Origin of the sequence: Tropicimonas aquimaris (assembly GCF_042676185.1) — a bacterium.
Classification (GTDB): Bacteria; Pseudomonadota; Alphaproteobacteria; order Rhodobacterales; family Rhodobacteraceae; genus Tropicimonas; species Tropicimonas aquimaris.
In genome coordinates this window covers 110,788-167,692 of record NZ_JBHTJT010000030.1, presented here as the reverse complement: position 1 = coordinate 167,692, position 56,905 = coordinate 110,788, and the positions used below count along the sequence as shown (strand labels likewise).

Here is a 56,905-nt window from a genome sequence, read left to right as displayed (position 1 = left end):
CGCTACCTCGCCAACGCGCTCGGCAGCCAGGAGACCACGCTCTACAAGATGGTCGCGGCCTATTCGATGTTCGCCAACGGGGGGGAACGCGTGGAGCCGACGCTGGTTGACCGGGTGCAGGACCGTTGGGGCGCGACCGTCTACAAGCAGGATCAGCGTGTTTGCCCGGATTGCGAACTGGCCTCGCTCGAGCCCGGCTTCGCGCCGCGGATCATCTCGGACCGCAAGCGGGCGATCGACGCGATTACCGCCTACCAGCTGACCTCGATGATGCAGGGTGTGGTGGAGCGCGGTACCGCGGCAGGAACCGTGGGCGCGGCCAACCTCGGCGTGCCAGTGGCCGGCAAGACCGGGACGACCAACGACGCCAAGGATGTTTGGTTCGTCGGCTTCACCTCCAACATCGCCGCCGGCTGCTACATCGGCTATGACCAGCCCCGCCCGCTGGGCAGCGGCGCCTCCGGTGGCGGCATGTGCGGCCCCGTCTTCACCCGGTTCATGCGCGAAGCGGTCGCCAAATACGGCGGGGGCCCGTTCGAGGTTCCGGAGGGCGGGTTCTTCGTCAAGATCGACCGGTTCACCGGCGCCCGGCTGTCGGATGACGCAACGGGCGATCACGTCGTGGCGGAGTACTTCCGTATCGGTGAGGATCCGATCTTCGGCATCGGCGCGCTGGTGGACGGCGGCTTCGTCATGGGGGCCAACGTGCCGATGTTCTCGCGCGGCGAGGATGACGCCACCGAGAGTACCACCGTCACCACCTCGACCGGCCGCACCGTCCGGATCGCGCCCAAGGCGAGCTTCGGCTCGCTCAGCTCGGGCGGGCTCTACTGACACCCGCGCGTTCGGGCGGGCCGGGGGCTTCGGCTTGCGGCACGTCGGATGCCGGATTATATCAAGGGGCCGCGCGGCACTGCTGTCTGCGTGCCCAGTTTCGCTACAGGACCCCCAATGCGCGCCGAGACCCAGAATACCGTTGATGCCATCCGCAAGTCGCTGACGCTGCTCGGCCAGAGGATGGACCTCGAGACAGCCGACCACCGTCTGGAAGAGTTCAACGCGCGCGTCGAGGACCCGACCCTCTGGGACGATCCGGCCGCGGCGCAGAAGCTGATGCGCGAGCGCCAGATGCTGGTGGACTCGATGGCCAGCTATCGGGGCCTCGAGCAGGAGTTGAACGACAATATCGAGCTGATCGAGCTCGGCGAGATGGAAGAGGACGAGGAGGTCGTTACCGAGGCCGAGACCGCGCTGAAGGCGCTGGCCGAGAAAGCCGCCGAGAAGGAGCTCGAAGCCCTGCTCGACGGCGAGGCTGACGGCAACGACACCTTCCTCGAGATCAACGCCGGCGCCGGTGGCACCGAGGCCTGCGACTGGGCGGCGATGCTGCAGCGGATGTACGTCCGCTGGGCCGAGAAGCGCGGCTACAAGGTGGAGCTGCAATCCGAGGAAGCGGGCGCCGAGGCCGGCATCAAGTCCGTCGCTTACAAGATCTCCGGACCCAACGCTTATGGCTGGCTCAAGTCCGAGAGCGGCGTGCACCGGCTGGTGCGGATCTCGCCCTTCGGCAAGGGCACCCGCGAGACTTCTTTCGCCTCCGTCTGGGTCTACCCGGTTGTCGACGACAATATCGAGATCGAGGTGAACCCGGCCGACATCCGGATCGACACCTATCGCTCCTCGGGTGCGGGCGGTCAGCACGTGAACACCACCGACTCCGCCGTCCGGATCACCCACGCGCCCACCGGCATTGTCGTGACCTCGTCTGAGAAGTCGCAGCACCAGAACCGCGACATCGCCATGAAGGCGCTGAAATCGCGGCTCTACCAGATGGAACTGGATCGGCGGAACGAGGCGATCAACGAGGCCCACGCCGCCAAGGGCTCGGCCGGCTGGGGCAACCAGATCCGCTCCTACGTCCTGCAGCCCTACCAGATGGTCAAGGACCTGCGGACCAACCACGAGACCTCCGACACGCAGGGCGTGCTCGACGGCGACCTGGACGCCTTCATGGGCGCGACGCTCGCAATGGACGTGGCCGGGAAGAGCCGCAGCGAGGCCCGGGCGGAGGACTGACGCGCCGGCCTTCCGGCGACGGCCGTAACGCGCGGCTAAGACAGGCCCCCTCTGCGCTCCGTCGTAATCCGCAAGGCACTTGATTTGCGCCGCCCCGGGCGGTCATTCTCCCATGGCCGGCAGGCAGGGGAGGACAATGCATGACAGATACCGTGGTGCCAGAGGCATCGCCACGCCCGGATATCGCCATCCTGGACCGGAGCGATCTCGTATATGCGCTCGACATGGGCTGGAAGGATTTCCGCAAGGCCCCTTTCTTCGGTCTCGTGTTCTCCGGAGTCTATGTGCTGGGCGGGCTGTTCCTCGCCTTCGTCTCGGGCGGGTTCGTCACGCAGACCGTCATCCTGGCTCTCGGCTTCCCGCTCATCGCCCCTTTTGCCGCTGTCGGGCTCTACGAGACCAGCCGTCGGATCGAGGAGGGCCGGCCGCTCGACCTGTACCAGATCTTTGGCGTGATCTGGAACGAGAAGGACAGGCAAATCCCCTGGGTGGGCGCGATCATCGTGATCTACTTCCTGTTCTACAGTTTCCTCGCCCATATGATCTTTGCGCTTTTCATGGGGCTCTCGGTGATGACCAACGTGACCTCCTCCTACGAGGTCTTCCTGACCACGAACGGGCTGACGATGATCGGCGTGGAACTCGCCGTGGGCGCGGTGCTGGGCTTCATCCTGTTTGGCCTCACCGTCTTCTCGCTGCCGCTTCTGGTCGACAAGGAGATCGACTTCATGACGGCAATGCTGCTGAGCTTTGAGGCGGTCCGGGAGAATGCCGGCGTGATGCTGCTCTGGGCCATGGTGATCGCCATCTACATCGTGCTGGCGATGATCCCGGCCTTTCTCGGGCTGCTTGTGGCGCTGCCGGTGTTGGGGCACGCGACCTGGCATCTCTATCGCCGCGCGCTGATCCATCCCGGCGAGGAGGACAAGCGCACCGCGTAAGGCGCCTGCGGAAATGAAAAAACGGGCGGGGCCTCGTGCCGCCGCCCGTTCGGGTTCTTCGCCTCGATAAGGCCTCAGCCTTCGGTCGTCACCTGGGCCTTCGCGGCCGCGCGCTGCTGGCCGCCGGTGCTCAGCGGATCGTCCTGCCGCTGCACGGAGCCTTCGAAATGCGCACCGCTTTCGATGGCAATGGTCTTGTGGATGATGTCGCCCTCGACCTTCGCGGTGGAGGTCAGGCGAACCTTGAGGCCGCGCACGCGGCCAACGATCCGCCCGTTGATCACGACGTCGTCGGCGACGCATTCTCCGCGGATCGTGGCGTTCTCGCCGATGGTCAGCAGGTGGGCGCGGATGTCGCCCTCCACGGTGCCTTCGACCTGGATGTCGCCGGTGGTCTTCAGGTTGCCGGTGATCGTCAGGTCCGACGACAGAACCGATGCCGGCGGCTTTGCCTTGGGCGCGGCGGGCTGGGTGTCCATCGGGGGCAGACCGCTCGACTTCTTGGCGATGTCGGGCGCCTTGGACGCATCGGTGTCCTTCGCCGGGCCAGGCTCGTTGATTCGGCTCTTAGAAAACATCTTTGGCTGCCTTGATAAAGTTCATAGGGTTCACGGGCTTTCCGTTCACATGCACCTCGTAGTGCAGGTGGGTGCCGGTCGACCGTCCGGTATTGCCCATATCACCGATCCTCTGTCCTTTCGAGACCCTTTGACCCTCTTTGACGTGCAGGCGCGACATGTGGGCGTACCAGGTTTCGATGCCGAATTCGTGGCGCACCTTGACCATGCGTCCGAAGCCGGAATGCCAGCCCGCCTGCACCACGACGCCGTCTGCGGTTGCATAGATCGGCGTGCCGTGGCTGCCGGCGAAGTCGGTGCCGTTATGCATCCGTCCCCAGCGGGGGCCGAAGCCGCTGGTGAAACGGAAGGAATCCTTGAGCGGCATGCCGAACGGCGCCTTTTCGGCGGCGATCCGGTAGAGGTTCATCCGGTCGAGCCCCTTGAGCAACGTATTGGCGCGCGCCTCATCGGCAGAGGGTTCCATGCCCTTGGTGGAGAAGGAGATCGGCGTCAGCGGGCCGCCCTGGCCGGAATAGCCGCGGCGCACCGCGTCCAGCAGGCGCTCGGGTGGCAGGCCTGCGCTCTTGAACATCTTCTCCAGCGGCTCCACGGATACGGTCAGCGCCTCTTCCAGCTGCGTGAAGATCTTCTCGTTGCGGTCGAGGATCAGGTCGCGCTCGTAGGCGGCGGCCTCGGCCTCTTCCAGCGCGGCGGCGGCTTCCTCGGCCATGCTGTCGCGCTCGGTGGCGGTCCGCTCCAGCGCGGCGTTCAGGAAGTCCAGCGTGGCGTCAACCTCGGCGAGGGAGGCCTTTTCGCTTTCGCTCTCCGCGCGCCCTTCGAGCACCGCGACCACCGCTTCCTTCTCCTCGCGGGCCTGATCACGCTCGTTGATCGTGCGGCGCAGCGCGGTCTGCACGACGCCGATTCCGGTCTCCAACTCGTGGCGGCGGCTCTCGGAGGTCAAAAGCTGCGACTGCATCGCCGAAACCTGCTCGAGCGCGGCGTTGAACCGCTCGTGGGCGGCGAGCGCCTGAGCCTCGGCGGCTTCTCGCGCCAAAGACAGCTCGTTCAGCCGCTCTTCATAGAGCGCGCGGTCACGACCTGCCTGCTCTCGGATATTGCCGGCCCCGATCGAGTCCATCAGCAGCACGGAGGATGCGATGATCGCCCAGCCTATCGTCGCGGCCGAGCCGAAGAGTGCGAGCGCCTGGGTCCCGGGCCGCAGCCGGATGAAGCGGGTTTTGTCGTCGGAGCGCAGGAACAGGCGCTGTTCCGGAAACCATCGTTCGAAGAAGTTGTGAATGCGGTCGTTCAGTCGCGTGCGCAATGCCCGTCCCCGTTCTCAGGATCATTTAAGCGATCCGACGTCGTGCCGATCCCCGCGGCCGCCGGTTCGCATCGGGCTTACGGCGCGGTCGGTCTCGGTGCAAGATTTATGGGCGGATCGATTGTTTGGGACGCAGTTGCACCGTGAAACCGGCAAGTTTTCGCCGATGAATCGAGGGCTTCGCGGGCAAGATGCGGCGTATCTGTGCTCAGTTGGCGCCCGCGCCGTCTGCAAGCGGCCAGTAGAAATCGGGCGGAATCCCAGCCTCGGAACGCTTCTCCTCGTTAAAGGGCGGCTTCAGCGGGCCGTGGAAATAGCGGTTCACGAGGTCCTGGAAGACCTCCACCGGGTCGCGGTTTTCCCGGCCGCAGAGAAAGTGGAACCATTTCGATCCGTAGGCGACGTGGTGCACCTCCTCGGCATAGATCACCTCGAGCGCGGCGATGGTCTGCGCGTCGGCGGCCTTGCGGAAGATGCCGATCATCCCCGGCGTCACGTCGAGCCCGCGAGCCTCCAGCACCATCGGAACCACGGCAAGCCGGCCCAGCAGGTCCTCGGCGGTGTCCTCCGCAGCGCGCCACATGCCGGCATGGGCAGGCAGGGCACCGTAGTGGCTGCCCTGAGCTTCAAGACAGTCGCATATCAGGTTGAAATGCTTTGCTTCCTCGTCGGCGGACTTAACCCAGTCGTCGTAGAAGCCCAGCGGCATCGGCACATGTCCGAACCGAGCGATGATATCCCAGTGCAGGTCGACCGCGTTCAGCTCGATATGGGCCACCGCGTGAAGGATGGCGATCCGCCCCTGGGGAGAGCCCGGCCGGCGGCGCGGCACTTCGCGCGGGTCCAGCAGTTCCGGCCGTTCGGGGCGAGCAGGCTGGTGCGGCGGCGTCCCGGTGCCGATGGAGAGCGGCGTTCCGGCGGCGCGGGCCGCCTTCCAGGTTGCGGCGTGGCGGCGCGCGAGGGCGGTCTTTTTACGGCCATCGGCTGTCCGGAGCACCTCGCAGGCGAGATCTGTCAGGGTTGGCCCGGTCTGAGACATCTGCGCGCCCTCGCTCCGCGCCGGCTGCTGCGCCGGAGAATTCATGCCTCCGGCGGGCATATTTCGGGACAGGTGAAGATGCAACGCCGGCTCAGAGCCCGCGGACGGCCTCCAGCACGGCCTCGGCATGGCCGGGCACCTTTACCTTGGGCCAGACCTGACGGACGATGCCTTCGCCGTCGATCAGCACGGTGGTGCGCTCGATGCCCATGTAGGTCTTGCCATACATGCTCTTTTCCTTGAACACGCCATAGCGCTCGCAGACATCGCTCTCGGCATCGGACAACAGTGTGACACCGAGATCATGCTTGTCGCGGAACTTCTCGTGCTTCTGCACCGAGTCCTTGGAGACGCCCAGAACGACCGCGCCGGCGGCTTCGAACTCGGGCAGCGCCTCGGTGAAGGCGATGGCCTCCTTGGTACAGCCGCTGGTGTCGTCCTTCGGGTAGAAGTAGAGCACCACCGCTTTCGGCCTGAGCGCCGACAGGGTGATCTCGCCGCCACCGTCGCGGGGCAGGGTGAAGTCGGGAGCGGGGGAGCCGGTGTCGATCATGTGACTGTCATCCTTCGTTGGAGGGCATATGCTTTCTTTCTAGCTCCCGAACCGCGAAGATAAAGGTCCGGGGAGAATACCCCGCTAGGGAGAGGCGTGAAACAGCAGCACGATACCGGCATCGCGGCAGGCGGCGGCGCATCCGGGCCCGGCGACGGGCAGCCGGCGGGCGAGGCTTCGCGCGCCCGAAAGCCGGCGCGGCGAAAGCGGCGTATGCTGCTCTGGGTGCTCTTCGTTGTCTTCGACCTGGCGCTGGTGCTGGCGCTCGCGATCCTGCTGGGCGGGCTGATGCTTGCAGGGCGCGATCTGCCGGCGCCGGACTGGGTCGCGGAACGTGCGGGCGAAGTGCTGTCCCAGGGCCTCGGAGGCGGGCAGGTGGAGATCGGCGAGGTCACTCTGCGGCTGGAACACCGCGCCCTGCCGGAGATCGCTTTCGAAGCGGTGCGGGTCACCGCGCCCAACGGGGCGGATCTGGCCGAGATCCCGCGCCTTGGCGTCTCGCTCGACAAGAGCGCGCTGTTCGAGCGGCGGGTGCAACCCAAGGCGTTGAACCTGGAGGGCGCGGCCGTGCGGCTGCGTCGAAAGGAAGACGGCTCGCTCGACCTAGGTTTCGGGGGGGGCATGGGGATGGCTCGGCTCGGCTCGGTGGAGGAGGCGCTCGGCTTGGTTCGCAGGACGTTGACGCTGCCGGGGATCGCCCCGATCAAGCGGATCGATCTGCGCGGGCTCGACCTGGAGTTCAGCGACGAGCGTGCAGGCGAGGTCTGGCGTGTGCGCGACGGCAACCTGCTGGTCGAGCAGGACAGCGGCGCGCTGTCGGTCGCCGTGGATTTCGACATGCCGAAGGATGGCGACGGCGGCGCGGAGACGGATGCCACGGTCGCTCTGCGGCTGAGCATTGGCGAGGCGGGGGCGGGCGCGCAATTCTCGGCACTGGTCAAGAACGTGCCGGCGCGGGACATCGCGGCGCAGGCGCCGGCGCTGTCCTGGTTGAAACCGCTCGATGCGGAGGTCTCCGGCGCGCTGATCACCGGGCTCGACGAGGACGGCCGGATGGAGCCGCTGAACGGGACACTGGAAATCGGCAGCGGCGTGTTCCAGCCCGAGGCGGCGGCGCAGCCGATCCCGTTCGACGGGGCGCGGGCCTATTTCGGCTACCGGCCGCGGGAGGAGAAGCTCACCTTCCAGGAACTCGCCGTGAGCGCGCCCGATGGCAGCTTCACCGCCACCGGTCATGCCTATCTCGACGGCATGGAGACGGGCTGGCCGGAGGCGCTGGTCGGGCAGTTCCAGTTTACCGACGTGCGGCTCGACCCGCCGGGGTTCCTGCCGCGCCCGGCGCATTTCGATGGCGGGGCGGTGGATCTGAAGGTCTCGCTCGATCCGTTCGAGGCGAAGCTTGGCCAGATCGTGCTGACCACCTCCGATCCCGCGGCCGGCGAGGCCGCGGGTCTGAGCCGGTTGGAGGGATCGGGGCGGGTCACTGCGGATGGCGGCGGCTGGCACGTGGCGCTCGACCTCGGGGTGGACCAGATCGAGGCCGGCTCGCTCATGGCACTCTGGCCCTTTGCGATGGCGCCGCGCACCCGCGACTGGATCGACCGCAACCTGATCGGCGGGGTGGTGGAGAACGCCAGCGCCGGGCTGCGGCTCGACCAGGGCGCGCGCCCCGACCTTGCGGTGACCTTCGAGTTCCGCGATGCCGAGGTGCGCGCGCTGCAGAGCTTGCCGACGATCACCAAGGCCTCGGGATATGCCTCCACCGGGCGCGGGCAGTTCGCGCTCTCGCTGGACGCCGGCCAGGTCGTGCCGCCGCAGGGCGGGCCGCTGGACCTCGCGGGCTCGGTCTTCAAGGTCATGGACATGACGACGAACCCGCGGATCGCCGAGATCGAGTGGCATTCGACATCCTCGGTTACCGCCGCTCTTTCGTTGCTGGACCAGGAGCCGTTTCGCTTCCTTGAGAAGGCCGGTCAGCCGGTGGCACTTGCCGAGGGCCGGGCGGCCCTCGACGGCACGATCGCCTTTCCCATGAAGCGCGGCATTCGCGGGCCTGACGTGGAGTTCGACATCGCCGGCGATCTGACGGCGGTTTCGTCGGAGCTTGCTGTTCCCGGCCGGCGCCTCACTTCGGATCGGTTGTCCCTCGTGGCGCGGCCCGTCGGGCTGGCGCTTTCGGGTCCGGCGAGGCTCGATGGCGTGCCGTTCGATGGGATATTTGATCTGCCGCTCGGGACAGAAGCGGGGAGCCGTCCGGTCAACGTGGGCGGTACGATCCAGATCGGCGAGGAGTTCGTGCGAGCGTTCGGCATCGGTCTGCCGGAGGGCAGCGTTACCGGAGCGGGACCGGCGCTTTTCACGGTGGAACTGCCAGCGGGCGTACCGCCAGAGTATTCGCTTACCTCATCGCTGGAAGGCGTCGGGCTAGCGCTTCGGCCGCTCGGCTGGTCGCTGCCGGCATCCAGCGCTGGCTCTCTCTCGGTCTCGGGCAAGCTGGGGGCGAGCCCGTCTGTCGATGCGCTGACGCTGGAGGCCGCGGGCCTCTCCGCGCAGGGCAGCGTCAGCCTGTCAGAGGGCGGAGGGCTCGACCGGGCCCGGTTCGAGCGGGTGTCGCTTGGGGGGTGGCTTGATGCGCCGGTGACGCTGGTGGGCCGCGGTTCGGGGCAACCCCCGTCGATCACGGTTTCGAGCGGGCAGATCGATCTGCGCCGTGCCCGCGCCGCTGGCGGCGGTGGCGGCGGCGGCGGTAGCGGCGGTGGGCGCACCCCGATTTCTCTTTCGCTCGATCGGTTGCGGATCACCGACACGTTGTCCCTGGTGCCGTTTCGTGGCGACATCTCCGTCGCGGGCGGGTTCACCGGCAGTTTCTCTGGCAACGTTAACGGTGCGGCTCCGGTCAAGGGCACGATCCGTCCGGGCAAAGGCGGCGTGACAGCGGTGCGGGTGACATCGGACAATGCGGGCGCAGTCTTCAAGGCCGGGGGCTTTTTCCGGCAGGCGGAGGGCGGCAGCATGGAGCTGACGCTCGACCCCACCGACAAAGCCGGCGAATATGCGGGGCAACTCACGGTCAGTGACGTGCGGGTGCGCAGCGCCTCAGGCCTTGCCGCCCTGGCCAACTCGATATCGCTTGTCGGGCTGATCGACGAGATCAATGGCTCTGGCATCGTCTTCAGCGATGTCGAGGCCGCCTTCCGCTTGACGCCCAGCTACGTGCAGGTCACACGCTCCTCCGGCGTCGGGCCCTCGCTCGGCATCACCATGGAAGGGGTCTACGACTTGGCTGGCGGCATACTCGACATGCAGGGCGTCTTCTCGCCCGTCTACATGGTGAACTCGATTGGCTCGATCTTCACGCGGCGCGGCGAGGGTCTGTTCGGCGTGACTTACCGGATGCGCGGCCCGGCCTCGAACCCCTCGGTCGAGGTCAACCCGCTCTCCGCTCTGACGCCGGGGATGTTCCGCGAGATCTTTCGCGCGCCGCCGCCGACCCCGCGGAACGGGGGCTGATCATGCGGCTCTCGGATTTCGATTTCACGCTGCCCGAGGATCTGGTGGCGACCCGACCGGCGAACCCGCGCACCTCCGCCCGCCTGCTCGTGGCGGGCCCGGACACGATCACGGACGCCCGGGTTTCGAACCTGCCCGAGTTCCTGCGCCCCGGCGATAGGCTGGTGCTCAACAACACCAAGGTGATCCCGGCCCGGCTCTCCGGCATTCGCCGACGGGACGGGGCCGAAGGCGTCACCGAGGCGCGGATCGAGGTCACCCTGCTCGACCCGCGCGGCGACGGTAGCTGGCAGGCGCTTGCCAAGCCCGCCAAGAAGGTGCGCGACGGCGAGGAAATTCATTTCGGCTCCGGCTTCTCGGCCCGGGTTCTGGGCCGGTCCGAGGGGCAACTGACGCTCGATTTCACCCTGAAGGGCGATGATTTCGATGCCGCGCTCGATGCAGCCGGCGCGATGCCCCTGCCGCCCTACATCGCCGCCAAGCGCGCCGCGGACGAACAGGACCGCACCGACTACCAGACCGTCTTTGCACGCCACTCGGGCGCCGTCGCGGCCCCCACGGCGAGCCTCCATTTCGACCGGCCGCTGCTGGAGCGGATCGCCGCCATGGGGGTGGATTTCACCGAAGTCACGCTGCATGTCGGCGCGGGCACCTTCCTGCCAGTGAAGGTCGACGACGTCGCCGAGCACAAGATGCACGCCGAGTGGGGCGAGGTGACCGAGGCCGCCGCCGCCGAGATCAACGCCACCCGCGCCGCGGGCGGGCGGATTATCCCCGTGGGCACCACCGCCTGCCGGCTGATCGAGAGTGCGGCCACCGATGCGGGCCTCGCTCCCTGGCGGGGCGAGACCGACATCTTCATCCGACCCGGCTTCCGCTTCCGGGCGACCGACGCGCTGATGACCAATTTCCACCTTCCGAAATCGACGCTGATGATGTTAATCTCGGCGCTGATAGGGCGGGAGCGGGTGATGGAGATCTACGACCACGCGATCTCCGAACGCTACCGCTTCTTCTCATACGGAGACGCATCGCTGCTTATCCCGTGACACGCGCATATCGCGTGGCCGGGGCTGCCCCATATGGTGTCGATGTCGTTAAGATCTCTTTGGAGCGGGCGATGAGATTCGAACTCACGACCCTTACCTTGGCAAGGTAATGCTCTACCCCTGAGCTACGCCCGCGTCCTAGAGTGAGCGGGGATTTAGCGAGTGGCGCGGGGGGCTTCAAGGGGAAAACGCGCCTCCCGCGCGAAAAATCGCCCAGCCCGCCCGGAGGCCGCGACGGGGCGGCTCAGAGGATCGACAGGTAGATGTTGGCCAGCGCCGCCAGCACCAGCATCACGAAGGTCAGCACCATCCCCACCTGCCGGGCCTGCATGATCTGCGGCACGGAGCCGAGACCCACGGCATGGGCAACCCGTCCCAGAAACAGCATCGCGCCAAGCACGTGAACGCTCCAGCCCGGCATCCCCTGAAGCTCGGCCATGGCAAGCAGGAGCAGGCCGAAAGGCGCGTATTCCGCGCAATTCGCCTGCACGCGCACCCGTTGCAGCAAAGCGGCGTCCGCGCCGTCGCCGATCGAGACATTGGCTGCGATGCGTTGGCGGATCACCCGCGCACTCAGCGCAACGAAGAGGAGGGCCAGCAGGCCAGCCTACAGGGGGGATATCACGAGCATGCATAGCACCTTGGATTGTTGCCGAAGAGGATATGGCGGACGAAGGTGGAATGCCACCAGTTGTCTCGCCCTTGCGCCGCGTCGCAGATATAAATGCGGCGGGCTCTTGCGGCCAACGAAGGCGCGGGGCAGGCGAAAGGGAAAGCATGACGGTTCGGGAACACGGGGTGCCGGCCTGGAAGGCGGCGGTTCTCCACGGCGGCCCAGGCGGCGCCGGAGAAGCCGGGCCGCTGGCGCGCGCGATGGCGGCCTGCGGCATTGCCACGCTGGAGCCGCTGCAGAGCGCACATTCGGTCGATGGACAGGTCGAGGAATTGCGAATGCAGCTTGCGGCGCGCTGCGACGGTCCTGTCGATATCGTGGGATGGTCCTGGGGCGCCTGGCTGGGTTGCTGGCTGGCCGCTCGACATCCCGCGATGGTCCGGCGATTGATTCTGGTGGGCTGCGCGCCCTTCGAGGAGGTCGATCTGGAGGGGATCATGGCGCTGCGCCTGTCGCGCCTCTCCTTGGATGAGGCCAGGGAGCTGCAATCCGGCCCGTCGGGAGGAGACATCTCCCGCATGCTGGCGTTGCTGAAAAAGGCCGACAGCTTCGATCCCGATGATGCGCCACCGCCTCCGGTCGCGTTCGATCCCGCGCTGCACGCGGCGGTCTGGGGCGAAGCGAAGGCGCTTCGGCGCAACGGAGATCTCCTGCGCGAAGTCGAAAGGATCCGCTGTCCTGTCATCGCAATTCACGGCGATCACGACCCGCATCCGGCCGAAGGGGTGCGGCGGCCGCTGGCCGAGCGGCTCGCCGATGTCCGCTTCCACCGGCTGGAAAACTGCGGCCACGCGCCCTGGGTCGAACGGCAGGCTCGCGCGCTCTTCCTGTCGTTGCTGGAGGAGATTGTCTCGGAGCGGTGACGCGGCGGGGGGCCGCCGCGTCCGGGCGCCTATTCCAGCTCGATCAGCAGGTCCTTGGCGTCGATCTGCTCGCCGGGGTGGACGTGCACGGCCTTCACCGTCGCGTCGCGCTCGGCGTGCAGGCCGGTCTCCATCTTCATCGCCTCTATGGTGATCATCAGGTCGCCCACCGAGACCTTCTGGCCCACGTGGACGCCGACCGAGGCGATGGAGCCCGGCATTGGCGCGCCGATGTGATCGGGGTTCCCGACCTCCGCCTTGCGTCGCGCCGCAACCGCGCTCTTCACCTTGCGGTCGGGAATGCGGATCGTGCGCGGCTCGCCGTTGAGCTCGAAGAACACCTTCACGATGCCTTCCTCGTTGGTCTCCGACACTGCCTGCAGGCGGATTTCCAGCGCCTTGCCCGGCTCGATCTCCGGCGTGATCTGCTGGCTCGGCTCCATGCCGTAGAAATAGGTATGGGTCGGCAGCACCCGCACCGGGCCGTATTCCCCGTGCCGCGCCACGTAATCGGCGAAGACCTTGGGATACATGAGGTATCCGTTGAGGTCCTCGTCATCCATCTCCATGTCGAAACGCTTCGCGGCCTCCGCGCGTGCCACTTCAAGGTCGACCGGCGGCACGCCCTCGCCGGGGCGGGCGGTCATCGGCTTCTCGCCCTTGAGGATCTTGGCCTGCAGCGCGGTGGGCCAGCCGCCCGGCGGCTGCCCGAGGTTGCCGCGCATCATGTCGACGACGGAATCCGGGAAGGAGACCTCGCGCTCGGGATCCTCGACATCGGCGCGGGTCAGGCCCTGGCTGACCATCATCAACGCCATATCGCCCACGACCTTGGAAGAGGGTGTCACCTTCACGATGTCGCCGAACATCTTGTTCACCTCGGCATACATGTGCGCGACCTCGTGCCAGCGCTCTTCGAGCCCCATCGACCGGGCCTGCGCCTTGAGGTTGGTGAACTGACCGCCCGGCATCTCGTGCAGGTAGACCTCGGAGGCCGGCGCCTGCATGCCGCTCTCGAAGGCGACATACTGCGCGCGCACGGCCTCGAAGTAGTTGGAGATCTGGCGCACCTCCTCGATGTCGATGCCAGTGTCGCGCTCGGTATGGGCCAGCGCCTCGACGATGGTGCCAAGTGTTGCCTGGCTGGTGTTGCCGGACAATGCGTCCATGGCGCAGTCCACGGCGTCCACCCCGGCGTCGGAGGCCGCGAGGATGGTGGCGCAGGCGATGCCGGCGGTGTCGTGGGTGTGGAAGTGGATCGGCATGCCGACCTCCTCCTTCAGCGCCTTGATCAGGATGCTGGCGGCGGCGGGCTTCAGCAGGCCGGCCATGTCCTTGAGCCCGAGCACATGTGCCCCGGCGGCCTTCAGCTCCTTGGCCATGGCGACGTAGTACTTCAGGTCGTATTTCGCGCGGTCCGGGTCGAGGATGTCGCCGGTGTAGCAGACCGTGCCCTCGCAGACCTTCTCGGCCTCGATCACAGCGTCCATCGCCACGCGCATGTTCTCGACCCAGTTGAGCGAGTCGAACACGCGGAAGACGTCGACGCCGGTCTCGGCGGCCTGCTTGACGAAAGCGCGCACGACGTTGTCGGGGTAGGTGGTGTAGCCCACACCGTTGGCGCCGCGCAGCAGCATCTGCGTCATCAGGTTGGGCATCGCGGCGCGCAGGTCGCGCAGGCGCTGCCAGGGGCATTCCTGCAGGAATCGATAGGCCACGTCGAAGGTCGCGCCGCCCCAGCATTCGACGGAGAAGAGCTGCGGCATGTTCGCGGCATAGGCCGGGGCCACGCGGATCATGTCGATCGAGCGCATCCGGGTGGCGAGCAGGCTCTGGTGCCCGTCGCGCATAGTGGTGTCGGTGATCAGCAGCTGCTTCTGCTCCGCCATCCAGTCCGCCACCGCCTGCGGCCCGAACTCCTCGAGGATGTTGCGGGTGCCCGGGGTGGGGAAGTCTGTCTTGAGCGGCGGCACCTTTGGTTGCCGGATCTCTGCCGGTGGCCTGGGGCGGCCAGCGACGTCGGGGTGCCCGTTCACGGTGATGTCGGCGATGTAGCGCAGCAGCTTGGTGGCCCGGTCCTTGCGGCGCGGGAAGTGAAACAGCTCCGGCGTCTCGTCGATGAACTTGGTGTGGTATTCGTTGTTCAGGAACTTCGGGTGCTGCAGCAGGTTGTCGACGAAGTTGATGTTGGTTGCAACGCCGCGCACCCGGAACTCGCGCAGGGCGCGGCTCATGCGGGCGATCGTGGCCTCTGGCGTCGGTGCCCAGACCGTCAGCTTTTCGAGCAACGAGTCGTAGTAGCGGGTAATCACCGCACCCGAATAGGCGGTTCCGCCGTCAAGCCGCACGCCCATGCCGGTCGCGCCGCGATATCCGGTGATCCGGCCGTAGTCGGGGATGAAGTTGTTGCGCGGATCCTCGGTGGTGATCCGGCATTGCATCGCATGGCCGGAAAGCTCCACGTCATACTGGCTGGCCACACCGGTGGCCTCGACCAGGCTCTTGCCTTCGGTGATCAGGATCTGGGCGCGCACGATATCGATGCCGGTGACCTCCTCGGTCACCGTGTGCTCCACCTGAACGCGCGGGTTCACCTCGATGAAGTAAAATTCGCCCGAGTCCATATCCATCAGGAACTCGACCGTGCCGGCGCACTGGTATTTCACGTGCTCGCAGATCTTCTTGCCGAGATTGCAGAGCTTCTCCCGCTGCGCGCTGGAAAGGTAGGGTGCGGGGGCGCGTTCCACGACCTTCTGGTTGCGGCGCTGCACCGAGCAGTCGCGTTCCCAGAGGTGATAGATCTTGCCGTGATGGTCGCCGAGGATCTGAACCTCGACGTGACGGGCGCGGGTGATCATCTTCTCGAGGAAGCCCTCGCCGTTGCCGAAGGCCGCCTCGGCCTCGCGCCGGCCCTCGAGCACCTTCTCGACCAGTTCTTCTTCCTTGTAGATCGGGCGCATACCCCGCCCGCCGCCACCCCAGGAGGCCTTGAGCATCAGCGGGTAGCCGATCTCGGCCGCCTGGCGCTTGATCTCGTTCATGTCGTCGCCCAGCACCTCGGTCGCCGGGATCACCGGCACGCCCGCTTCGATGGCGATGTGCCGGGCGCTGGCCTTGTCGCCGAGCTGGCGCATGGTCTCCGACTTCGGACCGATGAAGGCGATGCCGTTGGCCGCGCAGGCGTCGACAAACTGCGGGTTCTCCGACAGCAGCCCATACCCCGGATGGATCGCGTCCGCGCCGCATTTCTTGGCCACGCGGATGATTTCGTCGATCGAAAGATAGGCCGCGACCGGTCCCAGACCCTCGCCGATCCGATAGGCCTCGTCGGCCTTGAACCGGTGCAGCGAGAGCTTGTCCTCCTCGGCGTAGACGGCGACGGTCCGCTTGCGCAGTTCGCTCGCCGCGCGCATCACGCGGATGGCAATCTCTCCGCGGTTGGCGACGAGGATCTTCTTGAAGTCGGGCATCGCGGTCTCCTTTTGCGGTCGCAGCATTTTTGTAAGGTGCATCTGGACGGCATGGCAATACAGGAGAACTGGGTAGCCCGCGAATGGTTTGTCGATGTTTTTGCATAATGCGTCAAAACGTCGGTATTGACGTGTTCAAGCAACTTGGCGATTTCATGCGAGTTTGATGGGAACACATGGAGAACACAGGTTTTCCTTCTTTGGTGCGCAGGCTAGAGTGCGTTCCATGAGCACATTCGACGAAAGCGAGGCCTTCGAGGCCGCCGTTCCGCTGTCCCGCCGCGCGATGGCCGGCCGGCCCGCCCCGTATCTCGACGGCCTCAACCCCGCGCAGCGCGAGGCGGTAGAGGCGTTGGAGGGGCCGGTGCTGATGCTGGCCGGGGCCGGGACTGGCAAGACCAAGGCGCTGACCACCCGAATCGCGCATCTGCTCAACACCGGCGCCGCCCGGCCCAACGAGATCCTCTCCGTCACCTTTACCAACAAGGCGGCGCGGGAGATGAAGGAGCGGGTGGCAGGATTGCTCGGCGAGTCGGTGGAGGGCATGCCCTGGCTCGGCACCTTCCACGCGATCTGCGTCAAGCTGCTGCGCCGCCATGCCGAGCTGGTGGACCTCAAGTCGAACTTCACCATCCTCGACACGGACGACCAGATCCGCCTGCTCAAGCAGCTCATCATTGCCGCGAATATCGACGAGAAGCGCTGGCCGCCCCGGCTGCTGGCCAATGTCATCGACAACTGGAAGAACCGCGCCTGGCTGCCCGAGAACGTGCCTGCCGCCGAGGCGGGCGCCTTCGACCACAAGGGCGTCGCACTCTACGCGGAATACCAGCAACGCCTGCGCACCCTGAACGCGGTCGATTTCGGCGACTTGCTGCTGCATGTGGTGACCATCTTCCAGCGCAACGACGACGTGCTGCAGCAATACCGGCGCTGGTTCCGCTTCATCCTCGTCGACGAGTACCAGGACACCAACGTTGCGCAGTATCTCTGGCTGCGGCTGCTCGCCGGCGGGCACCAGAACATCTGCTGCGTGGGCGACGACGACCAGTCGATCTATGGCTGGCGCGGCGCGGAAGTGGGTAATATCCTGCGGTTCGAAAAGGATTTTCCCGGAGCCAAGGTGATCCGGCTGGAGCAGAACTACCGCTCCACGGCGCACATCCTGGCCGCGGCCTCCGGCGTGATCGCCTCCAACAAGGGGCGGCTGGGCAAGACGCTCTGGACCGAGGCCGAGGGCGGCGAGAAGGTCCGGCTGATCGGCCACTGGGACGGCGAGGAGGAAGCACGCTGGATCGGCGAGGAACTCGAGGCCATGGGGCACGGCACACGCGGCCTGCCGCCGATGAGCCTCAACGACTGCGCCATCCTCGTGCGCGCCTCGCACCAGATGCGCGCCTTCGAGGACCGCTTCCTGACCATCGGCCTGCCGTATCGCGTGGTCGGCGGCCCACGCTTCTATGAGCGTCTCGAGATCCGCGATGCGATGGCCTATTTCCGCCTCGCCGTCTCGCCCGACGACGATCTGGCATTCGAGCGGATCGTCAACACGCCCAAGCGGGGGCTGGGCGACAAGGCGCAGCAGAAGATCCAGGTGGCAGCGCGCGCCAATGGCTTGAACCTCGTCGAAGGCGCGCGGGTGCTGCTGGCGGCCAAGGGGCTGACCGGCAAGGGCGCGACCGCGCTGGCGCAGCTCGTGGCCGGCATCGACCGCTGGCACGTCGCCGCGCGCAACCCGGAGCAGAGCCACATCGAGTTGGCCGAGCAGATCCTCGAGGAATCGGGCTATACCGAGCACTGGCAGAACGACAAGACGCCGGAGGCGCCGGGGCGGCTGGAGAACCTCAAGGAACTGGTCAAGGCGCTGGAAAATTTCGACAATCTTCAGGGCTTCCTGGAGCACGTCGCGCTGATCATGGACAACGAGACCGAGGACGCCGAGGCCAAGGTCACGCTGATGACGCTGCACGCCGCCAAGGGGCTGGAGTTCCCGGCGGTGTTCCTGCCGGGCTGGGAGGACGGGCTGTTTCCCTCACAGCGGGCGATGGACGAGACGGGCCTCAAGGGGCTGGAGGAGGAGCGGCGGCTCGCCTATGTGGGTATCACGCGGGCCGAGGCGCTCTGCACCATCTCCTTCGCGGCCAATCGCCGGATCTATGGCCAGTGGCAATCGGCGCTGCCGTCGCGCTTCATCGACGAATTGCCGGAAGAGCATGTCGACGTGCTCACGCCGCCGGGCCTTTATGGTGGCGGCTATGGCGCCGCTGCGCAGCCGGCCCGTTCCGACCTTCACGACAAGGCCTCGCGCGCCGACGTCTACAATTCGCCGGGCTGGAAGCGGATGCAGGCCCGCGGCGAAACCCGCGCGATCAGCCAGCCGCGCGAAAGCCGCAACGTGGTGATCGACCTGGAGGCTGTCTCGTCCTTCGGGCAGGGGGATCGGGTGTTCCACAAGAAATTCGGCTACGGTGCCGTTGTGGGGGTAGAGGGTGACAAGCTCGAGATCGCCTTCGACAAGGCCGGAGTGAAAAAGATCGTGGCCCACTTCGTGGTTCCGGCCGCTTCCGCTGACGATGTGCCCTTTTGACCCGCGGCAATCTGTGTATAACTTGTAAGTCCTGACTGGCTCCCCTTCGCCAGTCGAGCCTCGGAGCACGTGCATGAGAGTACTGGTTGTCCAGGACGACCCGAACGTACAGTCTCTTTGGTCAGGAATCCTGGAGGAGTCCGGACACGAGGTCGTTTTGGTCGAGACCGAATCCGCCGCTCTGAAGACTCTTCAGACAAGCGCCTACGACCTCGTCCTGCTGGACCTGTGCCTGAACGGCCGCGATGCGCTGGCCGTGACGACCTTCGCGACCTATCGCAACCCGTCCTGCAAGGTGGTCGTGGTCTCAGGCTCGGCCGTCTTCTCGCAGAAGAGGCTTTTCGCCATGTCGCCGGCCGTTGCCGCAGCTTTGCGCAAGCCGGTGGACATCGAGGATCTGATTGCCGTGTGCGACCGGGTACACCGGAACGAACGGGGCCCCGCGCGTCCGGTCATGGAGTCCAGCGGCATCGAATTCCGGCCCTGATAGCGCTCCAGGCGCCCGTTTTTTTCCAGGCACTCTACTGAGCCTGCCTCCCGACAAAGCAGGCAGGCGCGTATCGCGTTTCCAAAAAAAGGAACGGCCGCGCCAGGGAGGATGGCGCGGCCGGTAAACCGGGGCAGCAGGGAGGAGGATGCTGCCCCAGAAAGAGAATTCTGTGCGTATCAGGCCATTTTGGCAGCCTGGCGAGCCAGGTCGCGCAGGCTGGCGCTGCTGATGCCGAGGTCGTTCAGTTCACGGTCGCTCATCGACTCGAGCTCGCCGAGCGTGCGGCGATAGACTTCGCGGCGGCGGGCGGCTTCGCGGTAGTCGGCGATCCGGGCGTTGATCCAGTGGGACAGGCCGTTGGGGCGAACTTGAGTGGCGGTGTTGGCGTAGGCCATCGTATGAAATCCTTTTCCGTAACCGGGGACCCATTTCCCCGGCGCGATCGGTGAGGCGCTGCGGGAGGGATGTTAGCGCTCTCTTCGACACTCAATCTAACGATTGGACCGGTGTTCAGTAGCCCCAGTCTCCGAAGGCCCGCTATGCATTTTCTGCACATAGCCATGATGTTAGCGCCAAAGGAAACGGCGGCGCCTTGGGAGGAAGGCGCCGCCGTCTTGTTCGAAGAGCCCGAGGGAGGAGGAACGGGTCTCCGAAATACCGTTGTCCGAGTTATTACTTGGCGTAGGCCGTCTCGCGCGCCACGCCGCGGATCATCGAGCGGCTCAGGCCGAGGTCGGCCAGGTTGCGGTCGCTCAGCGAGCTCAGTTCGCGCACCGTTTGGCGGTACAGGCGATACTGCGCGAGGCGGGTCCGGGCGGCGCCGAGCACGCCGGTGAGAGCAGAGTTGCCGTTGATGGCGGCGGTGGAGCGAATTGCGTTTTCCATTGTCCTGTTTCCTTTTTCGAGCCGGCCCGGAGCCGGAGATACTGCTGTCTGCTTCCGGGTCTGGGGCTGCCCGTTAGCGCTATCTTCTATTCAAAAGTAATGCCTTGGCCCGATGTTGCAACGTCCCGTTTGGTCAATGCTGCTATGCAGCAATTGGAGGGCTGAGTTGGAGTTTTGCTGCGAAACGCACAGGTTGGCACATGAAAAAGGCGGCGTTGAAATCAGGCGCCGCCGCTATGGATGCCGGCGAGGTCAGGCGGCCCGGGATGCGGTGCGGGCGATCGCGGAGATGTCCGCGCGGTTGAAACCAAGGTCTGCAAGCTCGCGGTCGGTCAGTTCCTTCAACTCGCCCGTGGTGCGGAGGTAACTTGCCTGACGGCGATAGAGCGCCTTCAGGCCGTCGAGAGCGGCGGAAAGAAAGCTCCGGCTGGCGCCGGCGGCGATGGGAGAGTTTGCAGCATAGTCCATTCGGTCGATCCTTGGTCGGATCCCGGACCCCTGTCCGGGACTTCCAAGAGGGCGCCGGGGAGGGAAGTGTTAGCGCTCTCTTGTGACCCAGAGATAGCCATCGCCGCAGTATGGACAATTCCTCAAACGGGTATGCCCGCCATGCGCTTTCTGCAGGAGGTAAGCGTCGTTCCGGAGTCAGGAAACAAAAAAGGCGGCGACACCAGGGAGGAGGGAGGTTTCGCCGCCGAAATACAGACAACCCAGGGAGGAGGACGGGTTCTCTGATCTCATGTCTGCCGGCCTTGGCCGGCGGTGTAAGGGGTGGCGACGACACCAGGGAGGAGGGAGGTGTCGCCGCCGAAATACAGACAACCCAGGGAGGAGGACGGGTTCTCTGATCTCATGTCAGCCGGGCTTGGCCGGCGTTTAAGGGGTGGCGGCGACACCAGGCAGGAGGAGGGTGTCGCCGCCGAAATACAGACAACCCAGGGAGGAGGACGGGTTCTCTGATCTCATGTCTGCCGGCCTTGGCCGGCGGTGTAAGGGGTGGCGACGACACCAGGGAGGAGGGAGGTGTCGCCGCCGAAATACAGACAACCCAGGGAGGAGGACGGGTTCTCTGATCTCATGTCTGCCGACCTTGGCCGGCGTTGTAGGGGTGCGGCGCACCAGGGAGGAGGAGGGTGCTGCCGCCGAAACCGAACCCAGGGAGGAGGAGAGGGCTGGCTTCGTATGTCTGCCCTTTCGGGCGTTATTCTGTGGCGGTGACACCAGGGAGGAGGAGAGGTGTCACCGCCGATCAGATAACCCAGGGAGGAGGACGGGTTTCTGAACTCTGTATCTCTTGTCAGGCCGCCTGCGCGGCCTCCTTCGCGACCGACCGGATCATCGCACGGCTCAGGCCGAGGTCCCGCAAATCCCTGTCGGACAGAGCCGAGAGACTGCGAACCGTCTGGTGGTAGACGTGAGCCTGCGCGATGCGGGCGCGGACGCTGTCGATCAGCGAAAGAGCGCGGTTTTGGCTCAGGCCGAAGTCTGCGTTGTGCGTCGTCGTCATGGCGCGTTTCCTACTCGAGTCGTCGGGCGAGGCCCGATCCGTGTGCCGCCGGGGTGAAACCCGATCTTGCTGTTTCGTTTCCTGTGAGCGCTGCTTCCGTCCGTCGAAGCTTGTGTTAGCGCCCTCGTTGAAACCAAAGATAGCTACCAATCGTGGTTGCGCAATCAGTCGAAACCTCAATGCTGCTATGCAGCAATTGCATGTGTCCTGCTGACCTATTTTCGGGCGATTTGCACATTACGTGAGCGTAAATGTAAGGCGGGTTGCGTCCGGCGCGTGGGGGTATACCTAGATTCCGGAAATTTCGGCTGATGGAGTGGGCGATGGCGGTTTCGCGTGAAGATGTTGTCAAGGCACTGGGGGCCGTTTCCTTGCCCGATGGTGGCAATCTGGTCTCAAACGATCTGGTGAGGGCGCTGACGCTCGATTCGAGCGGGCGGGTTTCCTTCGTGCTGGAGGCGCCGACTCCCGAGGCGGCGCGGGCCATGGAGCCAGTGCGCCAGGCCGCCGAGGCCGCGGTGGCGCGTCTCGACGGCGTGCAGGGCGTTTCCGTTGTCCTGACCGCGCACGGCCCCGCCGGGGCACCGGCCTCCGCGCCGCCCAGCCTCAAGATGGGACGCCATCCCACCCCGCAATCCTCCGGTCCGGCCAGCATTTCCGGTATCGGCCGCATCCTCGCGGTCGGCTCGGGCAAGGGCGGGGTCGGCAAGTCCACGGTTTCGGCGAACCTCGCGGTCGCGCTGGCGCGGCAGGGGCGCAAGGTGGGGCTGCTCGACGCCGACATCTATGGTCCATCGCAGCCGCGCATGATGGGCACCACCGCCAGGCCGGGCTCACCGGACGGCAAGAAGATCGAGCCGCTACGCGCGCACGGGGTGACGCTCATGTCCATGGGCTCGCTTCTCAAGGAGGCCGAGGCGGTGATCTGGCGGGGGCCGATGCTGATGGGCGCGCTGCAGCAGATGCTTGGTGACGTGAACTGGGGCACGCTCGACGTCCTGATTATCGACCTGCCGCCGGGCACGGGCGATGTGCAGCTCACCCTGGGCCAGCGCTACAAGCTGACCGGCGCCATCGTGGTCTCCACGCCGCAGGACGTGGCGCTGATCGACGCCCGCCGTGCGATCAACATGTTCGGCAAGCTCAACGTCCCGGTGCTCGGGCTCATCGAGAACATGTCTACTTATATATGTCCCAGCTGCGGCCACGAAGCGCATCTGTTCGGTCATGGTGGGGTGATGGCCGAGGCCGAGACCCTCAAGGTTCCCTTCCTCGGGGCGCTGCCGCTGGAACTGGAGACGCGCCTGGCCGGAGATGCCGGGGCGCCTGTGGCTTTGGGCGATGGCACGGCCGGCGCCGCCTATGCCGATCTTGCCCGGCGGCTGATCGGCGGTGGGATGGCCTGACACCCGGCCAGGATTGCGGTGCTGTAACGGGAGGGGCTGACCCCTCCCGTTCTCGTTTCCGGTGACGTCAACCGGGAGGCGCATGGGTCGGGGTGGGAAATCCTCCCCCCGATGGGAATTCATGACACCGAAGCTCCACCTCGTGATCCGGCGCAGAATCACGAATCCGGGACTTGGCGCGATTCGGTCGTGATTCCATAGAGATTCGAGTGGGAATTCATGGGAACGACCCTCCACGAGCCTGGTTTCTGGCTGCGGTGCTGGGTGAGTTGGGGATTGTCGGGGGATTTTTTCGCCGGGCTGAGCTTGGCATATGTAGTGTCCATTTTTTACAAGACCGCTATACCTTCCAATTTTTGGGTTTGCCCAAAGCGGCGCTGTGGCATCAATGGCACGGAGTGGGGGTGGGTGGGGCAAAGTGTTATTGATTTCTAATTGGTGCCACGGCATAAAGATTTCACACGATGAGGACGGGCACAGAAAAGGGGCGACAGACCCCGAAACTTCCCAAAGTCAGGTTTCATACAGGCACCCGCTTTTCATCGAACAAAGAGATCCGACGCGTGAGCGAGCAGACATCCCCCCAGGTGGCACGCGCGATCGGACGCACCCAGTGATGGGACGAGGGCGGCGGATCAGACAGTGGCAGCAGTCTGATCCGCCGTTTTCATTCCGGAGGGCCGGGAACGAGGCAGAGGCAGCAAGGAGCGCAATCCTTGGCGCGAGTGTTCAGAGGTCAGGGCCGCCACAAGGTGGATGGAAAGGGCAGGGTCTCCGTGCCCGCTACCTTCCGCCGTGTGCTTGAAGCCTCCGATCCGGATTGGACCGAGGGATTGCAGCCCAACCTGGTGATTCACTACGGCACCGCCAAACGCTTCAAATATCTCGAATGCTACACGATGGAGGCGATCGCAGAGGTCGACGCCAAGATCGGTGCGCTTCAGCGCGGCTCGAAGCAGCGCCGTGCGATGGAAGCCTATTTCAGCGCACAGACTCATCCGGTCGTCGTCGACGACAACGGCCGCATGCTGATCCCGACCTGGATCCGCGAGATGATCGGGCTGGAAGGGGATGCACTTTTCGTTGCCGCCCATGACACGTTCCACATCTGGAACCCCGAGACCTACGAGGGCGAGATTGCGCCGCAGACCGAAGCGCTGCTCGACGAGTTGCCCGACGATATGGATCCGCTGGTTCTTCTGGAGGAGGGAGGCTTCTAGGCGATGGCTGCTGCTGCCCGTACCCCCCGGAACGACAAGGCTCCCCACATTCCCGTGCTGATCGACCCGCTGATCGAGGCCGTTGCGCCTGTCGGCGGGCTCTGGCTTGACGGCACCTTCGGCGCCGGCGGCTATACGCGCCGGCTTCTGGAGGCCGGGGCGGAGCGTGTGATCGGTGTTGACCGCGATCCGGCGGCACTGGCCATGGCCGCGCCCATGCAGGAGGAATTCGGCAACCGGCTGCACCTCGTCGAGGGGACGTTTTCCGAGCTCGACCTCCATGCCGGCGCGCCGCTCGACGGGGTGGTGCTCGATCTCGGCGTCTCCTCGATGCAGCTCGACCAGGCCGAGCGCGGCTTTTCCTTCCAGAAGGCCGGGCCGCTCGACATGCGGATGAGCGGGCAGGGGCCTTCTGCCGCCGATCTCGTCAACACGCTGCCCGAGGCGGAGCTGGCTGACATTCTTTATCATTACGGCGAGGAGCGCGCCGCGCGCCGGATCGCCCGCGCCATCGTCGCCGTCCGCCCCTTCGACAACACGCTGCAACTGGCCGAAGCGGTCTCCGCCTGCCTGCCGCGTCCGCGTCCGGGGCAGATCCACCCCGCCACCCGCAGCTTCCAGGCCATCCGCATCGCCGTGAATGACGAGTTCGGCGAGCTGATCGCGGGGCTTCAGGCCGCCGAGCGGGCCCTGAAGCCGGGCGGCAAGCTTGCGGTGGTCAGCTTTCATTCGCTGGAGGATCGCGTGGTGAAGCGCTTTCTCCAGGCGCGCTCCGGCAGCTCGGCGCGGGCGAACCGCTATGCCCCGGAGGCCGCGGAAGAGGCGGCGCAGTTCCGGCTGCGGTCGCGCCGCGCCATCGGTCCCTCCGACGAGGAAATCGCCGTCAACCCGCGCTCAAGGTCCGCCAAGCTTCGCGTTGCCGAACGGACCGGCGCTCCGATCACCCCCATCGACCGCACCGCCCTCGGCCTTCCCGGCCCGAAGGACTGGTGGAAGGAGGCCAGATGAAAAAGCCGATCTACCTGACATCCGTGCTCGCCGTGACCGGCGTCGCCGTCTGGGCCTTCCAGGAACCGGAATCGTCCCGAAACGAGGCCGCGCCGGCCATCGGCGCGCTGCGCGAGACGCTGGCTGCACAGCTCCGCTTGTTTTCGCGCCACCCGAACCGCACCGACGGTCTTCCCGAGATCGCCGGCACCAGTACCCCGAACACCCCAACTGCTCGCACTGCCCCCGGGCTGCCCGCCCCGCAGGGCTGGTGAAAGGAGACGCCGTGAAGACGCTTTTCTACCTGACGTCGGCTCTTGTCGTGATGGGGCTCGCCTTCTGGGCCTACCAGGAGAACTACCGCACCCAGGCGGCGCTCAAGGACTCCGCGGCGCTCAAGCGCGAGATCGGCACCCTGCGCGAGACGCTGGCCGTGCTCGAGGCTGAATGGGCCTATCTCAACCGCCCCGGGCGGCTGGCCGAACTGGCCGAAATCAACTTCGACAGCCTTGGCCTGCTGCCGCTGCGTCCCGAGCAGTTCGGCTCGGTGGAGCAGGTGGCCTTCCCGCCGCCGCCGATGCTGCCCGTCACCATGCCGATCGAGGTTGCAGGTCACTTGAAGGTCGGAGGACAGTTCCCGTGATCCGCACGCCGCTGCGCCCACTCGCGCGGATCCTCTCCGCACGCGAGAAGGGCGAGAATCCCGATGCCATCGAACGCGAGAACCTGCGCCTGCGCCACGAGGCGATGCGCGACCGGATGCGCCACCGCGCCGAGGGCCGGCTCTTCGTGCTCGCGCTCTGCTTCGTCTGCGCCTATTCGGTGATTGGCGTGCGCATGGGGCTGCTGGCCGCCGGCGAACCCTCCGAGGTGCAGGTCGCCTCGACCGATTCCGAGATCGTGGCGCAGCGCGCCAACATCGTCGACCGCAACGGCCGCATCCTTGCTACCAACCTGTCGACCCACTCGCTCTATGCCCAGACCCGCGATCTCGTGGACCCGGAGCGCGCCGCGCACGAGCTGTCGCTGATCTTTCCCGATCTCGACGAGGCGGAGCTGCTGAAGGATTTCACGGGCTCTCGCAAGTTTCTGTGGATCAAGAAGAAACTCAGCCCGGAGCAGATGCAGCTGGTGCATGACATCGGCGAGCCCGGCCTGCTTTTCGGCCCGCGCGAAATGCGCCTCTACCCGAACGGACAGCTCGCCGCCCACATCCTCGGCGGCGCCAGTTTCGGTCGCGAGGGGGTGCATTCGGCCGAGGTGATCGGCACCGCTGGCGTCGAGAAGCAGTTCGACGCCTGGCTGCGCGATCCGGCCAACAAGGGCGCGCCGCTGCAGCTCTCCATCGACCTCACCGTGCAGGCGACCTCCCGCGAAATCCTCGAAGCCGGCATGAAGCTGATGAACGCCAAGGGCGCCAGCTCGGTGCTCATGGACGTGCACACCGGTGAGATCCTGTCGATGATCTCGCTGCCCGATTTTGACCCCAACGACCGGCCGTCGCCGCTGCTCAAGGGCGATCCCGGCGACAGCCCGCTGTTCAACCGCGCCGTGCAGGGCGTCTATGAACTGGGCTCGGTGTTCAAGATTTTCACCGCCGCGCAGGCTATGGACCTCGGGCTGGTCAATCCCGACACGATCATCGACGCCAACGCGCCGATGCGGTGGGGCAAGTTCAGCATCAAGGAATTTCGCAACAAGAACTACGGCAAGCTCTCGGTCACCGACGTGATCGTGAACTCCTCGAACGTCGGCACCGCCAAGATGGCGCTGGCGATTGGGGCGGAGCGGCAGCAGTCGTTTCTCGACAGGCTCGGCTTCCTCAAGGCGACCGACCTGGAGATGGTCGAGGCGCCCACCGGCAAGCCGTTGCTGCCGCCGCGCTGGACGGAGATCAGCACCATCACCGTGTCCTACGGCCACGGGATCTCCTCGAGCCCGGTGCACCTCGCGGCAGGATATGCCTCGTTGCTGAACGGCGGCACCAAGGTCACGCCGACGCTGTTGCGCCGCAGCGCGCCGCAGGTCGGCGAACGGGTGGTGAGCGAACGTGTCTCCAAGGAGGCGCGCAAGATGCTTCGCGCCGTCGTCAGCAGCGGCACCGCCAGCTTCGGTGACGTGCCTGGCTATGCCGTCGGCGGCAAGACCGGCACCGCCGACAAGCCCAAGCCCAACGGCGGTTACTACAGCGACAAGGTGATCGCCACATTCGCCAGCGTCTTTCCCGCACATGATCCGAAATACGTGCTGATCGTGACTCTCGACGAGCCGGTCGAAACCTCCGGGTCGACGCCGCGCCGGACAGCCGGCTGGACCTCGGTTCCCGTCGCCGCCGAGATCATCGAGCGCACCGCGCCGCTTCTGGGCCTGCGTCCCGCGCCGGAACCCGGGGCCGAGGTGGCGGTCGTCCGCACGTCGAATTGAGCTGTGGACCCCGCGGCCAAAAGGATCGTAAAGGGGCCGCATCGGATGCGGGAGCGGTCCGGGGCGCGCCGCCGCGGTAGCGCCCGGACCCTGACGAAATGGGGTGGGACGGCATGAGCGAGACAATGACGAAATCCCTGGCCGCGCTTGGCCTGACCGCGCAGGGCGGGGCCGAAGCGGTGGTGACCGGGCTTTCCGTCGACAGCCGCAAAGTGAAGCCCGGCCACCTGTTCGCCGCGCTTCCCGGTATCCGCGTCCATGGCGGCGAGTTCATTCAATACGCGCTGCGCATGGGCGCCGGGGCCATCCTGACCGATGCCGAAGGCGCGCGCATCGCCGCCGACGAACTCGCGGGCAGCCCCGCGGCGCTTGTCGTGGTCGAGGACCCGCGCGCCGCGCTGGCTTATGCCGCCGCGCTCTGGTTCGGCGCCCAGCCTGAGGTGGTCGTCGCCGTGACCGGCACCAACGGCAAGACCTCCGTGGCTAGCTTCACCCGGCAGATCTGGTCCGCGATGGGGCTTCCGGCAGTAAACATCGGCACCACTGGCGTCGAGGGCGCCTGGGAGGCGCCGCTCGGCCATACAACGCCTGAGCCGATCACCCTGCACGGGGTTCTTGCCGAGGCCGCAGCGCAGGGTGTGACCCATGCCTCGATGGAGGCCAGCTCCCACGGCCTGGCTCAGAAACGGCTCGACGGAGTGCGGCTCGCGGCGGCGGGTTTCACCAACCTCACGCAGGACCACCTCGACTACCACGCCGATTTCGACGACTACTTCGCCGCCAAGGCGGGCCTATTCACGCGCGTTCTGTCCGAGGACGGCGTGGCGGTGATCCAGATGGACAGCCTCAGGGGCCCCGAGATGGCCGAGGTCGCCGAAGACGCCGGGCTGGAGGTGATCCGCGTCGGTCGCGGCGAGAACAACCACCTGCGCATCCTCGGACTGCGGTTCGACAGCACCGGCCAGGACCTGCGGTTCTCCTGGAACGGCACGGTGCGCCAGGCGCGGCTGGAACTGATCGGCGGCTTCCAGTCGGAAAACGTGATGGTGGCCGCAGGCCTCGCCATCGGCTCCGGCAGCGACCCGGCAGAGGTCTTTGCCGCCCTGCCGAAGCTCAAGGGCGTGCGCGGCCGGATGCAGCTTGCTGCGACCCGCAGCAACGGCGCGTCGGTCTTCGTCGATTACGCGCACACGCCCGATGCGCTGGCGACCGCGCTCAAGGCGCTGCGCCCGCATGTCATGGGGCGACTGATCTGCGTCTTCGGCGCCGGCGGCGACCGGGACACCACCAAGCGGCCGCTGATGGGGCAGGCGGTGGCCGAGAACGCCGACGTCGCCTTCGTCACCGACGACAATCCCCGCAGCGAAGACCCGGCGGCGATCCGGGCCGCAGTGATGGAGGGCTGCCGGGAGGCAACCGAGGTCGGCGACAGGGCCGAGGCGATCCTGCGCGGTGTCGATGCACTGCAACCGGGCGATGCGCTGCTGATCGCCGGCAAGGGGCACGAACAGGGGCAGACCGTGGGCGACGTGGTCTATCCCTTCGATGACGTGGAACAGGCCAGCGTCGCCGTGGCCGCTCTCGACGGACACCTGACATGACCGCGCTCTGGACCTCCGACGCCGCCGCCCGCGCCACCGGCGGGAAGGTCACCGCCCCGTGGGAAGCGACCTCCGTCTCGATCGACACCCGCTCGCTCGAACCCGGCGCGCTCTTCGTGGCGCTCAAGGACGTACGCGACGGCCATGACTTCGTGGCCGACGCCCTGGCGCGTGGCGCTGCCGCGGCGCTGGTCAGCCGGGTGCCGGAGGGCGTGGCGCCCGACGCACCGCTGCTCGTGGTCGAGGACGTGCTTAAGGGGCTGGAGGCGCTCGCCGTCGCCGCGCGGGCGCGCACCGTTGCCAGGGTGATCGGTGTCACCGGTTCGGTCGGCAAGACCTCCACCAAGGAGATGCTGCGCGCCATTCTCGGCGGGCAGGGCAAGGTCCACGCGGCCGAGAAGAGCTACAACAACCACTGGGGCGTGCCGCTGACGCTGGCGCGGATGCCGGCCGATGCCGATTATGCGGTGATCGAGATCGGCATGAACCACCCTGGTGAGATCTCCCCGCTGGCGCGGCTCGCGGACCTCGACGCCGCGATCGTCACCATCGTCGCGCCGGCGCATCTCGAAGCCTTCGAGAGCGTCGAGGGCATCGCCCGCGAGAAGGCCACCATCATGGACGGGCTGCGCCCGGGCGGCGTGGCCGTGCTCAATGCCGATATCGAGACCGCGCCGATCCTGCAAGCGGCCGCCGAGGCGAAGCAGGCCCGGATCCTGCGGTTCGGCTCCTCCGGCATCGAGGCGCAACTGCTCGACGCCTTCCTGAAGGATGGCCAAACCGTCGCTCGGGCCCGGCTGGCCGGCCCCGACGGCGTCGCACACCCGCTGCTGTTCAAGATCGGATCGCCGGGACGCCACTTCGCCATGAACGGCCTCGCCGCGCTGGCGGTTGCCACGGCGCTCGGCGCCGACATGGCGCTGGCTGCCGGCGATCTCGGCCGCTGGCTGCCCTATGAGGGCCGGGGCGTACGCGAGACCATCGCGCTCGACATCGTGCAGGACCGTCTGACCTTCGACATGATCGACGATTCCTACAACGCCAACCCCGCCTCGGTGGGCGCCGCGCTCGACATGCTGGCGGCCAGCACGCCCGTCGACGGCGTCGGCCGCGTCAGCCACGGGCGGCGCATCGCGATCCTTGGCGACATGCTGGAACTCGGCCCGCGCGAGGCGGAGTTGCACGCGGCCCTGGCCGGTCATCCGGCAATGGAGACCATCGACGTCGTCCATTGCGTCGGCCCTCGCTCGCGCGCGCTCTGGGAAGCGCTGCCGCGGACTCGACGGGGCCGCTGGGCAAAGGACAGCACCGCCATGGCGGGCGAGGTCCACCACCTGATCGATGCCGGCGACATCGTGCTGGTAAAGGGATCGCTCGGCATCCGGCTCGCAAGGGTTGTTGACGCGATCCGAAAACTGGGACAAGCGCTCCCGGATGATATTTGAGGGGCAGGGGCAATGCTCTACTGGCTGACAGAGCTTTCCGACGGCGGTGATTTCTACAACCTGTTCCGGTACATCACCTTCCGGACGGGCGGCGCGTTCTTTACCGCGCTGATCTTCGGCTTCCTGTTCGGCCGTCCGCTGATCAATCTGCTCCGGCGCAAGCAAGGCAAGGGCCAGCCGATCCGCGCCGACGGGCCGGAGGGGCATTTCGTCAAGGCCGGCACGCCGACCATGGGCGGTGTGCTGATCCTCGGCGCGCTGATCGTGTCGACCCTTCTCTGGGCAAGGCTTGACCATATCTTCGTCTGGATCGTGCTCTTCGTGACCATCGGCTTCGGCGCAATCGGCTTCGCCGACGATTATGCCAAGGTTTCCAAGAACAACACCGCGGGCGTATCAGGCCGGATGCGGCTCGGGTTGGGCTTCCTGATCGCCGCGCTGGCGTCCGGCCTGGCGGCCTGGGCGCATCCGGCGGAACTGACCAACCAACTCGCCCTGCCGGTTTTCAAGGACGCGCTGATCAACCTCGGCTTCTTCTTCGTGCCCTTCGCGATGATCGTGATCGTGGGTGCGGCGAACGCGGTGAACCTGACCGACGGACTCGACGGGCTGGCGATCATGCCAGTGATGATCGCGGCCGGCACGCTCGGGCTGATCGCCTATTTCGTCGGCCGGGCTGACTATACCGAGTATCTCGGCCTGCACTACGTGCCCGGCACCGGCGAACTGCTGGTCTTCGTCGCGGGACTGATTGGCGGGGGACTGGGCTTCCTGTGGTACAACGCGCCGCCCGCGGCGGTCTTCATGGGCGACACCGGCTCGCTCGCGCTCGGCGGCGCTCTGGGCGCCATCGCGGTCTCGAGCAAGCACGAGATCGTGCTGGCCGTCGTCGGCGGACTCTTCGTGGTCGAGGCGCTCTCGGTTATCATCCAGGTGGCCTATTTCAAGCGCACCGGCAAACGGGTGTTCCTGATGGCGCCGATCCACCACCATTTCGAGAAACGCGGCTGGGCCGAGCCGCAGATCGTTATCCGTTTCTGGATCATCTCGCTGATCCTGGCCCTGATCGGCCTCGCGACGCTCAAGATCCGCTGAGGCGAAGGGAGGGCCATGTCGAAGGCCGCTCTGGTAACCGGCGGAAATCGTGGCATCGGGCGCGCCATCGCGGCCGGCCTCGTTGCACAGGGTGTCGACGTCACCCTCACCGCGCGCGACCCGGAGGCGGGCGCTGCGGCGGCGGCCGAGCTGGGCTGCGCCTTGACACAGGCCTACCTCGCCCGCCCCGACACGCTGGCGCAGTTCGAGGCGGCTGACTTCGACATCCTCGTCAACAACGCAGGCGTGCTGCCGAAGGGCGGCATGCTCGCCAATCCCGACGGGTTCTTCGAATGCATGGCGGTGATGGTCGACGGCCCGTTCCGCCTGATCCACGCGCTGGCCCCTGGCATGATGGCACGCGGCTACGGGCGCATCGTCAACCTCTCTTCCGGCTGGGTCGCCTTTGCCGAGGGGCTCGAAGGGCCGGGCGCCTACGGCACCGCCAAGGCCGCGCTCAACGCTCTGACGCTCGCGCTCTCCCGGGAGCTGCCCGACACGGTCAAGATCAACGCGGCCTGTCCGGGCTGGGACCGGACCCGCATGGGTGGCGCGGGCGCGCCCACCAGCATCGCGGACGGCGCCGACACGCCGCTCTGGTTCGCCACCCTGCCGCAGGACGGCCCCACCGGTGGCTTCTTCCGCCGCCGCAAGCCGATCCCCTGGTGAGACGCCCCGCGGCCAATCATCTTCTTGGCAGAAAATACCCTGCCGAAGGCACGCGCGCGCTTGCGCGCGCCACCGCCCAAAGGGCAAAGACGCAGACAGCGTCGGCGCCCGAGGGCGCCCGCCCGCTCACAGCAGGAGGCAAGGCATGATCCCCGTCAGAGGCGTCGAAGGACAGAAGATCCTCATTCTCGGTCTGGGCCGCTCCGGCCTCACGGCCGCCCGCGCCATCCAGGCCGGCGGCGGCCTGCCGCTCTGCTGGGACGACGGCGCGCCCGGCCGCGAGCGCGCCGAGGCCGAGGGATTCGTGCTGCACGACCCGACCGCGAAGGGGGCGTTCGACGATGTGGCGATGCTGGTCACGTCTCCCGGAATCCCGCATCTTTACCCCAGCCCCCATCGCGCCATCGCCGCCGCGCTCAAGGCCGGCGTCCCGGTCGACAACGATATAGGCCTGTTCTTCCGCTCCCTCGCGACTGATCGCTGGGACAGTTTCGACGTCCCGCCCAAGGTGGTCGCCGTCACCGGCTCCAACGGCAAGTCGACGACCTCGGCGCTGATCGCGCACCTCGTGGCCGAGAGCGGGCGCGAGGTGCAGCTGGCCGGAAACATCGGCCGCGGCGTGCTCGACATCGACCCTCCGGAGGATGGCGGCGTGGTGGTGCTGGAGCTCAGCTCCTACCAGACTGACCTTGCCCGCGCGCTGACCCCCGACATCGCCGTCTTCACCAACCTCTCGCCCGACCACCTCGACCGCCACGGCGGCTACGGCGGCTATTTCGCCGCCAAGCGCCGGCTCTTCGCCGAGGGCGGGCCGGACCGGGCGGTGATCGGCGTGGACGAGGACGAGGGGCTGTTTCTCGCCGGCCAACTCTCGCAGGGGGCTGCCGACGACCGGGTGATCCGGGTCTCGGCGGGCCAGAAGCTCGCCGGCCCGGGCTGGTCCGTATTTGCGCGCAAGGGATTCCTGGCCGAGTACCGCAAGGGCCGGCAGCTCGCCTCGATCGACCTGCGCGAGGTGCGTGGACTGCCGGGGGCGCACAACCACCAGAATGCCTGCGCCGCCTACGCGGTGGCCCGTTCGCTGGGGATTGCGCCGCGGGTGATCGAAAGCGCCCTGCACAGCTTCGCCGGGCTGCCGCACCGCAGCCAGCTGGTGGCCGAAGCCGGCGGCGTGCGCTTCGTCAACGATTCCAAGGCCACCAATATCGACAGCGCCGCCAAGGCGCTGCAGGCCTTCACCGGCATCCGCTGGATCTGCGGCGGGCTGGAGAAGGAAGGCGGGCTGGTGGGGCTGCATCCGCATCTCGGCGGCGTCGTGAAGGCCTATGTGATCGGCCGCGAGGCGGAGCATTTCGCGCTCGGGCTGGGCGAGGGTGTCGAGACCGAAATCTGCGGCACCATGGAACAGGCCGTCGCGCGCGCCCATGCCGATGCAAAGACGGGAGAGACCATTCTGCTCGCCCCCGCCGCGGCGAGCTTCGATCAATACGACAGTTTCGAACGTCGGGGCGAGGATTTCGTGGCCCGGGTCGAGGCGCTGCTCAAGAGCTGAAGCCGCGCGACGGGCGGGCGGTCACCCGGGCGCGCGTAGATCCTTCATCAGGCCGTTGCGCACGGCCTCTGCATGGATCACCCCAAGATGCGCCGGCATCCGTCGCAGGCCCAGCAGCTTTGCGATGATCAGGCGGTGTGTGCCGCCGCCGGCCTTCAGCGGCGTGCCGTCGCGCGCAATATGCACATAGACGCCGCCATGCTCGCGGCGCAGGTAGGAATCGAGCTCGGCGCGGGTCTTCATTCGTCCGCTGCGGCGGATGTCCTCGAAGAGCGCGTCCATGCGGGCGTAACGGGCCTTGATCTCCTCGACAGTCGAGAAGCCGTCCGCACTGCCTTTCCGGTGCACATCGCTCATAAGGTAGTCGATGATTCCGGTCTCTTCCCAACAGACGTTGTTTAGGAAATGGTCCTTCACGGCGCGTTCCTTCACGCCGTCGCCAACAAGCTTGACCGAGCGGTCCCAGTCTCCGTCGCGAACCAGCCCGGAGTGCCGGCGTCGGAACCGAGGCGCCTCGGACGTGCCATTGGCAATGTAGGCATGGGTCACCTGCTGCGGATCGATGTAGATGCATTCGTCCGATAGCGGCGCTTCCGCCCCAAGCACCAGCCGGTTCTTCATGTCACGAAGAGCCTTGAGCGGCACGTTGGCTTCGAGCGTGCGCGGCAGGTTCCGGATGGACAGGGTCGGGGGCAGGGCAAACATGGCGGGGCATCGGTCAGGCGGCGAGCGGGGGGCTCGGGGAACCGGCCGATAATCGGGGTGGGCACGGTCGAAATCAAGACGGACGTAACGATTTGGCGACGGGCGTGTGACAATTCGGCGAAATCCGGATGACGCTCCGCCTCCCCCGGTCGCCACTTCAGCCGGCCTGCGCCCGCCGCTCCGCGATGGCCTTGCCCGCGGCCCAGCCGGTGGACCAGGCCCACTGAAAGTTGTAGCCGCCGAGCCAGCCGGTGACATCCACGCATTCGCCTATAAAATAGAGGCCCGGAACGTCGCGGGCCTCCATGCTGCGGGAGGAGAGCGCATCGGTCGACACTCCGCCCAGCGTCACCTCGGCCGTGCGGTAGCCCTCGCTCCCCGCCGGCAGCAGCCGCCAGTCCCCGGCGCGGTCGGCGAGCGCCCGCAACCTGGTGTCGTTCTGGTCTGCGAGGTTGCCGGCAAGACCCGCGTCCTCGGCGATCACCTGGGCCAGCCGGGCCGGGATGTGCTCGGCCAGCGCCGTGGCGATCGCCTTGCGGCCGCTCTGCTGGCGCTGGCCGCGCAGCGCCCCGAACAGGTCCTGCCCGGGGCAGAGATCGACCGAGATCTCCTGACCCTCTCGCCAGTAGGAGGAGATCTGCAGGATCGACGGGCCGGAGAGCCCGCGGTGCGTCATCAGCAGCCCCTCGCGGAACGACGTACCACCGCAGGAAACCGAGGCTTCCAGCGACAGCCCGGCCAGCGGCTTCAGCCGGTCCAGCACCGGCCCGCTGAAGGTCAGCGGCACCAGCCCCGGCCGGGTCTCCGTCATCGGCAGGCCGAACTGGCCGGCGATCCGGTAGCCAAGCCCCGTCGCCCCCATCTTCGGGATCGACTTGCCCCCCGTCGCCACCACCAGCGCCCGCGCATGGACCCGCACGTCGCGCCCGTCCCGGCGCAGGGTCACGGCAAAGCCCGTGCCGTCCCGTGCGACATCGACGATCTCGGTGCCAAGCCAAAGCTGCGCCCCGGCGGCCTCGATCTCGGCCAGCAGCATGGCGATGATGTCCTTGGCCGACCGGTCGCAGAACAGCTGGCCCAGGGTCTTTTCATGCCAGGGAATGCCGTGGCGCCCGACCAGATCGAGGAAATCCCACTGGGTGTAGCGGCCAAGCGCGGATTTGCAGAAATGCGGGTTCGCGCCGAGAAAGGCCTCGGGCGCGGTGTGCATGTTGGTGAAGTTGCACCGCCCGCCGCCGGAGATCCGGATCTTCTCGCCCGGCGCACGGGCGTGGTCCACCACGAGCACGCCGGGGCCGGCATGGGCGGCGCACATGAGCCCGGCCGCGCCGGCGCCGAGGATGAGGGTATCGACCTGCATGACCGGCGGATGACCACGCCACCGCGCCAAGGTCAAGTCGCGGCCCACTCAGGCGTCGCCGGAATGTTTTTTTCTGGCCGGATCAGGGTTTTGGCGTTATGGTTATGGGCATCAGACCCGGACAACCGGGCGGTAGAGGCAGTTCGGCGGTATTCCAATGACGGAAATGGTTTATGGAACCGTTCCCGCACGCGGGGGCGATCCAGTCCTTCCCCGGTGGTGGCGGACGGTGGACAGGTGGTCGATGTCGGCCATCCTGATGCTCTTCGGCGTGGGCCTGTTGCTCGGACTCGCGGCCTCGCCGCCGCTGGCGGCCCGCAACGGCCTCGACTCCTTCCACTACGTGGAACGGCAGCTCTTCTTCGGCGGGCTGGCACTGATCACCATGATGATCGTCTCGATGATGTCGCCGTCGCTGGTGCGGCGGCTGGCGGTGATCGCCTTCGGTCTCTCTTTCATCTCGCTGATCCTGCTGCCCTTTTTCGGAACGGACTTCGGCAAGGGCGCGGTGCGCTGGTATTCCTTCGGTTTCGCCTCCGTGCAGCCCTCCGAGTTTCTCAAGCCGGTCTTCGTGGTGCTTACGGGCTGGCTGATGGCCGCCAGCCAGGAGGTCGGCGGCCCGCCGGGCAAGTCGGTCTCCTTCGCGCTGGTCTGCGCCATCGTCGGCCTGCTGGCGCTGCAGCCCGACTTCGGGCAGGCGGCGCTGACGCTTTTCGCCTGGGGTGTGATGTATTTCGTCGCCGGCGCGCCGATCTTCCTGCTGGTCACCATCGCTGGCGGCGTCGTCGGCTTTGGTGTGCTGGCCTATAATTCCTCCGAGCACTTCGCCCGCCGGATCGACGGCTTCCTGTCGCCGGAAGTCGACCCGCGCACCCAGCTCGGCTATGCCACCAACGCCATCCAGGAGGGCGGCTTCTTTGGTGTCGGCGTGGGCGAGGGGCAGGTGAAATGGTCGCTGCCCGACGCGCATACCGATTTCATCATCGCCGTCGCGGCCGAGGAATACGGGCTGATCCTCGTCCTGCTGATCCTCGCCCTCTACACCACCGTCGTCGTCCGCTCCCTGTTCCGCCTGATGAAGGAGCGCGACCCGTTCATCCGCCTCGCCGGCACCGGGCTCGCCTGCATGTTCGGCGTGCAGGCGATGATCAACATGGGTGTCGCGGTGCGGCTGCTGCCCGCCAAGGGCATGACGCTGCCCTTCGTGAGCTACGGCGGCTCCTCGCTGATCGCCGGGGGCATCGCGCTCGGAATGTTGCTCGCCTTCACGCGCCATCGGCCGCAAGGCGAGATCGCCGACATTTTCCAGCGCCGGGGCCGGTAATGAGCGACCGTCCCCTCGCCATTATCGCTGCCGGGGGGACCGGCGGGCACATGTTTCCGGCACAGGCCCTGGCCGAGGCGCTGCTGGCGCGGGGCTGGCGGGTGCGGCTGTCGACCGACGCGCGCGGCGCGCGCTACGCCGGCGGCTTTCCCGACGCGGTTGAGATCGTCCAGGTCGCCTCGGCGACCTTTGCCCGTGGCGGGGCGCTGGCCAAAGCTCTGGTGCCGTTCCGCATTCTCGGCGGGGTGATCGGCGCCGCCGTGCGGATGCTGTTCGACCGGCCGGCCATCGTGGTGGGCTTTGGCGGCTACCCGACGATCCCGGCGATGTCGGCGGCCTGGCTGCTGCGCAAGCCGCGGATGATCCACGAACAGAACGGCGTGCTCGGCCGGGTCAACGAGGTCTTCTGCAAACGCGTCGACGCCGTCGCCTGCGGCACCTGGCCCACGAACCTGCCCGAGGGCGTCGAGGGGGTGCATACCGGCAACCCGGTGCGGGGCGCGGTCATGGAGCGTGCCGGGGCCGGCTACATCCCGCCCGGCGACTACCCGATGTCGATCCTGGTGATCGGCGGCAGCCAGGGCGCGCGGATCCTGTCCGACATCGTGCCCCCCGCGATCGCCGCCCTGCCGCTCGACATGCTGGCGCATGTCCGCGTCGCCCACCAGGCGCGCGGCGAGGACGAGGAGCGCGTCACCGCCTTCTACGAGGAACACGCCATCGCCGCCGAGGTGCAGCCCTTCTTCGACGACGTGCCGCGCCGCATGAGCGAGGCGCAGCTTGTGATCTCGCGCTCCGGGGCCTCCTCGGTGGCCGATATCTCGGTGATCGGGCGGCCGTCGATCCTGGTGCCCTACGCCGCTGCGGCCGGTGACCACCAGAGCGCCAATGCCCGCGGCCTCGCCGAAGCCGAGGCCGCCATCGTGATCCCGGAATCGATGCTTGAAGTCGAAACGCTTTCCGAGCAGATACACGCGATCCTTTCGCACCCGGACGGCGCCCAGCGGATGGCGCGCAACGCGCTCGCCCAGGGCCGGCTGGATGCCACCGAACGACTTGTCGAGATTGTCGAAGAACTGTCCGGCACAACAGCAATGATTGAGGGGCAAGAGCAGAGATGATGGACGGAAGCACGATTATGAACGCGGTCACCAAACTGCCCACCGACGTGGGCCCCATCCATTTCGTCGGCATCGGCGGCATCGGCATGTCGGGCATCGCCGAGGTTCTGCTGACCCACGGCTACACCGTCCAGGGCTCCGACATGAAGGCCTCCAAGATTACCGACCGGCTGGAGCGGCTGGGCGCGCGGATCTTCGTCGGCCAGAAAGAAGAGAACCTCGAGGGCGCCGAGGTCGTTGTGATTTCCTCCGCCATCAAGCCGGGCAACCCCGAGCTCGACGGCGCCCGCCTGCGCGGCCTGCCGGTTGTGCGCCGCGCCGAGATGCTGGCCGAGCTGATGCGGCTCAAGTCCAACGTCGCCATCGCCGGCACCCACGGCAAGACGACGACCACCACCATGGTCGCCACGCTGCTCGACGCCGGCGGCATCGACCCCACCGTTATCAACGGCGGCATCATCCACGCCTACGGCTCCAACGCGCGGGCCGGGCAGGGCGAGTGGATGGTGGTCGAGGCCGACGAGAGCGACGGCACCTTCAACCGCCTGCCGGCGACCATCGCCATCATCACCAACATCGACCCCGAGCACATGGAGCACTGGGGCACGATCGAGGCGCTGCGCGCGGGCTTCAAGACCTTCGTCGAGAACATCCCCTTCTACGGCGTCGCCGTCTGCTGCACCGACCACCCTGAGGTGCAGGCGCTGGTCGGCAAGATTTCCGACCGCAAGATCATCACCTACGGCTTCAACGCCCAGGCCGACGTGCGCGCGGTGAACCTGACCTACAAGGCCGGTGTCGCCCATTTCGACGTCGAGCTGAAGACCGACGGCACCGTGATCGAGGGCTGCACCCTGCCGATGCCAGGCGATCACAACGTCTCCAACGCGCTCTCGGCCATCGCCGTCGCCCGCCACCTCGGCATGAAGCGCGAGGAGATCCGCGAGGCGCTGGCCAATTTCGGCGGCGTCAACCGGCGCTTCACCAAGGTTGGTGAAGTGAACGGCGTGACCATCATCGACGATTACGGCCACCACCCGGTGGAGATCGCGGCCGTGCTCAAGGCCGCCCGCCAGGCCACCGAGGGCCGGGTGATCGCCGTGCACCAGCCGCACCGCTACTCGCGCCTGCACAACCTGTTCGACGACTTCTGCGCTTGCTTCAACGAGGCCGACGTGGTCGCCATTGCCGAGGTCTTTGCCGCCGGCGAGGCCCCGATCGAGGGCGCCGACCGGGATTCTCTGGTCGCCGGCCTGATCCGCCACGGCCATCGCCACGCCCGCGCCCTGCACGACGAGGACGACCTCGAGCGGCTGGTCCGCGAGCAGACTCAGCCGGGCGACATGGTGGTCTGCCTCGGCGCCGGCACGATCTCGGCCTGGGCCAACAACCTGCCGGAGCGTCTGGCGAAGTGACATAGTAGCCCCGGCCCCGCGCCGGGGCGCAGACAAGGAGAGGCGCGATGAACGCCCTCGTATTGGGATCCGTCTGGGTGGTGGCCGCGACACTGGTCGCGCTGCTGCCGATGCGGTTCCAGTTCCTGCCGGGCTTTGCCCTGCTCCTCACCGCCCCGCTCCTGATCTGGCGCATCGGCGTCGAGTTTGGCTGGCTCCCGGCGCTGCTGGGGCTGGCGGCCTTCGTGTCGATGTTCCGCAAGCCGCTGCGCTACCTCGCGCTCCGCGCCGTGGGCCGGACGCGGGACGAGGCCATGGGCCGCACCAGCGGGGAGGGGGTGCCATGAACCTCTCGCTCGTTCTCGCCTGTCTCTGGGCGCTCACCGCGACCCTGATCGCGATGATCCCCTCGAAGCGCAACCACTGGCCCCAGGCCTATGCGCTCATCGCCATCGGCATTCCCCTGCTGGGCTATGTCACCTACCAGAACGGGCCCTTCACCGGCCTGGTCGTCTTCGTCGCCGGCGCCTCGATCCTGCGCTGGCCGCTGATCTGCCTCGGCCGCTGGATGCGGCGGCAGACGTCGACTCCGCAGCCCGAGGTCGTCGACGGGCCGGAGCAGGGCCCGGACCGCTGACGCGGCGGCGCGCCCCGGGCGGCCCTTTTCGGGGAGTGCCCCCGCGCCGCAAAGCTCCGTCTTGCCACGCGCCCGCCGCCCGTTTACCCAGCCTCCCATGACATCCGAGCTCCCCTCCGTGCGTGGCACCCTCACGCCTGACCGTCCCCTGTCCGACCTCACCTGGCTGCGCGTCGGCGGGCCGGCGGACTGGCTGTTCCAGCCCGCGGACCGCGACGATCTCTGCGCCTTCATGGAAGGGCTGGACCCGGCGATCCCGGTCTTCCCGGTCGGGGTCGGCTCCAACCTGATCGTGCGCGACGGCGGCATCCGCGGCGTGGTATTCCGGCTCGGCCGGGGCTTCAACGCCATCGAGTGCGGCGAGGGCACGGTCACCGCCGGCGCCGCCGCGCTCGACGCCCACGTGGCGCGCAAGGCCGCCGAGGCCGGTCTCGACCTGACCTTCCTGCGCACCATCCCCGGCGCCATCGGCGGGGCGGTGCGGATGAACGCCGGCTGCTACGGCTCCTATGTCGCCGACCACCTGGTCGAGGCCGAGGCGGTGACGCGCATGGGCACCGTGGTCACGCTGACGCCCGAGATGCTGAAATTCGGCTACCGTCAGAGCTCCCTGCCGCGCGGCTGGGTGCTGACCCGCGCCACCTTCCGCGCCGAGCCCGGCGACCCCGCGGCGCTGGCCGAACGGATGGAGGCGCAACTCGCCACCCGCGACGCGACCCAGCCGACGAGGGACCGCTCCGCCGGCTCCACCTTCCGCAATCCGGCCGGGTTCAGCTCCACCGGAAAGGCCGACGACACGCACGATCTGAAGGCCTGGAAGGTGATCGACGACGCCGGCATGCGGGGCGCCCGGCTGGGCGGCGCGCAGATGTCGGAGAAGCACTCCAACTTCCTGATCAACACCGGCGACGCCAGCGCCGCTGACCTCGAAGGTCTGGGCGAGCAAGTGCGGAAAAAGGTTTACCAAAACAGCGGAATACAGCTAGAGTGGGAAATCATGAGGGTCGGTGAACCGACCCCGGAATGAAGCCCGCCGGACAACGGCGGCATTTCAGGCAGTGAAGCCGCGCAACCAGCGGAATTCACAATAAAATATCGGGCAAGGTCCCGAAGAACGAGGCGGGCATGTCGAGCAGGGCATCCCCAAAGGTGGCGGTCCTCCTGGGAGGGCCATCGGCAGAGCGCGAGGTCTCGCTCTCGTCCGGGCGCGAATGCGCCGCCGCGCTGCGGGGCGAAGGATTTGAAGTCATCGAACTGGACGCCGGTCCGGATCTTGCGGCGCGCCTCGCGGAGGTTGCGCCCGACGTCGTGTTCAACGCGCTGCATGGCCGTTGGGGCGAGGATGGCTGCGTCCAGGGCATGCTCGAATGGCTGCGCATTCCCTACACCCATTCCGGCGTTCTGGCCTCGGCGCTCGCCATGGACAAGGAGCGGACCAAGGCCGCCTACCGCGCCGCCGGCCTGCCGGTGGCCGAGAGCCGTCTGGCCAGCGCCGCCGAGGTCCGCGCCCGCCACGTCATGGAGCCGCCATACGTCGTGAAGCCCTACAACGAGGGCTCCTCGGTCGGTGTCTACCTGGTGCACGAGGCCTCCAACGGCCCGCCGCAGCTCGCCGCGGAGATGCCGGATGTGGTGATGGTCGAAGCCTTCGCGCCGGGCCGCGAGCTGACCACCACCGTCATGGGCGACCGCGCGTTGACCGTCACCGACATCCTGACCGACGGCTGGTACGATTATGAAGCCAAGTACAAGCCCGGCGGCTCGCGGCATGTGGTGCCCGCCGAGATCCCGTCGGAGATCTTCGACGCCTGCCTCGACTACGCCTTGCGCGCCCACCAGGCGCTCGGATGCCGCGGCATCTCGCGCACCGATTTCCGCTGGGACGAGAGCCGCGGGCTGGACGGGCTGATCCTTCTGGAGACCAACACCCAGCCCGGCATGACGCCGACCTCGCTCAGCCCCGAGCAGGGGACGGTGTCGGGCATTCCCTTCGGCGCCCTCTGCCGCTGGATCGTGGAGGACGCATCGTGCAATCGCTGACCCGTCCGGCCGAGACGCCCCGGCACGACCCCGCGCCGTCGCGCTGGTCCTATCGGATGAACCGTCTCTGGCTGACGCCGGCCTATCGCCGGGTCCTGCGCATCGGCGCGCCGGTCCTGCTGATCGGCGCCGGCGTCGGCTGGTATCTCTCCGACGAGAGCCGCGTGAACGCGATCACCGAAAGCTGGCAGGAAACCCTGCGCGCCATCGAGGAACGCCCGGAGTTCATGGTCAAGGTGATGTCGGTCGAAGGCGCCTCCGAGGAACTGGCCGAAGCGGTGCGCGAGGAACTTGCCCTGCGCCTGCCGATCTCCTCCTTCGACCTCGATCTCGACGCGATGCGCCAGCGGCTCGTGGCCTTCAACGCGGTGGCCGATGCCCGGCTGCGCGTGCGTCCCGGTGGCGTGCTGGCCGTCGAGATCGACGAACGCAAGCCCGCAGTGCTCTGGCGCCATTCCCAGGGGCTCGGCCTGCTGGATGCCGAGGGCGAGATGGTCGCCGGCGCCTCGTCGCGGGGCGACTGGCCGGACCTGCCGCTGGTAGCGGGCGAGGGGGCCGAGCTGGTCATCCCCGAGGCGCTGTCGCTGATCGCCGCAGCCGCGCCGATCAAGGACAGGATGCGCGGGCTGGTGCGCATCGGCGAACGCCGCTGGGACGTGGTGCTCGACCGCGACCAGCGGATCATGCTGCCGGAAAAGAACCCGGTGACCGCACTCGACCGCCTGCTGGCACTCGATGAGGGGCGCAAGATGCTGGAGCGGGACATCGCCGTTGTCGATTTCCGCAACCCGCGCCGCCCGACGGTCAGAATGAACAGAAACGCAGTCATAGAGCTGCGGCAAACAAGGGACCTGGAACCCGGAGGCTACGTGCAATGACAGATCTGTATCAGTCTCAACGCGCCATGCGGCGGATGCGCAAGCAGGCGATGGATCGCGGGGTGATCGCGATCCTGGACGTGGGATCGTCCAAGATCGCCTGCCTCGTGCTCCGCTTCGACGGCGCCGACAAGTTCCGCGGCACCGAGGGCGTGGGCTCGCTGGCCGGCCAGTCGAGTTTCCGCGTGATCGGCGCGGCGACCACCCGCTCGCGCGGCGTGGCCTTCGGCGAGATCGACGCCATGCAGGAGACCGAACGCGCCATCCGCACCGCGGTGCAGGGAGCGCAGAAAATGGCTGGCGTGCGCGTCGATCACGTGATCGCCTGTTTCGCCGGCGCCCGCCCGCGCAGCTACGGGATCGACGGCCGGATCGATTTGGCCGACAGCATCGTCTCCGAGGATGACGTCGCCCGCGCCCTGGCCTCCTGCCACGTCCCGGATTTCGGCAGCGACCGCGAGGTGCTGCACGCCCAGCCGGTGAACTTCGCCATCGACCACCGCACCGGTCTCAGCGATCCGCGCGGCCAGATGGGCAATGCGCTGGCCGTCGACATGCACCTGCTGACCGTCGATGCCGGCGCGGTGCAGAATCTGCTCTACTGCATCAAGCGTTGCGACCTGGAACTGGCCGGACTTGCCTCCTCGGCCTATGTCTCGGGCATCTCGGCGCTGGTCGAGGACGAGCAGGAACTCGGCTCCGCCTGCATCGACCTCGGCGGCGGCTCCACGGGCCTCTCGATCTTCATCAAGAAACACATGATCTATGCCGATACCGTGCGGATCGGCGGTGATCACATCAGTCAGGACATCTCGAAGGGCCTCAAGGTGCCGCTCAACACCGCCGAGCGGATCAAGACCTTCTACGGCGGCGTCATGGCCACCGGCATGGACGACCGCGAGATGATCGAGATCGGCGGCGACACCGGTGATTGGGAGCACGACCGCCGCACCGTCAGCCGCGCCGAGCTGATCGGCATCATGCGTCCGCGGGTCGAGGAGATCCTCGAGGAGGTGCGCGTGCGCCTCGACGCCTCGGGTTTCGAACACCTTCCGGCCCGCCAGATCGTGCTCACCGGCGGCGCCAGCCAGATTCCCGGGCTCGACCTGCTCGCGGGCAAGATCCTCGGCCAGCAGGTCCGTCTCGGGCGGCCGCTCCGGGTGCAGGGACTGCCGCAGGCCGCGACCGGCCCGGCCTTTTCCTCGGCCGTCGGGCTCTGCCTCTTCGCCGCCCATCCGCAGGACGAATGGTGGGATTTCGACATCCCCGCCGACCGCTACCCGGCCCGCTCGCTCAAGCGCGCCGTGAAATGGTTCCGCGACAACTGGTAGGCCCGCGCCGCCGCCGCAATTCGGCAACAGCCCCGCCCATTCGGCGGGGCTTTTTCATGCCCGCCGCCGCCAACCCGCTGGCCTATTAAAACGACACCGGCGGCGAGGTGCTCGCCTTTGGCCGGCTCAGCCCGGCCTATGTCAGCTTCGACAACGGCGACGAGACCAGCGGCAACCTGACCGACAACTCGCATTCCAATATCCGCGTGGTCCTGTTCATCGACCAGGCGCTCCAGGACGGCAGCGAGCTCCGATTCAACTTCGAAACCGCGCTCGGGGCGCCCGGCTCCAGCCAGTTCAGCCAGGATTTCGAGCCGGTCTGGGAGTGGGATAAAGCAAATCTCCGGCAAGTGGGGCATCCAGGTCGTGCAGTAGGTCGAGGACATGAACCTGCAGGTCTACGTGGCCTACGACAGCTACAGCTTCTCCGACGACAGCGCCGTCTCCTACCAGGACGCGAACGCCTCCATGGCCGGGGTGTTCTGCGAGTTCTGACCCCGCGGGCGGCCCCACGGCCGCAGCGCACGTCCGCCTCGCAGGAAGTCGCGCGCAAGATGCGGATTTGGCTGGCATTTCCCAGGGCAGTGTGCGAGTTTCATCTGGAACGCCGGATACACGGCGCGGGCAGGCCGAGCAGCCGCCTCACAATTTACGAATACACGTCACGGATCCGTGGCGTCTGTCGCGCGAGAGACACCGTATGTCGTCGCGTGCTTGTGTCGTGCTGGGTGTTGAGCACTAAATGAGGTCAACTTGGGCATATAACGGGTTAACGTGAAAATACTTTCCCAGATTTTGTGGCATTTTTGCACTTTTTAGGTGACGCGCTGTCACTGCCTGAGTATGTTTGGTCAAGGTTTGCGGGACGCCGGGGTGATTTGCCTCGGTTCAAGACAGGCAGAAACCGCCCGGCTTACGGGGCGGCACAAGATAGGCGGAGAAAAAATGGCATTGAACCTGACCATGCCCGAGCAGGAAGAGCTCAAACCGCGCATCACCGTTTTCGGTGTGGGCGGGGCCGGTGGCAACGCGGTCAACAACATGATCGAGAAGAACCTGGAGGGCGTGGATTTCGTCACGGCCAACACCGATGCCCAGGCGCTTCAGCAGAGCAACGCACCGGCCCGCGTCCAGATGGGCGTCAAGGTCACCGAAGGGCTCGGCGCGGGCGCCCGCCCGGCGGTCGGCGCGGCCGCGGCCGAGGAGACGATCGAGGAGATCGTCGACCACCTCGCCGGCGCGCACATGTGCTTCATCACCGCCGGCATGGGCGGCGGCACCGGCACCGGCGCTGCCCCGATCATCGCGCAGGCCGCGCGTGAACTCGGCGTTCTGACCGTCGGCGTCGTGACCAAGCCCTTCCAGTTCGAGGGTGCCAAGCGGATGCGCCAGGCCGAGGAGGGCGTCGAGGCGCTCCAGAAGGTCGTCGACACGCTGATCATCATCCCGAACCAGAATCTGTTCCGGCTCGCCAACGAGAAGACCACCTTCACCGAGGCCTTCTCGCTCGCCGATGACGTGCTCTACCAAGGCGTCAAGGGCGTAACGGACCTTATGGTCCGTCCGGGCCTGATCAACCTCGACTTCGCCGACGTCCGCTCGGTTATGGACGAGATGGGCAAGGCGATGATGGGTACCGGCGAGGCCGAGGGCGAGGATCGCGCGATCCAGGCCGCCGAGGCCGCGATCGCCAACCCGCTGCTCGACGAGATCTCGCTGCGCGGCGCCAAGGGCGTGCTCATCAACATCACCGGCGGCTACGACCTCACGCTGTTCGAACTCGACGAAGCCGCCAACCGGATCCGCGAGGAAGTGGACCCGGACGCCAACATCATTGTCGGCTCGACGCTGGACATGCAGATGGAAGGCCGCATGCGTGTCTCCGTCGTCGCCACCGGCATCGATGCCTCCGAGGTGGTGCAGGACATCCCGCGCCCGAGCCGCAAGCTGCGCGAGCCGGTTATGCCGGAAGAGGCAGTCGCGCCCGCTCCGGCGCCGCAGCCGGCCCTCGGACAGCGCCCGCTCGCCGCGCAAACGCCGCGCCATGTCGAAGAGCCCTCGCTTTTCGCCGCGCCGTCGCGTGACGAGGATGCGCTGATCGATGACGTGGACGATGGCGACCTGCCGCCGCCGGCCTACCAACCCGCCGCAACGGCCGATCCGCTGCCGCTGGTGGACGCCGCCGACGAGGACATGGCCGAGGAATACGTGGCGCCCCAGCCGCGCCGCCCCGGCACCCCGAGCCCCGAAGCGCTGCAACGCCTGCAGGCCGCCGTGCGCAACTCCGCGCCCGCCGCTGCCGAAACCGCCGCGCATCGCCAGGCGGCCGCCCGCCAGGCCGCGCCGCAGCCGGCCGCTGCCGCCACCGAGAAGCGCAGCTTCGGCATCGGCAGCCTGATCCACCGCATGTCCGCCGGCAACGGCGAGCCGGCCGAGCGCCCGGCGCCGCAGCCGTCCCGCCAGCAGCCGCCGCAACTGCGCCAGCAGACCGCGCGGCCGAGCCAGAGCTACGAGGACGAGGCCGAGCTCGACCCCGAACAGGAGCGGATCGAGATCCCCGCCTTCCTGCGCCGGCAGGCAAACTGACAAAGAAAACCAACAATAATATTTCCCTCGTTAACCTCCTGGGGGCCGGCTTGTCCGGCCCCTTTTTCTTTGTTTCATTGAGGTTTGCAGCGCGTTCTTTCACGGTGGGCGGAGTCTTGCCTACCGTTCACGTCAACATGTTTCACACGGTTACAATCTTTGAATTGAGCTGACAGCGGCGGGTTCGTATCTCCACTGTGCCGGACAGTCTCCGTCCGGTCACGAACAAGAGGCTACGGTGCAAACCACCCTGAAAACCCCGGTGACGCTTACAGGCGAAGGACTTCACTCAGGACGTCCGGCGCGCATCACGCTTGCGCCCGCTCCGGCCGACAGTGGAATCGTCTTCCGGCGGACCGACGCGGTCGAGGGCGACCCGCGTGTGCCCGCGCGGTGGGATGCGACCGTGCATGCGCCACTCTGCACCCTCCTTGTCAACAACGACGGCGTCAGCGTCTCCACCGTGGAGCACGTCATGGCGGCGCTCGCCGGGCTTGGCGTCCACAATGCGCTGATCGACGTGAGCGGCCCCGAAGTGCCGATCCTCGATGGCAGCGCGGCGCCCTTCGTCAAGGCGATCCTGCGCACGGGCATCGCGCCGTTGGATGCGCCCTTGATGGCGCTGCGGATCCTCAAGCCGGTCGAAGTGCGCGACGGCGCGGCGGTGGCCCGGCTGGAGCCGTCCACCGAACTTCGGATCGATTTCGAGATAGATTTCGAAGATGCCGCGATCGGCCACCAGGTCCGCTCGCTGGACATGGCCAACGGCGCCTTCGTCCGCGAACTCTGCGACAGCCGCACCTTCTGCCGCCGCTCCGACGTGGAATACATGCACGCCCACGGGCTCGCCCTCGGCGGCACCATGGAGAATGCGGTGGTGGTCGATGGTGACGCGGTGCTCAGCCCCGGTGGCCTGCGGCACGAGGACGAACCTGTGCGGCACAAGATGCTCGACGCGCTCGGTGACCTTGCGCTTGCCGGTGGCCCGATCCTCGGCCGCTACACCGGCGTGCGCTCCGGCCACACGCTGACCAACAAGCTGCTCCGGGCGCTTTTCACCACTCCGGGGGCCGCGGAATGGGTCGAATGCGACGCCGAGGCGCTGCGCCGGCTGCCCGGCGTGGGCGTCAGCCTCGCCGATCTCGCCGCCGTCGCCTGAACACAGTGTGAACCCAAGTATCGGAAATCCGGTGCAGACCCGTTTTGCACCGGATTTTTCTGTGCTAGACGATGGCAAATCGCAGTCCCTCCAAGGGGCGCGGGCAGGAAATAGGCAAGGGTCTCAAGGCATGGCTGTGCGTGGCGTGACATTCCGGCTGGTGGGTGCTCTGGCGGCTCTCGCCGTGCTCGGCGCCTGCGGCGACCGCAACAGCGCCAGTTCGAACACGAGTCGCGGCGTGCCGCTGGAGACCTTCACCGCCGAACAGATCTACAAGCGCGCCGAATACGACCTGAACAATGGCGATCCCGACGACGCCGCCGAGCTCTTCGGCGAGGTGGAGCGGCTCTATCCCTATTCGGAATGGGCCAAGCGGGCGCTGATCATGCAGGCCTATTCCTACCACACTGACCGCGACTACGAGAATTCGCGCGGCGCGGCGCAGCGGTATATCGATTTCTACCCCGCCGACGAGGATGCTGCCTATGCCCAGTATCTTCTGGCGCTGAGCTATTACGACCAGATCGAGGAGGTCGGCCGCGACCAGGGCCTGACCTTCCAGGCGCTTCAGGCGCTACGGGATGTGATCGAGATCTATCCCGAGAGCGAATATGCGCGCTCGGCCATTCTCAAGTTCGACCTCGCCTTCGACCACCTGGCGGCGAAGGAAATGGAGATCGGCAGGTACTACCTGAAGGGGCAGCATTACGCCGCCGCCATCAACCGTTTCCGCGTCGTGGTGGAGGATTTCCAGACCACTTCGCACACCGCCGAGGCGCTGCACCGGCTGGTGGAGGCCTATCTTTCGCTGGGGCTGGTCGACGAGGCGCAGACCGCCGGCGCGATCCTGGCCTACAACTTCCGTTCGACCGTCTGGTACCAGGACACCTATCAGCTCCTGGTGCAGAACGGGCTGACCGCGCAGGCCAAGGGCGACAACTGGCTCAACCAGGTCTATCGCCAGATGGTGCGCGGCGACTGGCTGTAAGCGGGGGACGCGCCATGCGGCGCGTGCCTGCGGCGCGGGTATTTTCGCCAAGAAGAAGAGGTGGGGCGGGGCGCACTGGCGTTCCGGCCGCAGGCCGCGCTAGAAGGGCGGCGGCGACAATGGGGTGAGCGGATGCTGCGTGGGCTCGAGATCCGTGACATGCTGATCATCGACCGGCTGGACCTGGAGTTCCAGCCGGGTCTCAACGTGTTGACCGGCGAGACCGGGGCGGGCAAGTCGATCCTGCTCGACTCGCTGGGTTTCGTTCTCGGCTGGCGCGGGCGGGCCGACTTGGTGCGCAGCGGTGCGGCCCAGGGCGAGGTGACCGCCTGGTTCGACCTGCCGGAGGGCCATCCGGCGCGGGCGGTGCTCGAGGAGGCGGGGCTCGATGGCGGCGACGAGCTGATCCTGCGGCGGGTCAATGCCGGCGACGGCCGCAAGACGGCCTGGGTCAACGACAGGCGCACCTCGGGCGAGGTGCTGCGTCAGCTCTCTGCGACGCTGGTGGAACTGCACGGCCAGCATGACGACCGCGGGTTGCTCAACCCCCGCGGCCACCGGGACCTGCTCGACGAATTCGCCGGCACCGCCGCTCTGATCTCCGACGTCCGCCGGGCCTGGGAGGCGCGGCGCAGCGCGGCGCAGGCGCTGGAGGCCGCCGAGGCGCGGCTGGCCGGGTTGCGGGCGGAGGAGGAGTTCCTGCGTCACGCAGTGGGCGAGCTGGAGAAGCTCGCGCCCGAGCCCGGCGAAGAGGAGGCGCTCGACGCCCGCCGCCGGCTGATGCAGGCCGCCGAACGGGTGCGCGAGGATATCGCCCGCGCCCATGGCGCGGTGTCGTCGGAGGGCGCGGAGGGGTTGGTGTCCGACGCGATCCGCTGGCTCGACGGGGCGGCGGAGCATGTGGAGGGCCGGCTCGACGCGGCAGCCACCGCGCTCGGGCAGGCTCTGGAAGCGCTGGCCGAGGCCGAGCAGCAGATCACCGATTGCCTCGAGGGGCTGGCCTTCGATCCGGGCGAGCTGGACCGACTGACCGACCGGCTCTTCGCGATCCGCGAGATGGCGCGCAAGTACCAGGTGCTGCCCGACGATCTGGCCGCGAAGGCTGCCGAGCTGCGCGACAGTCTCGAGGCGCTCGACGCCGGGGCAGGGGATATCGCCGGCCTGCGCGCCACGCTGGCGGGGGCCGAGGCCGCGCATCTCGCGGCCTGCGAGTACCTGACCGAGGCGCGCCGCGCCGCCGCCGCCCGGCTCGACGCCGCCATGTCGGCCGAACTGGCGCCGCTCAAGATGGAGCGCGCGGTCTTCACCACCGAAATCGCCGCCACGGAGCCCGGCGCCGAGGGGCAGGACACGGTTCAATTCACCGTGGCCACCAACCCCGGCGCGCCGTCCGGCCCGCTGAACCGCATCGCCTCGGGCGGGGAGCTGTCGCGCTTCCTGCTGGCGCTCAAGGTCTGCCTGATGGGCGAGGCGCATGGCATGACCATGATCTTCGACGAGATCGACCGCGGCGTCGGTGGCGCCACCGCCGATGCAGTGGGCCGCAGGCTCGCGACCCTGGCAGCGAGTGCGCAGGTGCTGGTCGTCACCCATTCGCCGCAGGTCGCGGCCCTCGGCGGCCATCACTGGCGCGTCGAGAAACAGGTCAACGACGGCGCGACCCTGTCGTCGGTCGTGCCGCTCGACGCGGACGAGAGAGTGGACGAACTGGCGCGGATGCTGGCCGGCGACCGGGTCACGGAAGAGGCCCGCGCTGCCGCGCGCGCGCTTCTGAACCATTGACCTCCGCGCCGGGGCGTGGGACCGAATATGATTGGGGCGGTGGTTTGAGGAGAGTGTCACGTTGGAGAAGATCAACCCGAGCAGCTTTCCCGAGCTGTACGGCCCGAGTGAGGGCTATCTCTTCGTCGTCACCTATGGTCGCTCCGGTTCGACCCTGCTTCAGAACCTGCTGAACGGTATCGACGGCTATTGCATCCGCGGCGAGAACAACGCCACGCTCCAGCACCTCGCCCTGTCCTGGAACGCCATGGCGAACAAGAGCCCCATGGCCAATGTCCGGCGCGCCGGGCGGACGACAGAACAGAGCGATCCCTGGTACGGGACCGAGCTCACCAACGCGGACCGATTCGGGGCCTCGATCGGCAATGCCTTTGTCCGAGAGGTGCTTATACTACCCGAAGGCACCCGCGTCGGCGGCTTCAAGGAGATCCGCTACCTGATGCCGCGATCGGAATTCATGACCTACATGAATTACCTGCTGCGCTTCTTTCCGAACCCGCGATTCCTGTTCAACACGCGCGACCATGAGGCGGTGGCGCGCTCGGGCTGGTGGGCCGAGTGCAACACCGAGAATGTGCTCAACCAGCTGAGCACCGCCGAAGCGACCTGGGACGTCTTCATCGAGGCCCATCCCGAGCTCTGCCTCAAGCTGCACTACGACGATTACACCGCCGACCCGAGCTGCTTCGATGCGCTGTTCGACTTCCTCGGCGAGCCGCGCGACCCCGAGCTTGTCGAGCGCGTCCTCGGCACCCGGCTCACCCATCTGAAGGAGTGACGCCCGCCGGGGCAGGAGCGCCTCACGCCTTCGGTGGCACCAGCTTGCCCGGGTTGAGGATGCCCCCCGGATCGAGCGCCCGTTTCATCGCGCCCATCACCTGCCAGGCCGCGCCATGCTCGGCCTCCATGTAGCCAAGCTTGCCCAGCCCAACGCCATGCTCGCCCGTTACGGTGCCGCCGAGCCGCAGGGCGCGCTCCACCATCCGGTGCGACAGCGCCTTGGCCACCTCCAGCTCCTCGGCCGCGCCATCCTCGATCAGCAGCACGGCATGGAAATTGCCGTCCCCGACATGGCCCAGGATCGGTCCGGGAATGCCGCTGTCCTCGATGTCGGCGCGGGTCTCCTCCACCGCCTCGGCGAGCCGCGAGATCGGCACGCACAGGTCGGTCACCACCGCCCGCGCGCCCTTCCGGCTGGCAAGGATCGCGTAATAGGCATTGTGCCGCATGGTCCAGAGCGCGCTGCGATCCTCCGCCCGCGCCGACCAGCGGAACCCCTCGCCGCCCATGTCCGTGACCAGCTCGCCGAACCGCTCGGCATCTTCCGCCACGCCCTGCGGCGAGCCGTGGAATTCGACCAGCAGGTGCGGCTTCAACGGGAACTCCATCCCGGCATAGGCATTCACCGCCGCCGCCGTCGCCGCGTCGACGAACTCGATCCGCGCCACCGGGATGCCCGACTGCACCGTCGCGATCACCGTGTCCACCGCGTCGCCGATCCGGTCGAAGGCGCAGACCGCGGCCGAGATCGCCTCGGGCTGCCCGTGGAGCCTGAGCGTCAGCTCGGTGATCAGCCCCAGCGTCCCCTCCGAGCCCACGAAAAGCCGCGTCAGGTCATAGCCCGCCGACGACTTGCGGGCCCGCGTGCCGGTCCGGATCACCCGCCCGTCAGCCAGCACCACCTGCAGGCCCAGCACGTTGTCGGCCATCGAGCCGTACCGCACCGTCGTCGTCCCGCTCGCCCGCGTCGCCGCCATGCCGCCGAGCGCGGCGTTGGCCCCGGGATCGACCGGAAAGAACAGCCCAGTCGCCCGCAGCTCCTGGTTCAGCGCCTCGCGGGTCATGCCCGGCTGCACCACCGCGTCCATGTCGGCCTGGTGCACCTCGAGCAACCGGGCCATCCGGCTGAAATCCACGCAAACCCCGCCGCGCACCGCTAGCGAATGCCCCTCCAGCGAGGTGCCGGTGCCCCATGCCACCACCGGGCAGCCCTGCGCGTTGCAGATCGCCGCCAACCGCGAGACCTCTTCGGTGCTTTCGGGATAGACGACCGCATCCGGCGGGGTGAGGGGGAAATAGCTCTCCGATCGGCCGTGCAGTTCGAGGTCGGACCCCGACCGCACCAGCCGGTCCCCGAACACGCCGGCCAGCTCGGTGATGGCTGCTGCGATGGTCATCGGCCCCTCCCGGTCTGCGCCCGCAAACCTAGGCCAGCCCCCGATCCGCGAAAACCCCCGTTCCGCCCGGCCCCCGGCCTTGGGCGAGTCCATGCCGTCGCACCCCGGGCACTCGCGCCCGGTCCCGCTTCTTCTTGGTCCAAATACCCATCTCCCGCCCGCGCCGCGGGACACAATGGCCGGGGCGGGGCGCCGCGATCCGAGTTCAGGCTTGGAGCGGCCCCTGCGATCCCCTAGGAACAGAAGAGGCCCGGCTGTCCCGCCGCCGGCACCGACCCCGACCCGAGCCACGTCCAGCCACGGAACAAGGCGCCTTGAGCGAACGCACATTCGACCTGATCCGGCGGCAGATCCAGGAAAGCCGCGACGGCCTCGAGCAGGGCTGGCAGCTGCTGCTCCGCCAGGGGCCGAGCCAGATCCAGTTCTGGTTCATCGCGCTCGCCGTCGGCATCGTCGCCGGTGCCGCCGCCGTGGCCTTCCGCGAGGGCATCACCTGGCTCCAGGGCCTGCTCTACGCCGCTCCCGATGTCCGCCACATCCATTCCCACGCCCGCACGCTGCCCTGGTGGTGGCTGATGGCGCTGCCGGTGCTCGGCGGCCTCACCGTCGGGCTGATCCTCAACCGCTTCACCCCCGATGGCCGGGTCCGTTCGGTGGCCGACGTGATCGAGGACGCGGCCCTGCACAAGGGCAGGGTAGAGACGCGGGCCGGCCTCGCCTCGGCGGCGGCCTCGCTCATCACCCTCTCCTCGGGCGGCTCCTCAGGGCGCGAGGGGCCGGTCGTCCACCTCGCCGGCGTGGTCTCGACCTGGGTCTGCGAACGTCTCCGGGCCGACGCGATCACCGGGCGCGACCTGCTGGGCTGCGCCGTCGCCGCCGCGGTCTCGGCCTCGTTCAACGCCCCCATCGCCGGCGCGCTCTTCGCGCTCGAGGTGGTGCTACGCCACTTCGCGGTCCACGCCTTCGCCCCCATCGCCATCGCCTCGGTCGCGGGCACCGTGGTCAGCCGCATGGTCTTCGGCGACGTCACCGAGTTCACCCTGAACCCCTCGACCTCGCTCACCTTCTACGTCGAGCTGCCCGCCTTCCTGTTGCTCGGCCTGCTTTGTGGCGTCGTGGCGGTGGTGCTGATGCGGGCGATCTTCTTCGCCGACGAATTCGCGAGCCACCTGCAGGCCCGCAGCGGCATCCCGGCCGTGCTGCGCCCGGCGCTCGCCGGGGTCCTGCTCGGCGCGCTCGCCATCGCCTTCCCGCATATCATCGGCGTCGGCTACGAGACGACGAGCGCGGCGCTGCGCAGCGAGCTGCTGTTCCACGAAGCCCTTGTTCTGGCGATCCTCAAGGTCATCGCCGTTGCGATCACCATGGCCGGGCGCATGGGCGGCGGTGTGTTCTCGCCCTCGCTCATGGTCGGCGCGCTGACCGGGCTCGCCTTCGGCTATGTCGCCACCTCGCTAGTCCCGCAATATTCCGGCTCGGGCGAGCTCTACGCGCTGGCCGGCATGGGGGCGGTCGCCGCCGCGGTGCTCGGCGCGCCGATCTCGACCACGCTGATCGTATTCGAGCTGACCGGCGACTGGCAGACTGGCCTCGCCGTGATGGTTGCCGTATCGCTCTCCACCGCGCTGGCCAGCCGGCTGGTCGACCGCTCCTTCTTCCTCACCCAGCTCGAGCACCGCGGCGTGCATCTCGCCGCCGGTCCGCAGGCCTATCTGCTCTCGATCTACTCCGCTGCGGTGATCATGCGCTCCAAGGACAGTCCCCGCGCCGCCCCCGAAGCCGCCTGCCGTGAGCTGATCGAGAAGGGCATTTCGATCACCCCCGGCACCACGCTGGAAGTGGCTCTGCCGATGTTCGACGAAACCGGCCAGCCGTTCCTGCCGGTCGTCGCCGCCGCAAAGACCAGCGGCGCGCCGGAACTGCTCGGCGCGCTCTTCCAGGTGGATGCGCTCAAGGCCTACAACCGCGCGCTGGCCGAAACCGCGGCCGAAGAGCATTCCTGAGCCTCGTCGCGCCCGCTAGGGCAGGTAGATCCGGACCAGGTAATGCGGCCGCGAGACGATCGTCTTCAGCGTCTCGGTGCCGTCGAACACTGCTTCGAATTCCGGCAGTGCCCAGTCCAGCGCGACCGCGCCCTTGAGCGGCATCTGCATCGCCTCGCTCATCGCCATGTCGTCGACCTGCTCATAGCGATAGAGCCGCGACATCTCCGGATCGACGGCCGAATGGATCCGGCTCTCCCCGGTGGTCCAGACTTGCTTGCCAACTGCGTGGGACAGATCAAGCGCCAGCGTCCCGCCGGCGGCTGGCGCAACCCGCCAGCGCTCGCTGCGCACCGGCATACCATCTTCCCCGGCGGCAAGGTTCATCTCCCGCGAGATCTCGGCCCCGAGGGCGACGCCATAGGGGTTGAACTCCGCCGCGGTCGAATAGACCCGTGTCACGAAGAGCCGCGGTCGTTCCTCGCCCTGTTTCACGGCAAAACTGGCAAAGACCACGGCCCGCAGCGCGGACGGCGCTGTCGCCGCCTCCGTGGCATCGAGCTGCAGGTGCCGGTCGAGCAGCACGACGATCAGATTTGCCCCGCCATAGGGGCCGCGCGGCAGCGTCAGCGGCGCCCAGCCCTCCGGCAACCAGGCCCTGGCCGCCTCCGGCGGCACCGCAAGGCCAAGAACCACGCGACTTTCCGCGTTGGCGCCCGCATAGGTCTCGGCATCGGCCGGCGCCCCCGGCCAGATCAGACCGAACGCCAGCGCCGCAAGCGTCAGCGCCCTCGAACGAAAACTCCGTAGCATGGCATGTCCTCCTCCCTCGATAGCGCCCAGCCATCGGGGCAGAGCGCCCGTGTCGGAAGAATACCACCCCGAGCGATTTCGCTCCTTGAGATGGGTCACGCCGCGCCGCGCCCCTCCCCAAGGGGCCGGCGGCCGGGCAGCGCCTCAGATGCGCTCGACGGCGATCTCGTCGCTGCTGGTGTAGAAGGCGATGTGATCCTTGATCCGGTCCATCCCCTCCACCGGGGCCTCGTAGGACCAGGCGGCATTCTCCAGTGTCCGGCTCTTGGTCTCGATGGAGAAGTAGCGTGCATCGCCCATCCGCGGCGAGCGGGTCAGCTCCTCGGTCGGCTCCAGAAAGGCCATCGCGATGTCTGAGCGCGGAAAATAGATGACGGGGGCTTTGTCGCCCTCGACGAGTTCGAGCGCGTTCATGCTCTCTGCCAGCACGGCGCCGCCGGCGCGGACGGTCCACGTGCCGTCCGCCTTGCGGATCTTGATATGGTCAACCATTGCGGTCCCTCTGAGTGGTGCGCCAACTCCCAATGGGCGGCGGATGTGAAACTTTCATGAAAAATGATTGTTAGCGCCTAAAGCTACAAGGGCGCGGTTGTCGCGTCCAGCCACTGTGCCGCGTCATTATCGAGCAGGGGCCGGATACGCCGCAACGTCTCGGCGTGATAGGCGTCGAGCCAGCCCCGCTCCGCGTCGCCGAGCAGC

At 67.3% G+C, this 56,905-nt stretch carries 50 protein-coding genes and 1 tRNA gene (2 of these 51 running past the window's edge); 34 read left to right on the top strand and 17 right to left on the bottom strand.

All coding sequences use genetic code 11. The features are described from left to right. The 3 genes from ACFQ2S_RS14370 to ACFQ2S_RS14360 all read left to right on the top strand — a co-directional run. Positions 1-834, top strand: partial view of a penicillin-binding protein 1A gene (locus ACFQ2S_RS14370; protein ID WP_386075457.1) — the final stretch only. The gene continues 1,686 nt to the left of window position 1, outside the view; only the last 834 of its 2,520 coding nucleotides appear in the window; the start codon falls outside the window, past its left edge; the stop codon is at positions 832-834. Between the two features lie 117 nt (positions 835-951). Beyond that, positions 952-2,076 carry a peptide chain release factor 2 gene (gene prfB / locus ACFQ2S_RS14365; protein WP_386075455.1) on the top strand — a complete coding sequence of 375 codons (1,125 nt, stop codon included), beginning with the start codon at positions 952-954 and terminating at the stop codon, positions 2,074-2,076. Positions 2,077-2,216: 140 nt separating this feature from the next. Beyond that, the gene (locus ACFQ2S_RS14360) at positions 2,217-3,017 is read left to right on the top strand and encodes a DUF2189 domain-containing protein (protein WP_386075453.1); all 801 of its coding nucleotides are present in this window, start codon (positions 2,217-2,219) and stop codon (positions 3,015-3,017) included. 74 nt (positions 3,018-3,091) lie between these two features. On the opposite strand, the gene ACFQ2S_RS14355 is transcribed toward ACFQ2S_RS14360, so the two are convergent. The 4 genes from ACFQ2S_RS14355 to ACFQ2S_RS14340 all read right to left on the bottom strand — a co-directional run bounded on the left by ACFQ2S_RS14355 (position 3,092) and on the right by ACFQ2S_RS14340 (position 6,496). Further along, positions 3,092-3,595, bottom strand: a complete 504-nt coding sequence (locus ACFQ2S_RS14355; protein WP_386075451.1) for a bactofilin family protein — start codon at positions 3,593-3,595, stop codon at positions 3,092-3,094. Further along, the gene (locus ACFQ2S_RS14350) at positions 3,585-4,904 is read right to left on the bottom strand and encodes a DUF5930 domain-containing protein (RefSeq protein WP_386075450.1); all 1,320 of its coding nucleotides are present in this window, start codon (positions 4,902-4,904) and stop codon (positions 3,585-3,587) included. Before ACFQ2S_RS14350 ends, ACFQ2S_RS14355 begins: the two co-directional genes overlap by 11 nt. A 208-nt stretch (positions 4,905-5,112) precedes the next feature. After that, positions 5,113-5,943, bottom strand: a complete 831-nt coding sequence (locus ACFQ2S_RS14345) for a ferritin-like domain-containing protein (protein ID WP_386075448.1) — start codon at positions 5,941-5,943, stop codon at positions 5,113-5,115. A 91-nt stretch (positions 5,944-6,034) separates the two neighbouring features. Next, on the bottom strand, positions 6,035-6,496 hold the full coding sequence (locus ACFQ2S_RS14340) for a peroxiredoxin (RefSeq protein ID WP_386075446.1): 462 nt from the start codon (positions 6,494-6,496) through the stop codon (positions 6,035-6,037). Between the two features lie 96 nt (positions 6,497-6,592). Here ACFQ2S_RS14340 and ACFQ2S_RS14335 point away from each other — a divergent pair, with 96 nt between their 5' ends. Both ACFQ2S_RS14335 and queA read left to right on the top strand, forming a co-directional pair. Then, positions 6,593-10,006, top strand: a complete 3,414-nt coding sequence (locus ACFQ2S_RS14335; protein WP_386075444.1) for a YhdP family protein — start codon at positions 6,593-6,595, stop codon at positions 10,004-10,006. Positions 10,007-10,008: 2 nt separating this feature from the next. Beyond that, positions 10,009-11,055: a tRNA preQ1(34) S-adenosylmethionine ribosyltransferase-isomerase QueA gene (gene queA, locus ACFQ2S_RS14330; protein WP_386075442.1), complete on the top strand. Its 1,047-nt coding sequence runs from the start codon at positions 10,009-10,011 to the stop codon at positions 11,053-11,055. Between the two features lie 60 nt (positions 11,056-11,115). Here the strand turns inward: queA and ACFQ2S_RS14325 are convergent. Both ACFQ2S_RS14325 and ACFQ2S_RS14320 read right to left on the bottom strand, forming a co-directional pair. After that, a tRNA-Gly gene (locus tag ACFQ2S_RS14325) sits at positions 11,116-11,190 on the bottom strand. Positions 11,191-11,299: 109 nt separating this feature from the next. Next, the gene (locus tag ACFQ2S_RS14320; protein WP_386075529.1) at positions 11,300-11,653 is read right to left on the bottom strand and encodes an MAPEG family protein; all 354 of its coding nucleotides are present in this window, start codon (positions 11,651-11,653) and stop codon (positions 11,300-11,302) included. A 179-nt stretch (positions 11,654-11,832) separates the two neighbouring features. Between ACFQ2S_RS14320 and ACFQ2S_RS14315 the strand changes: the two genes are divergently transcribed. Beyond that, complete coding sequence (locus tag ACFQ2S_RS14315; protein ID WP_386075441.1) at positions 11,833-12,591, top strand: alpha/beta fold hydrolase; 759 nt, start codon at positions 11,833-11,835, stop codon at positions 12,589-12,591. A 29-nt stretch (positions 12,592-12,620) separates the two neighbouring features. On the opposite strand, the gene ACFQ2S_RS14310 is transcribed toward ACFQ2S_RS14315, so the two are convergent. Beyond that, complete coding sequence (locus ACFQ2S_RS14310) at positions 12,621-16,061, bottom strand: pyruvate carboxylase (RefSeq protein WP_386075440.1); 3,441 nt, start codon at positions 16,059-16,061, stop codon at positions 12,621-12,623. A 226-nt stretch (positions 16,062-16,287) separates the two neighbouring features. On the opposite strand from ACFQ2S_RS14310, the gene ACFQ2S_RS14305 reads away from it, so the two are divergent. Continuing rightward, entirely contained in the window at positions 16,288-18,648 is a 2,361-nt protein-coding gene (locus ACFQ2S_RS14305) for an ATP-dependent helicase (protein WP_386075438.1), read from the top strand. A gap of 73 nt (positions 18,649-18,721) precedes the next feature. Then, positions 18,722-19,135 (top strand): response regulator, encoded by a 414-nt coding sequence (locus ACFQ2S_RS14300; RefSeq protein ID WP_386075437.1) that lies wholly within the window; start codon positions 18,722-18,724, stop codon positions 19,133-19,135. A 179-nt stretch (positions 19,136-19,314) separates the two neighbouring features. On the opposite strand, the gene ACFQ2S_RS14295 is transcribed toward ACFQ2S_RS14300, so the two are convergent. From ACFQ2S_RS14295 to ACFQ2S_RS14280, 4 genes are all read right to left on the bottom strand, one after another. Further along, entirely contained in the window at positions 19,315-19,533 is a 219-nt protein-coding gene (locus ACFQ2S_RS14295; protein ID WP_386075435.1) for a DUF1127 domain-containing protein, read from the bottom strand. A 277-nt stretch (positions 19,534-19,810) separates the two neighbouring features. After that, a complete protein-coding gene (locus tag ACFQ2S_RS14290; protein WP_386075433.1) occupies positions 19,811-20,023 on the bottom strand; it encodes a DUF1127 domain-containing protein in 213 nt (70 codons plus the stop codon). Positions 20,024-20,275: 252 nt separating this feature from the next. After that, complete coding sequence (locus ACFQ2S_RS14285) at positions 20,276-20,491, bottom strand: DUF1127 domain-containing protein (RefSeq protein WP_386075432.1); 216 nt, start codon at positions 20,489-20,491, stop codon at positions 20,276-20,278. A gap of 829 nt (positions 20,492-21,320) precedes the next feature. Then, positions 21,321-21,530, bottom strand: coding sequence for a DUF1127 domain-containing protein (locus ACFQ2S_RS14280; protein WP_386075430.1), 210 nt, complete (start codon positions 21,528-21,530; stop codon positions 21,321-21,323). Positions 21,531-21,853: 323 nt separating this feature from the next. On the opposite strand from ACFQ2S_RS14280, the gene ACFQ2S_RS14275 reads away from it, so the two are divergent. The 11 genes from ACFQ2S_RS14275 (at position 21,854) to murD (ending at position 33,929) form a co-directional block, all read left to right on the top strand. Then, positions 21,854-22,936, top strand: coding sequence for an Mrp/NBP35 family ATP-binding protein (locus ACFQ2S_RS14275; protein WP_386075429.1), 1,083 nt, complete (start codon positions 21,854-21,856; stop codon positions 22,934-22,936). Between the two features lie 776 nt (positions 22,937-23,712). Continuing rightward, positions 23,713-24,156: a division/cell wall cluster transcriptional repressor MraZ gene (locus ACFQ2S_RS14270; RefSeq protein ID WP_386075428.1), complete on the top strand. Its 444-nt coding sequence runs from the start codon at positions 23,713-23,715 to the stop codon at positions 24,154-24,156. Between the two features lie 3 nt (positions 24,157-24,159). Then, positions 24,160-25,164: a 16S rRNA (cytosine(1402)-N(4))-methyltransferase RsmH gene (gene rsmH / locus ACFQ2S_RS14265; RefSeq protein WP_386075427.1), complete on the top strand. Its 1,005-nt coding sequence runs from the start codon at positions 24,160-24,162 to the stop codon at positions 25,162-25,164. Beyond that, entirely contained in the window at positions 25,161-25,418 is a 258-nt protein-coding gene (locus ACFQ2S_RS14260; protein ID WP_386075425.1) for a hypothetical protein, read from the top strand. The genes rsmH and ACFQ2S_RS14260 overlap by 4 nt, the downstream gene beginning before the upstream one ends. Before the next feature lie 11 nt (positions 25,419-25,429). After that, positions 25,430-25,786, top strand: coding sequence for a cell division protein FtsL (gene ftsL, locus ACFQ2S_RS14255; protein WP_386075423.1), 357 nt, complete (start codon positions 25,430-25,432; stop codon positions 25,784-25,786). Continuing rightward, positions 25,783-27,567, top strand: a complete 1,785-nt coding sequence (locus ACFQ2S_RS14250) for a peptidoglycan D,D-transpeptidase FtsI family protein (protein ID WP_386075421.1) — start codon at positions 25,783-25,785, stop codon at positions 27,565-27,567. The genes ftsL and ACFQ2S_RS14250 overlap by 4 nt, the downstream gene beginning before the upstream one ends. 113 nt (positions 27,568-27,680) lie before the next feature. Then, positions 27,681-29,168, top strand: a complete 1,488-nt coding sequence (locus ACFQ2S_RS14245) for a UDP-N-acetylmuramoyl-L-alanyl-D-glutamate--2,6-diaminopimelate ligase (protein ID WP_386075420.1) — start codon at positions 27,681-27,683, stop codon at positions 29,166-29,168. Then, positions 29,165-30,613, top strand: a complete 1,449-nt coding sequence (locus ACFQ2S_RS14240; RefSeq protein WP_386075418.1) for a UDP-N-acetylmuramoyl-tripeptide--D-alanyl-D-alanine ligase — start codon at positions 29,165-29,167, stop codon at positions 30,611-30,613. The genes ACFQ2S_RS14245 and ACFQ2S_RS14240 overlap by 4 nt, the downstream gene beginning before the upstream one ends. Before the next feature lie 12 nt (positions 30,614-30,625). Then, positions 30,626-31,708: a phospho-N-acetylmuramoyl-pentapeptide-transferase gene (gene mraY / locus ACFQ2S_RS14235; protein ID WP_386075416.1), complete on the top strand. Its 1,083-nt coding sequence runs from the start codon at positions 30,626-30,628 to the stop codon at positions 31,706-31,708. Positions 31,709-31,723: 15 nt separating this feature from the next. Next, positions 31,724-32,377 carry an SDR family NAD(P)-dependent oxidoreductase gene (locus ACFQ2S_RS14230; protein WP_386075414.1) on the top strand — a complete coding sequence of 218 codons (654 nt, stop codon included), beginning with the start codon at positions 31,724-31,726 and terminating at the stop codon, positions 32,375-32,377. A gap of 145 nt (positions 32,378-32,522) precedes the next feature. Continuing rightward, the gene (gene murD / locus ACFQ2S_RS14225) at positions 32,523-33,929 is read left to right on the top strand and encodes a UDP-N-acetylmuramoyl-L-alanine--D-glutamate ligase (protein ID WP_386075412.1); all 1,407 of its coding nucleotides are present in this window, start codon (positions 32,523-32,525) and stop codon (positions 33,927-33,929) included. Between the two features lie 21 nt (positions 33,930-33,950). Here murD and ACFQ2S_RS14220 read toward each other — a convergent pair whose 3' ends face one another. Further along, positions 33,951-34,634 carry a hypothetical protein gene (locus ACFQ2S_RS14220; RefSeq protein WP_386075410.1) on the bottom strand — a complete coding sequence of 228 codons (684 nt, stop codon included), beginning with the start codon at positions 34,632-34,634 and terminating at the stop codon, positions 33,951-33,953. Positions 34,635-34,791: 157 nt separating this feature from the next. Then, the gene (locus ACFQ2S_RS14215; protein ID WP_386075408.1) at positions 34,792-35,994 is read right to left on the bottom strand and encodes a BaiN/RdsA family NAD(P)/FAD-dependent oxidoreductase; all 1,203 of its coding nucleotides are present in this window, start codon (positions 35,992-35,994) and stop codon (positions 34,792-34,794) included. A gap of 157 nt (positions 35,995-36,151) precedes the next feature. Here ACFQ2S_RS14215 and ACFQ2S_RS14210 point away from each other — a divergent pair, with 157 nt between their 5' ends. The 14 genes from ACFQ2S_RS14210 (at position 36,152) to ACFQ2S_RS14145 (ending at position 52,012) form a co-directional block, all read left to right on the top strand. After that, positions 36,152-37,318: a peptidoglycan glycosyltransferase FtsW gene (locus ACFQ2S_RS14210; protein ID WP_386075407.1), complete on the top strand. Its 1,167-nt coding sequence runs from the start codon at positions 36,152-36,154 to the stop codon at positions 37,316-37,318. After that, positions 37,318-38,439 (top strand): UDP-N-acetylglucosamine--N-acetylmuramyl-(pentapeptide) pyrophosphoryl-undecaprenol N-acetylglucosamine transferase, encoded by a 1,122-nt coding sequence (locus ACFQ2S_RS14205; RefSeq protein ID WP_386075406.1) that lies wholly within the window; start codon positions 37,318-37,320, stop codon positions 38,437-38,439. Before ACFQ2S_RS14210 ends, ACFQ2S_RS14205 begins: the two co-directional genes overlap by 1 nt. A 17-nt stretch (positions 38,440-38,456) precedes the next feature. After that, entirely contained in the window at positions 38,457-39,854 is a 1,398-nt protein-coding gene (murC, locus tag ACFQ2S_RS14200; RefSeq protein ID WP_386075404.1) for a UDP-N-acetylmuramate--L-alanine ligase, read from the top strand. A gap of 47 nt (positions 39,855-39,901) precedes the next feature. After that, entirely contained in the window at positions 39,902-40,180 is a 279-nt protein-coding gene (locus ACFQ2S_RS14195) for a DUF2484 family protein (RefSeq protein ID WP_386075402.1), read from the top strand. After that, on the top strand, positions 40,177-40,470 hold the full coding sequence (locus ACFQ2S_RS14190; RefSeq protein ID WP_386075401.1) for a DUF2484 family protein: 294 nt from the start codon (positions 40,177-40,179) through the stop codon (positions 40,468-40,470). Before ACFQ2S_RS14195 ends, ACFQ2S_RS14190 begins: the two co-directional genes overlap by 4 nt. A 97-nt stretch (positions 40,471-40,567) precedes the next feature. Beyond that, a complete protein-coding gene (gene murB / locus ACFQ2S_RS14185) occupies positions 40,568-41,497 on the top strand; it encodes a UDP-N-acetylmuramate dehydrogenase (protein WP_386075399.1) in 930 nt (309 codons plus the stop codon). A gap of 98 nt (positions 41,498-41,595) precedes the next feature. Further along, complete coding sequence (locus ACFQ2S_RS14180; RefSeq protein WP_386075398.1) at positions 41,596-42,510, top strand: D-alanine--D-alanine ligase; 915 nt, start codon at positions 41,596-41,598, stop codon at positions 42,508-42,510. Continuing rightward, positions 42,498-43,388, top strand: a complete 891-nt coding sequence (locus ACFQ2S_RS14175) for a cell division protein FtsQ/DivIB (RefSeq protein ID WP_386075396.1) — start codon at positions 42,498-42,500, stop codon at positions 43,386-43,388. The genes ACFQ2S_RS14180 and ACFQ2S_RS14175 overlap by 13 nt, the downstream gene beginning before the upstream one ends. Continuing rightward, complete coding sequence (gene ftsA / locus ACFQ2S_RS14170) at positions 43,385-44,719, top strand: cell division protein FtsA (protein WP_386075394.1); 1,335 nt, start codon at positions 43,385-43,387, stop codon at positions 44,717-44,719. Before ACFQ2S_RS14175 ends, ftsA begins: the two co-directional genes overlap by 4 nt. 945 nt (positions 44,720-45,664) lie before the next feature. Then, on the top strand, positions 45,665-47,305 hold the full coding sequence (gene ftsZ / locus ACFQ2S_RS14165) for a cell division protein FtsZ (protein WP_386075392.1): 1,641 nt from the start codon (positions 45,665-45,667) through the stop codon (positions 47,303-47,305). 238 nt (positions 47,306-47,543) lie between these two features. Beyond that, on the top strand, positions 47,544-48,464 hold the full coding sequence (lpxC, locus tag ACFQ2S_RS14160; protein WP_386075391.1) for a UDP-3-O-acyl-N-acetylglucosamine deacetylase: 921 nt from the start codon (positions 47,544-47,546) through the stop codon (positions 48,462-48,464). Between the two features lie 130 nt (positions 48,465-48,594). Further along, positions 48,595-49,452, top strand: a complete 858-nt coding sequence (locus tag ACFQ2S_RS14155) for an outer membrane protein assembly factor BamD (RefSeq protein ID WP_386075389.1) — start codon at positions 48,595-48,597, stop codon at positions 49,450-49,452. Positions 49,453-49,584: 132 nt separating this feature from the next. Beyond that, positions 49,585-51,234: a DNA repair protein RecN gene (recN, locus tag ACFQ2S_RS14150; RefSeq protein ID WP_386075388.1), complete on the top strand. Its 1,650-nt coding sequence runs from the start codon at positions 49,585-49,587 to the stop codon at positions 51,232-51,234. Between the two features lie 61 nt (positions 51,235-51,295). Beyond that, the gene (locus ACFQ2S_RS14145; RefSeq protein WP_386075386.1) at positions 51,296-52,012 is read left to right on the top strand and encodes a sulfotransferase; all 717 of its coding nucleotides are present in this window, start codon (positions 51,296-51,298) and stop codon (positions 52,010-52,012) included. Positions 52,013-52,034: 22 nt separating this feature from the next. Here the strand turns inward: ACFQ2S_RS14145 and ACFQ2S_RS14140 are convergent, their stop codons facing one another. Continuing rightward, positions 52,035-53,411, bottom strand: a complete 1,377-nt coding sequence (locus ACFQ2S_RS14140; RefSeq protein WP_386075384.1) for an FAD-binding oxidoreductase — start codon at positions 53,409-53,411, stop codon at positions 52,035-52,037. A 314-nt stretch (positions 53,412-53,725) separates the two neighbouring features. Between ACFQ2S_RS14140 and ACFQ2S_RS14135 the strand changes: the two genes are divergently transcribed. Then, positions 53,726-55,414: a chloride channel protein gene (locus ACFQ2S_RS14135; protein ID WP_386075383.1), complete on the top strand. Its 1,689-nt coding sequence runs from the start codon at positions 53,726-53,728 to the stop codon at positions 55,412-55,414. Positions 55,415-55,429: 15 nt separating this feature from the next. On the opposite strand, the gene ACFQ2S_RS14130 is transcribed toward ACFQ2S_RS14135, so the two are convergent. The 3 genes from ACFQ2S_RS14130 to ACFQ2S_RS14120 form a co-directional block, all read right to left on the bottom strand. Then, positions 55,430-56,206, bottom strand: coding sequence for a hypothetical protein (locus ACFQ2S_RS14130; protein WP_386075382.1), 777 nt, complete (start codon positions 56,204-56,206; stop codon positions 55,430-55,432). A gap of 144 nt (positions 56,207-56,350) precedes the next feature. Then, on the bottom strand, positions 56,351-56,698 hold the full coding sequence (locus ACFQ2S_RS14125) for a DUF427 domain-containing protein (protein ID WP_386075380.1): 348 nt from the start codon (positions 56,696-56,698) through the stop codon (positions 56,351-56,353). An 83-nt stretch (positions 56,699-56,781) separates the two neighbouring features. Next, a protein-coding gene (locus ACFQ2S_RS14120; protein WP_386075379.1) for an aminopeptidase P family protein crosses the window boundary here: on the bottom strand, positions 56,782-56,905 show its 3' end. It continues 1,691 nt past the right edge of the window; only the last 124 of its 1,815 coding nucleotides appear in the window; the start codon falls outside the window, past its right edge; it ends in the stop codon at positions 56,782-56,784.

Coding starts and splice junctions, on each gene's coding strand:
- recN (WP_386075388.1), top strand. CDS start 49,585: ATGCTGCGTGGGCTCGAGATCCGTGACATGCTGATCATCGACCGGCTG.
- ACFQ2S_RS14190 (WP_386075401.1), top strand. CDS start 40,177: ATGAACCTCTCGCTCGTTCTCGCCTGTCTCTGGGCGCTCACCGCGACC.
- ACFQ2S_RS14210 (WP_386075407.1), top strand. CDS start 36,152: ATGACGGAAATGGTTTATGGAACCGTTCCCGCACGCGGGGGCGATCCA.
- murD (WP_386075412.1), top strand. CDS start 32,523: ATGATCCCCGTCAGAGGCGTCGAAGGACAGAAGATCCTCATTCTCGGT.
- ftsZ (WP_386075392.1), top strand. CDS start 45,665: ATGGCATTGAACCTGACCATGCCCGAGCAGGAAGAGCTCAAACCGCGC.
- ACFQ2S_RS14130 (WP_386075382.1), bottom strand. CDS start 56,206: ATGCTACGGAGTTTTCGTTCGAGGGCGCTGACGCTTGCGGCGCTGGCG.
- mraY (WP_386075416.1), top strand. CDS start 30,626: ATGCTCTACTGGCTGACAGAGCTTTCCGACGGCGGTGATTTCTACAAC.
- ACFQ2S_RS14205 (WP_386075406.1), top strand. CDS start 37,318: ATGAGCGACCGTCCCCTCGCCATTATCGCTGCCGGGGGGACCGGCGGG.
- ACFQ2S_RS14305 (WP_386075438.1), top strand. CDS start 16,288: ATGAGCACATTCGACGAAAGCGAGGCCTTCGAGGCCGCCGTTCCGCTG.
- ACFQ2S_RS14140 (WP_386075384.1), bottom strand. CDS start 53,411: ATGACCATCGCAGCAGCCATCACCGAGCTGGCCGGCGTGTTCGGGGAC.
- ACFQ2S_RS14280 (WP_386075430.1), bottom strand. CDS start 21,530: ATGACGACGACGCACAACGCAGACTTCGGCCTGAGCCAAAACCGCGCT.
- ftsA (WP_386075394.1), top strand. CDS start 43,385: ATGACAGATCTGTATCAGTCTCAACGCGCCATGCGGCGGATGCGCAAG.
- ACFQ2S_RS14355 (WP_386075451.1), bottom strand. CDS start 3,595: ATGTTTTCTAAGAGCCGAATCAACGAGCCTGGCCCGGCGAAGGACACC.
- ACFQ2S_RS14245 (WP_386075420.1), top strand. CDS start 27,681: ATGAGCGAGACAATGACGAAATCCCTGGCCGCGCTTGGCCTGACCGCG.
- ACFQ2S_RS14240 (WP_386075418.1), top strand. CDS start 29,165: ATGACCGCGCTCTGGACCTCCGACGCCGCCGCCCGCGCCACCGGCGGG.
- ACFQ2S_RS14195 (WP_386075402.1), top strand. CDS start 39,902: ATGAACGCCCTCGTATTGGGATCCGTCTGGGTGGTGGCCGCGACACTG.
- murB (WP_386075399.1), top strand. CDS start 40,568: ATGACATCCGAGCTCCCCTCCGTGCGTGGCACCCTCACGCCTGACCGT.
- ACFQ2S_RS14300 (WP_386075437.1), top strand. CDS start 18,722: ATGAGAGTACTGGTTGTCCAGGACGACCCGAACGTACAGTCTCTTTGG.
- ACFQ2S_RS14260 (WP_386075425.1), top strand. CDS start 25,161: ATGAAAAAGCCGATCTACCTGACATCCGTGCTCGCCGTGACCGGCGTC.
- ACFQ2S_RS14220 (WP_386075410.1), bottom strand. CDS start 34,634: ATGTTTGCCCTGCCCCCGACCCTGTCCATCCGGAACCTGCCGCGCACG.
- ACFQ2S_RS14315 (WP_386075441.1), top strand. CDS start 11,833: ATGACGGTTCGGGAACACGGGGTGCCGGCCTGGAAGGCGGCGGTTCTC.
- ACFQ2S_RS14360 (WP_386075453.1), top strand. CDS start 2,217: ATGACAGATACCGTGGTGCCAGAGGCATCGCCACGCCCGGATATCGCC.
- ACFQ2S_RS14290 (WP_386075433.1), bottom strand. CDS start 20,023: ATGGAAAACGCAATTCGCTCCACCGCCGCCATCAACGGCAACTCTGCT.
- ACFQ2S_RS14215 (WP_386075408.1), bottom strand. CDS start 35,994: ATGCAGGTCGATACCCTCATCCTCGGCGCCGGCGCGGCCGGGCTCATG.
- prfB (WP_386075455.1), top strand. CDS start 952: ATGCGCGCCGAGACCCAGAATACCGTTGATGCCATCCGCAAGTCGCTG.
- ACFQ2S_RS14345 (WP_386075448.1), bottom strand. CDS start 5,943: ATGTCTCAGACCGGGCCAACCCTGACAGATCTCGCCTGCGAGGTGCTC.
- ACFQ2S_RS14180 (WP_386075398.1), top strand. CDS start 41,596: ATGTCGAGCAGGGCATCCCCAAAGGTGGCGGTCCTCCTGGGAGGGCCA.
- murC (WP_386075404.1), top strand. CDS start 38,457: ATGAACGCGGTCACCAAACTGCCCACCGACGTGGGCCCCATCCATTTC.
- ACFQ2S_RS14275 (WP_386075429.1), top strand. CDS start 21,854: ATGGCGGTTTCGCGTGAAGATGTTGTCAAGGCACTGGGGGCCGTTTCC.
- ACFQ2S_RS14155 (WP_386075389.1), top strand. CDS start 48,595: ATGGCTGTGCGTGGCGTGACATTCCGGCTGGTGGGTGCTCTGGCGGCT.
- ACFQ2S_RS14340 (WP_386075446.1), bottom strand. CDS start 6,496: ATGATCGACACCGGCTCCCCCGCTCCCGACTTCACCCTGCCCCGCGAC.
- ACFQ2S_RS14125 (WP_386075380.1), bottom strand. CDS start 56,698: ATGGTTGACCATATCAAGATCCGCAAGGCGGACGGCACGTGGACCGTC.
- ACFQ2S_RS14230 (WP_386075414.1), top strand. CDS start 31,724: ATGTCGAAGGCCGCTCTGGTAACCGGCGGAAATCGTGGCATCGGGCGC.
- ACFQ2S_RS14295 (WP_386075435.1), bottom strand. CDS start 19,533: ATGGCCTACGCCAACACCGCCACTCAAGTTCGCCCCAACGGCCTGTCC.
- queA (WP_386075442.1), top strand. CDS start 10,009: ATGCGGCTCTCGGATTTCGATTTCACGCTGCCCGAGGATCTGGTGGCG.
- ACFQ2S_RS14285 (WP_386075432.1), bottom strand. CDS start 20,491: ATGGACTATGCTGCAAACTCTCCCATCGCCGCCGGCGCCAGCCGGAGC.
- rsmH (WP_386075427.1), top strand. CDS start 24,160: ATGGCTGCTGCTGCCCGTACCCCCCGGAACGACAAGGCTCCCCACATT.
- ACFQ2S_RS14310 (WP_386075440.1), bottom strand. CDS start 16,061: ATGCCCGACTTCAAGAAGATCCTCGTCGCCAACCGCGGAGAGATTGCC.